The sequence below is a fragment of the Nocardia fusca NBRC 14340 genome (genome assembly GCF_001618425.1).
GTDB lineage: Bacteria > Actinomycetota > Actinomycetes > Mycobacteriales > Mycobacteriaceae > Nocardia > Nocardia fusca.
This window is the reverse complement of sequence record NZ_BDCU01000031.1, coordinates 1-56828: the sequence shown is the minus strand read 5'-3', so window position 1 is coordinate 56828 and position 56828 is coordinate 1. Positions and strand designations below refer to the sequence as shown.

Genomic DNA, 56828 nt, shown 5'->3' with positions numbered 1-56828 from the left:
CATGAGCGATCAGCCGCTGCGTGAGCCTGATCTTCTCCTCGCGCTCCATACGTCCGAGCGTGGCACGTGTTACAAATTTTGTCCAGCGTCTTATCTAATACTTTTCGATTTAGGGAGCGCTTGGTACGGTGCGTTCCGTGACAGCGAGCGGCACGAGGACAGCGACCGGAACCGACCCGCGGTCGGCCATCCTGGCCGCGGCGGAATCGTGCTTCGCCCGTTACGGCATCACCAAGACCACCATGGAGGATGTAGCCCGCGCGGCGTCGGTCTCCCGGGCCACGGTGTACCGCTACTTCACCGATCGCGACTCACTGGTCACCGAATCCGTGACCCGCCGGGCCCGGGCGAACATGGGCCCGGCCCGCGCCTACATCGCGCGCTGGCCGAGCATCGAGGAGAAGCTGGTCGAGGGAATCTGCGAGGACATCCGCAAGGGCATGCTCGACCCGATGATGCACCGCCTGGTCTCGCCGGAGGAAATGATCCTGTCCACCCAGTTGCTCACCGATTCCGGACGCGCGGTCGAACTCACCTACGAGCTGTGGGAGCCGGTACTCGCCGACGCGCAGCGGACCGGCGAGCTCCGCCCCGAGCTGGATCTGCGCCTGGTCTGCGAATGGATCTCCGAGATAGAGATCATGTACATCAGCCGCAGCGCCGAGGAAACGAGCTCCCTGGATCGGGTCCGCGAGAAGATCCGCACTTTCGTGATACCGGCCCTCGTCACGGGCGCCGGACAGCACGAGCGGGAGACGAGCCCCGGGCACTGACCCGACACCTTCGCGCGGGACGTACACAAGCGGCGTGGCGCTCCGCGCCACTTCCCGGCCGGCCCGCCGGCCCCCGGCGCGATGCGAGCCGGCATCCGTTCCGCGCCTCTCGATACACGTTTGTCGTGATCCACAGGACCGTTCTGCACCACGGCCATGACAGCAACCGGCACTTGACCTGCTCTCGCCGGGCAACCCACCACACCCGGTCTGCCGAACCAGAATCGCGTCCGATAGCACTGTGAGACAACGTTTTTCGACTATTGCAAGGCGATACGCCAGAGCTGCTGACAAATTACGATTGACGTCATACGTTCTATGAAGTATTTTTTTGTGATCTGCAGCACTCTTCCTGCCTCGTGTGCGCCTACGCGATCGACCGGTTCGAGCCGAGCCACCGGCCCTGCTCGGTCGACAGCACCCCGGGCACATCGCACTACTCGAGAGTGGAGACGCCATCCATGAAGTCCGCACACCCATTCGCCGGCATCACCGCGACCGGATCACCTCCGATGACCCCGACCCCTCACCGTCGACGTGACACCGGAGCAGAAGCCGAGCCGGCGGCATCCGGTATCAGCACCGCCTCGGTTCACCTCGTCGTCGACCGCCGCGCCTGCGCAGGCCACGGCATGTGTTATTCCACCGCGCCCGACCTGGTCGAACCCGACGAACAGGGCGATCCGGTGATCCTGCTCGACCCCGTACCCGGCACCTATCGCGGTGACGCCGAAACGGCCGCCGCCGCCTGTCCCGAACGTGCACTCACGCTGGCGCACGCCGCATCCCCCGCTTCCGAGGAATCACCACGATGACCACTGCCGCCGAAGTACCCGCCGACCTCGTTGTCGATTTCGATATCTACGATCAATCCCTCGCCGTCCCGGTCGATACCGTCCAGGAACGGGTAGCCGAACTCGCGGCCAAGGGAGCGGTCGTCTACTCCTCCGCGCACGGCGGCCACTGGATCGTGACCGGTTACAAAGAGATCCACGAAGTGCTGCGCGATCACGCGACCTTCTCGAGTCATCCGAACAATCTGGTCACCACCACCGCCGGTTTCGGCAAGTTCCTCCCGCTCGAACTCGATCCGCCCGAGCACACCGGCTACCGGCGCGCGCTGCAGCCACTGTTCGGCCCGACCCGCATGAAGGCGCTCGAGGACGATATCCGTTCGGTGATCAACGAACTCATCGACAGTTTCGCGCACCGCGGCCGAGCCGAGTTCATCTCCGAGTTCGCGCACGAACTGCCCACCCGGGTCTTCCTGGCCCTGATGGACTGGCCGATCGAGGATGCCCAGCTGTTCACCGATTCGACCGATATCCTGCTCACCGGCATCCCCGGGGCCAGTGAAGAGGAGTCGAACCAGGCCCGCGCCGAAGCCGCCTTCACCATGCTCGGCTACTTCCAGTCCATGATCGACGAGCGCCGCCGGCATCCCGGTGACGACATCACCTCGCAGATCATCGGCACCGAGTTCGAACTGCACGATGGCACCAGGCCGCTCACCGACGAAGAACTCAACCGGATGTTCTTCCTGCTACTGATCGCCGGACTGCACACCGTCCAGGGATCACTGGCCTGGAGCATCATCCACCTGGTCGGCAATCCCGATCAGCGCCGGGAGATCATCGAAGACCCGGCCGTCATCCCCACCGCCGTCGAGGAGATCCTGCGGTTCGAGGCCGCGGTCGTCCCAGGCCGGCGAGCGACCCGGGCAACGGAACTGGGCGGCGTCCGCATCGCAGAAGGCGATCAATTGATCTTGATGCTGTGTTCCGGCAACCGTGACGATGCGGAGTTCGACGAACCCACCGAACTCCGGATCGATCGGCTGCCGAACCGGCACCTCTCCTTCGGCGCGGGCGCGCATCGTTGCCTCGGATCCCATCTCGCCCGCCTCGAACTCCGGCTGGCACTGGAGGAGATCCATCGGCGGATCCCGGATTACGAGCTCGCCCCCCACGACCCCCCGGTCCTGCACGCCGGCCAGGTGCGCGGGTGCACGCGACTGCCGATCACATTCACCCCCTCCTGAGGTCGAGCGCGCCATCGGCCGCGAAGGGGATGCTTTTCACCGAACTCGGGCGGCTTTCCAGCGGCCAGGAGTGGTGCGGGCAACGACGCATCGAGCGGAAAGAGCATAATAGAAAACAGAAAGGTCGTCATGCGAGCGATACAGGGCCTGCTCAATCTGGTGTTGGGGATCGTAACGGCCGTGCTCGGCACGGTGGTGGGGTTGCTCGCGGCCGTGGTGTGGATTCTCGGTGCGGTGTTGTGCGCGACGATCCTCCTGATCCCGCTGGGGCTTCCCGTCATCAAGCTCGGCAGCCGTCTGTTCGGCCTTGCCCGACAACTGATGCATTACCCCTGACGCACCTCCCCGACGTCCACGCCGCAGGTAACGCTGCCCCCGGCGTCCATGACGCGCGCCGACCGGACTGGGGACGACTGCACCTCAGGACATGCCCACTGCCGGCGAGCGAACTCGAGTCGACCACCACATCCCCTGGGGATTTCTACCCACCGCATCGCGCGCCCCCACACCCGCCTCGACACATACATCTTGTAATGCCGCAGGTCGCGCATTCGGACTTATGACAGCTACGACCTGTATGTGACAACCAAAATCTGTAGTGACAAATGGGTCGATCTCCTCCGGGCGGCCCGCCACCCCACTGCTAGTGTGAACATATGTTCGAATACGGCCGGGGATCCCCCACGCCGGGGCCACCCGAGGACCCGGCGGAGACCGCGCCGCCCCCACGGCCCGCCCGGCGGCCGCGGATCGCCGCCCGGGATCACGCGTCGATCCTGCACGCGGACCTGGATTCCTTCTATGCCTCGGTGGAGCAGCGGGACCAGCCGCGGTTGCGCGGCAGACCGGTTCTGGTGGGCGGCGGAGTCGTACTGGCCGCCAGTTACGAGGCCAAGGCCGTGGGGGTCCGCACGCCGATGAACATCGGCAGGGCATTGAGCCTGTGCCCGGACGCGACGGTGGTCCCGCCGCGGATGTCGGCCTATGCCGAAGCCAGCCGGTCGGTGTTCGAGATCTTCGCCGATACCACCCCGATCGTGGAGGGAATATCGATCGACGAGGCATTTCTCGATGTCGCGGGACTGCGCCGGATCGCGGGTGAACCGGAGGCCATTGCCGCGGATCTGCGGGCGCGAGTGCGGCGGGAGGTCGGGCTGCCGATCTCGGTCGGCATCGCGGGGACCAAATTCCTGGCCAAGGTGGCCAGCGCGGTCGCGAAACCGGACGGGTTGCTGCGGGTGGAACCGGCCGAGGAACTCGGGTTCCTGCATCCGCTGCCGGTGCACCGGTTGTGGGGTGTGGGCCCGGTGACCGAACGCGCCCTGTCCGCGCACGGTATCGAGCGGATCGGGCAGTTGGCGGAACTGGGCGAGGCGGGGCTGCGGCCGATCGTCGGCGCGGCCGCGGCCCGGCATCTGCACGCACTGTCCTGGGCGCGCGATCCACGCCGGGTGGAGACGGGGCGGCGGCGGCGATCCCTCGGCGCGCAGCGCGCACTGGGCCACCGGCCGCACCCACCCGCGGAGATCGAGGCATATCTGCACGGCCTCACCGACCGGCTCGGCCGTCGGCTACGGGCCGCCCAGCGGTGCTGCCGCACGGTGGTGCTGCGGATGCGGTTCGACGATTTCACCCGCGCCACCCGGTCGTACACCCTGCCCGCGGCCACCGACCACACCGCGACGATCCTACGGGCCGCCCGGAACCTGCTGGCCGAGGCGATGCCGCTGGTCACCGCACGCGGCCTGACCCTGATCGGGCTGGCCTTGACGAATCTGGAGAACGCCGACCCCCGGCAGCTCACCCTGCCGTTCGGCCCGGGGCCCACCCCAGCGCTGGACACCACCTTGGACGCACTCCGCACCCGGTTCGGCTCCGGGGCGGTCACGCGCGCCGCGCTGCTGCGGCACGGTGAAGGTCTGTCGGTGCCGTTGCTCCCGGATTGATCCGAGCGCATCGTCGATCGTCCCGACACGGTGCCGATGCCGTTCGGGCCGGACGGGACCGCTACTCGCCGAGAGTATCGGGCGCGGTACGCATTCGAGGCCCCGATCGGACGCCACACCCGAGCCCGGGCCACATCTGGACGTTTGTTCAACAGTGTGGTTCGCTGCCATTCGAGCAGGAAGGACATCTCGATGGTGGCAACCTCCGAAACACGTGCCGCGGCACGATCCACGGATTCCGAGCAGGCGGCGCTCCCCCGCCGCAGGGTACTGGCGGGAGCGGCGGCCGCGACGTTCGCGCTGGGCGCACTCACCGCGACCGCGCCGGGTCTCGGCGAGCGGCTCGCCGCCACCGCACAGGCCGCACCCGGCGGCTATCTCGTAGGTCTGGGAATCTCCGATATCACCGGCCCCGCCGCGGAATGCGGCATGATGGGCTACTCCCAGCAGGATCAGACCACCGCGGGCATCCACCTGCGCCCCCGCGCCCGTGCGTTCGTCTTCGCCTCCGGGGCGGAGCGGGTCGTCTTCGCCGTCGCCGAGAACGCGATGATCTTCCAATCGGTGCACCGCGGCGTGCTCAGCGAATTGGGCCGCCGTTTCGGCGATCTGTACACCGAACGCAATGTCCTGCTCACGTCGACACATTCACACGCCGTCTGCGGCGGGGCCGCCCACGACTACGCCTACAACCTGTCGATCCTCGGGTTCAAGCAGCAGGTGTACGACGCCGAGGTGAACGGTCTCGTCGAAGCCATCGCGGCCGCGCACGCCGACCTCGCCCCCGGCACGCTCGCCCTCGGCCGCGCCGAATTGCACGACGCCAGCGTCAACCGGTCCCGGGTCGCCTTCGACCGCAACCCCGCCGCGGACCGAGCGCACTTTCCGGACGCCATCGATCCGGCGGTCACCACGGTATCGATCGGCAAGGGCGGCGAAGAAGTCGGCGCGATCACCTGGTTCGCCACCCACAACACCTCGATGACGAACAAGAACCGGCTGATCAGCTCGGACAACAAGGGATACGCGGCATTCGCCTGCGAGCACACCGACCACGGCGTGCGCTATCTCGACGGCGCACCGGGTTACGTCGCCGCCTTCGCCCAGACCAACGCCGGTGATATGTCGCCCAACCTGGATCTGCGGCCCGGTTCGGGCCCGACGGGCAACGAATTCGACAACACCCGCATCCTCGGTGAGCGCCAGCACGACGCCGCCCGCACGGCGGTCGCGGCCGCGAGCCCCATGAACGGGCCGGTGGGGTCGGTGTTCTGCTATATCGACCTGTCCGATATCGCGGTCGACGGACGGTTCACTCCCGATGGCGCCGCCCGCCGCACCGCCCCGCCCGCCGCGGGTGTGTCGTTACTCGCCGGCAGTGTCGAGGACGGCCCGGGTCTGCCGGGCGGCCCGATCCCGGAGGGCGTGCGCAATCCCTTCCTCGACTTCCTCGGCGACCCGCACCGGCCCGCGCCCGGATGGCTCGCCGATGCCCAGGCGCCCAAGGCGATCGCGGTGCCGTTCGATTTGCTCCCGCCGGCACCGTGGGTGCCCAGTGTGGTGCCGATCCAGATCGTTCGCCTCGGCGAGTTGTATCTGGCGGCGGCCGGTGGTGAATTCACCATCGTGGCCGGTCTGCGGGTACGCCGGGCGGTGGCGGCGGCGCTCGGGGTCGCACTGGATCAGGTGCTGCTCCAGGGGTACGCCAACGCCTACCACGAATACGTCACCACCCCGGAGGAATACGAGGCGCAGCAGTACGAGGGCGCGTCCACCCTGTTCGGCCGGTACACGCTGCCCGCTTACCAGCAGGAGTTCGCGCGGCTGGCCACCGCGCTCGCCACCGGCGCGGCCGTCGACCGGGGCCCGGCCCCGCGCGACCTCTCCCACCTGCAACCCGACTTCGTCCCCGCCCCCGGCCCCGATACCGCCCTCCCGGGACACGACTTCGGGGCGGCACTCACCCCGCCGGCCGCGCACTACACCCGCGGCGGCCGGGCGGAGGTGGAATTCGTCTCCGCCCACCCGAAACACAACCCCCGCCGCAACGGCACCTTCCTCGAGGTGCAACGGCTGGTGGACGGGACGTGGGTGCGGGTCGCGAACGAGGGTGAATGGGCCGTGCGCTTCCACTGGAGCACACGCGGCCCGGGTACCTCGGTGGCGTCCTTCACCTGGGACATTCCCGCCGATACCGCACCGGGACGTCATCGTTTCGTGCACTTCGCCGATCGGCTCACGCCCGACGGCCGCCTGGAACCGATCGTGGGGACCAGTACCGAATTCGACATCACCTGAGTCCGCTCGACCGCCGCGGCACGGCGATCGAGCGACCCGTTCAGGGCAGGATGGAATCGATGTAGCCGCCGTCCACGCGGACCGCGCCCCCGGTCGTGGCCGAGGCCTGATCCGAGGCGAGGTAGACCACCATATTGCCGATCTCGGCGGGTTCGATCAGTCGCTGGAGCAGCGAATGCGGGCGATGCTCCAGCATGAAACGGTGCTGGGCCTCCTCCCAGGACAGTTCGGAGCCGACCAGGTCGCGGACGAAATCCTCCACGCCGGGTGTATGGGTCGGACCCGCCATCACGGAATTGACGGTGACCCCGGTACCCGCCGCGGCTTTCGCGTATCCGCGGGTGACGGCGAGCAGCGCGGTTTTCGTCGTGCCGTAGTGCACCATTTCGAGCGGGGTCACCACCGCCGAATCGCTGGCGATGTTCATGACGCGACCAAAACCCTGCTGCATCATGCCGGGCAGATACATCCGGATGAGCCGGATGGCGGACAGCACATTCACCTCGAAGTAGCGCCGCCAGTCGTCGTCGTCGATCTCGAGTACCGGTTTCGCCTCGAAGATTCCGAGGTTGTTGACGAGGATATCCAGCTCGGGGACCTTCTCACGCAATATTCCGGCCCCCACCGCGGAGGACAGGTCGGCGGCGACGGCGCGCACCGAGGCCCCGGGGACCTCGTCCAGAATGCGGGTGCGGGCCGCTTCGGTCCGGTCCGGCCCGCGCCCGTTCACGATCACCGACGCACCGGCCCGCGCCAGCGCGGTGGCAATGGCGAGGCCGATGCCCTGGCTGGAACCCGTGACCAGTGCGTGCCGTCCGGAGAGGTCGATATTCATCCCTTCATCGTGCCGCACCACCACTGACCGGCCGGGGCTGCCACGCGGTTCCCCAGCGATGCGCGGTTTATCTGCCATTGACAAATGGCACATTGGTGAATGATTCTGAACGCATGACTAGGTCGACGAGGACCTCGCGCTCCGATGTGCCGCGGGCGCCCTCTCTGCGTTCGCGGCTGGCAGCCACCGCGGCGGAATACGGTCTGCGCCCGATCAACTGCGCGGTGCCGCTGAACCCACCGGGCGTACTGTTCGCCCGCACACTCATCGCGACGATCATGGAACTGGCCGGGCCACCCCTGCGCGGAACAGCCGTCCAGGAGGTCCGGACCGCCGGTGTCCGCGGCGAATGGGTGCGCGCCCCCGGCGTCCGGCCCGGTAGCCGGGCCGTCTACTACGTGCACGGCAGCGGATATGTGCTCTGCTCGGCCCGTACCCATCGCGGCCTGGCCTCCCGGTTGTCCCGCGACACCGGTCTGCCCGTATTCGTCGTGGACTACCGGCTCGCCCCCGAACACCGCTTCCCGGCCGCCGCCGACGATATCGCCGCCGGTTTCGAGTGGCTGCTCGGACAGGGCTTCGCCGCGCACGACCTGGTGATCGCCGCCGATTCCGCCGGCGGGCACCTCACCCTCGACCTGCTCTTGGAGAATGCCGCTCGGGGTGCGGCGCAGCCCGCCGCCGTCGCCCTGTTCTCCCCGCTGATCGATCTCACCTTCGCCCTGGCGACCGACCAGGAGCGGCGGCGGCGCGATCCGGTGATCTCGGCCCGGGCCGCCCGCCGGCTCCCCCGGGTCTACACCAGCGGGCACCCCGACGACGCCCCGCGGCTGCGGCTCACCGTCGCGGCCGGAACCGCGCTGCCGCCGATGCTGGTCCAGGCCGGCGGCGCCGAGATGCTCAGCGCCGACGCCCGGCACCTGCACACGATGGTCCGGGCCGCGGGCGGTGACTGCACCCTCGAGATCTGGCCGGGCCAGGTGCACGTGTTCCAGGCACTGCCGCGCCTGGCTCCCGAGGCCGACGCCGCCCTGGGCCGGGCCGCCGATTTCCTGTGCGCGGCACTCACGGTCGGCACCCCACGGAAAGTGAGCTGAGATGACAACCCTGCGCAACCTCCTGCCGTTCGGCAGCTCGGGCCGCACCCACGGCGCCCGCGCGGTGGTCACCGGCGCCGGGAGCGGAATCGGCCGCGCCCTGGCCCGCGAACTGGCCGCCCGGGGCGGACAGATCGTCTGCGCCGATATCGACGAGAGCCGCGCCGCGGAAACGGTGGCCCTCATCGAACGCGAACACCCAGGCGCCGCCCATGCTTTCCGCTGCGATGTCGCTCATCGTGCGGACGTGGAGATCCTCGCCCGGTTCGCCGACTCCGTATTCGACGGCGGGGTCTCGCTGATGGTCAACAACGCCGGCGTCGGAATCGGCGGGAAACCGGTCGGCGAAATCGGATTCGGCGACTGGGAGTGGGCGCTCGGTATCAACCTGTGGGGCGTGGTGCACGGATGCGAGATCTTCGCGCCCCGGCTGCGGGCCAGCGGCCGCGGCGGCATCATCAATGTGGCCTCGGCCGCCGCTTTCGCGGCCGCGCCCTCGATGGCGGTCTACAACACGTCCAAGGCCGGCGTGCTCGCCCTGTCGGAGACGATGGCCGCGGAGTTCAACGGCACCGATATCGCGGTCACCGTACTCTGCCCCACCTTCGTCCGGACCAATGTCGCCCGGGACGGGCGTATCACCACGGGTTCGCGCGATCTCGCCGACACCCTCATGCGCTGGACCGGCTTCTCCCCCGAGCGCGTCGCCCGCATCACCCTCGACGCGCACGACCGCGGCCGGCTGCATGTCCTCCCACAGCCCGACGCCCAGTTGATCTGGCTGCTCAAGCGCGCTTTTCCCGGACCGTACACCACCGTGGCGGGCCTGCTCGAGCGGCTGTTGCCGCAGGACGCAGCCGCCACGCCGACCACCACCCAGAGAACAGGAGTCTGATATGGCGACCATGGACTTCCAGGACATGCTCGACAAGATCAAGGACCGCCAGTGGGCACTGGCCGATATCGATTGGGACGCGCCGGGCGCGGAAACGATCACCCCGGAACAGCACGCGCGCCTGAAGCCGTTCATGTCGGACCTGATGTGGATCGAGAACGTGGGGGCGCGCGGATTCGCCGCCATGGCCAAGAAGGCCCCCGACGAGACCTTGCGCGAGATCTACCGTTATTTCCACGCCGAGGAGCAGAAGCACGCCAATGCCGAACTCGCGTTGATGCGGCGCTGGGGCATGCTCGAGGGTGACGAGATCCCGCAGCCGAATATCAACGTCAAACTGGTGATCGATTTCCTGGACAAATACGCCGACGAGATGTCGCTGTCGTTCCTGGGGACCGTGATCCCGATGCTCGAGGTCGCGCTGGACGGCGCACTCGTCAAATTCATCATGGACGAGATCGAGGATCCGGTGTGCCAGGAGGCGTTCCGGCGGATCAATGCCGACGAATCCCGCCATCTGGCAGTCGATTTCGCGGTGATGGATGTGCTGGGCCACGCCGAGATGCGCACACTGCTCATCGAACTGGTCGGCGGCTGGGTGAAACCGACCTTCCTGATCGGCGTACTGAGTTATATGCCGCTGCTGAACAAGATGCGCGACAACATCGTCGCGATGGGGGTGGACGAGAAGAAGCTGTACTCGGCGCTCGAGCGCTACCGGAAGGTGGGCGAGCGCAGCGAATTCGCGCGCCGGCTGCCGATGTACCAGATCGTGAAGAGGCACGGTGACTGGGTCGTCGACCGGGGTCACCCGTATCACCTGCTCGCGGACGCCCTGGTGAAGGTCACCGGACGTATTCCGCGGCGGCTGCTGCGCAAGGACCCGAGCTGGTCGAAGGAAATCACCTACACCCCCGCCGCGTGACGAGGACAGATATGACCACGACCAGCACAGCCCCGCTCGATGTCGCCGTGATCGGTGCGGGATTCGCCGGAATCGGCGCGGCCATCCGGCTCCGGGACCGCGGTATCACGAATTTCGCGGTGTTCGAACGCGGTGACGCGATCGGCGGAACCTGGCGCGACAACACCTATCCCGGCGCGGCCTGCGATATTCCCTCCCGCCTCTATTCCTACAGTTTCGCGCCCAATCCGGACTGGTCACACACCTATTCCGGGAGCGGTGAGATCCTGGGCTATATCGACTCGATGGTGGCGAAATCCGGTATCGGGCCGTATATCCGGCTGCGGCACAACGTCACCGGTATGGAATTCGACGAGTCCACCGGTACCTGGGAGATCGCGATCGAGGGGTCCGGAGAAGTCCGCGCCCGCGCGGTGGTGCTGGCATCCGGGCCGCTGACCGAACCCGGCTACCCCGATATCCCGGGTATCGACTCCTTCGCCGGCCATACGATCCACAGTGCCCGCTGGGACCACGACTACGATTTCGCCGGGAAACGGGTCGCGGTGATCGGCACCGGAGCCAGTGCGGTGCAGATCATTCCGGAACTGGTGGAACGGGCCGGTTCGGTGAAGGTTTTCCAGCGCACCCCCGGCTGGGTCCTGCCCCGGGTGAACCGGCGCACCGGCGCCCTCGCCAAGGAGCTCTACCGGCACGTTCCCGGCGCGCAGACCCTCGCGCGGCAGGCGTGGTTCTACGGGCACGAGTCGGTGGCGCTCGGCGTCGTCTGGAACACCCCGCTGACCCGGGTGGTCGAACTGGCCGGCCGGGCGCAATTGCGGCGGCAGGTCGCCGATCCGTGGCTGCGCCGCCAGCTCACCCCCGATTTCCGGGCGGGATGCAAACGACTGCTCATGACCGACGACTACTACCCGGCGCTGCAACGGGAGAACTGCAAGCTGATCACCTGGCCGATCGCCCGGATCGCCCCGGACGGTATCCGCACCGCCGAGGGGATCGAGCATCGCGCCGACTGCATCGTGTTCGCCACCGGGTTCGAGGTCTCCAAAACGGGGACACCGATTCCGATCACGGGTCGCGACGGCCGGGTGCTCGCCGACGAATGGCGGCGCGGCGCGTTCGCGTACCGCAGTGTCGCGGTCTCGGGGTATCCGAACCTGTTCCTCACGTTCGGACCGAATTCCGGCCCGGGGCACAACTCGGCCCTGGTGTACATGGAAGCGCAGATCGACTACCTGGTGCAGGCGATCGGCCTGATCCTCGACCGTGACCTGCGGATGCTCGAGGTGCGCCGCGACCGCCAGGAGCGCTACAACGCGGCGATCCAGCGCAAGCTCGGCGCGACCACCTGGAACTCGGGCTGCCGCAGCTGGTACCTGACCGAGGACGGGTTCAACGCGACCATGTACCCGGGGTTCGCCACCCAGTACCGCAACCAGTTGCGCGAGGTCGATCTCGACGACTACACGCTGGTGGCGGCCGAGCCGCGGATCGCGCCGAGGGTGGCATCGGTCTCCTAGGCGGCGGCTAGACTCGGATTCCCGGGCCGGAGTCACCGGCGCAGGCGGGCGAGGGAGGTGCGGATTCATGGCGCGATACCGGATCGACGATCTCGCCCGCGCCGCGGGCACCACCTCCCGCAATGTCCGTGCCTATCAGGAACGCGGACTGTTGCCGCCTCCGGCCGACCGCGACGGCCGGGCCAGTATCTACGACGATTCCCATCTCGAGCGGCTTCGCCTCATCGACGCGCTGCTGCAGCGCGGTTTCACCACCGCGCATATCGCCGATTTCATCACCAGCTGGGAAACCGGTAAGGACCTCACCGAAGTGCTGGGTCTCCAGCACGCCGTCACCGCGAACTGGTCGGAGGAGGAGACCTTCGAGGTTCCCCGGGAGCTGCTCGCCACCATTCTCGGTGAGCAGACCGAGGAGCTGGTGGCGCAGCTGGGCCGGATGGGTCTGGTCCGGGTGGACGGCGAGACGGTGGTGATCACCGATACCCAGCTGCTCACCTCGTTCACCGAACTCCACGAGTACGGGGTGGAGCTGGGCACGCTGATCTCGGTGTACGCCGAGGTCGCGACGCGAATCGACGATATCAGCGAGTTACTCATCAACGCGGCGAAGAAACATATCGTCGACGAGCACGGGCCCGGCTGGCTACCGGACTCCAACGACGAGATCGCCGCCACCACCCGCATGCTCAATACGATGCGCGAACTCGGCGTCGCCGCGGTGCACACCAGTCTGGCCCGGTCGCTCGACACCACCCTGCGCCGCGAACTCGGTGACTATCTCGCCACCGCGGCCGAACGGGAGCGGGAACGGAATATGGGCCGCGCCCAGCGCGACCGCTGAGCACCACGGCATTTCTCAGGCGAGACGGCACAGTGTCTTACCGGTTGTCGCGCCCGACAGCATCGCCACCAGGGCGGCCGCCGCCTGCTCGATCCCCTCGAACACCGATTCCCGGTGGACCAGTCGTCCGGCCGCGAGATGCGCACCGACCTCGGCGCGCATCGGCGCTTCGAGGTGGTTGAAGGATCCGGCCCGGAATCCCCGCATGCGCAGACCTTTCGCCACCATGGTGAACAGGTTCGGCGGTCCGGCCGGGGCGGCGCCGTCGTAACCGGACACCGCACCGCACAGCGCGATCCGTCCCTGCGGGCGCAGGGCGTCCAGCGCCGCGGTCAGATGGTCGCCACCGACATTGTCGAAATACGCGTCGATTCCCGTGGGCGCGAGCGCCGCCAGCGATTCGGTGAGGGCGGGTTCGTGGTAGTCGAAGGCCGCGATGCCGAGTTCGTCACGCAAGTAGGCGACCTTGTCCGGGCTGCCCGCCGAGCCGAGCACCGTGGCACCGCGCAATACCGCGAGTTGCGCGACGAGCGAGCCGACCGAACCGGCGGCCGACGACACCCACAGCGTGTCCGCCGCGGTCAGCTCGAGGATCTCGACCAGTCCCACATAGGCGGTGAGTCCGGCGCTGCCCAGCGGCCCGAGGAACCATTGCGGTGGCAGGTCCCCGGTCTCGATCCGGGTGGGCGCGCCGTAGCCGCCGATGGTCTGCGTCCCGGCACCCACCACCGCGTATTCGCGGTAGCCGAGGGTGTGGGAGACCAGCTCCCCGACGGTGTAGTCCGGATGGCGGGTCTCGGCGACCACGCCGAGCGCGAGACCGGTGAGCCCCTCGCCCGGCCGCAGCGGCGGCAGGTACCCGTCGGGTGTGGTCTCCGCCAGCCGGATGCGGAGGGACGGATCGATCGACAGCCAGGTGTTGCGCACCAGTATCCCGCCCGGGCCGGGTTCCGGAACGGGTTCCTCGATCAGCGCGAGATCGGTGACGCTCAGCTTTCCGGCCGGTCGGCGGGCCAGGCAGAGCCGGCGGTTCATCGGTGGTCCTCCTTGTCGGACGGGCCCGGGCCCGCGCCGCTCAGCGCGCGAAGGCGACCTCGGGTGTCCGGGCGATGAGCAGGCGGCGCACCGCGCCGGTGGCGTCGAGCTGGGCGGTGGCGTTGAACGACGCCTCGAACTCTCCGGCGCGGGTGGTACGGCCGAGCACGAGTTCGTATTCGCCGACCACCGCACCCACGTCGATGTGATGGACCAGGGTGCTCTTCTCGCGCTGCACGAGGTAGGCGATCAGACCCGCCCGGTCTCCGACGAATTCGGCACTCGCACCGGATCCTTTGGAGAACTGCACCGACATGGTGAAATCGTCGGAGATCATGCCGAGCACACGATCGGGATCGTCGGAATCCATATAGCCGAACCACCGGGCCAGCACCGGCACATCCGTCGTCATTTCTGTTCTCCTTCGGTCGAGGACCGGTCCACGAGCGCGAAGTCCGCGCTGAACGTGACCTGATACCGGTCGATGAGCCCCGCCGCGTCCAGATGCATCGCGGCCACGAAATACCCGGTGGTCACGGTGTCGTTCTCGGTGACGGCGCCGTGGGCGAACTGCACGTCACCGTCGGCGGCCACCCGCAGCAGCACGTGTTTGCGGTTCACCGGCGGCCGGCCGCTGAGGTAATCGAACATGGCCGAGCGGCCGCGGTCCCGTTTCACCCCGGTGGGCAGGACCATCGTGAAGTCCACGTCCTCGGCCAGCAACGCCACCGCGTCCCGCAAGCCGCCGCTGTCGACGGTCGCGTAGTACTCCTCGATCACGTAACTCATGAAATGAACTTAGTTCAGCAAACCACTTCTTGTCGAGACCGCGAACAGCTACGCTCGGTTTACCGAATTGAACTCAAGTCAACCGGAGAATCATGTCCCCGACCTCAGCAGCCACCGTCGAAGTTCCCTGGCCGCGGGCGGAACCGGCGGCTCTCACGCCCGGCCCCGAACAGGAACAACTGCGCGAAACACTGCGGGCACTACTCGCCAGGCACAGCGGTATCGAGCAGGTCCGCGCGGCGACGGAGTCCGCGAGCGGATACTCCGAACCGCTGTGGCGACGTCTCGTCGACGAGATGTCGGTGACCTCGCTCGCCGTTCCGGAGGAACAGGGCGGGCTGGGCTACGGCACCACCGAGCTGGCCGTCGTTCTCGAGGAATGCGGCCGGGCCCTGGTCTGCGAGCCCGTGATCAGCTCGGCGGTACTGGGCGTTCAGGCGCTGCTACCGGCCGCCGGGGAGACCGCCGAACTCTTCGCCGAGGTACTCGCCGGCCGGTCGCTCGCCTCCGTCGGCACCCTCGATCCGGCCACCGACGCACTGCGGGCCCGATCCGTTTCCGACGCCTGGCGCGTCGACGGCACGGTCACCCACCTACCGGGCGGCGAGACCGCCGATATAGTGGTGGCCTCGGCGGACACCCCCGAGGGCCGCCGCCTCTTCGCCCTACGGCCCGGACCGGAGGCCGTCCGCAGCCCACGCCGGGTCCTCGACCCCACCCGCAGGCAGGCGGATCTCACCGTCCACGACTGCCCGGCCGTCGCATTGACCACGCCGCAATCGACACCCGCCGCCGTCGCCCGGCTGCACGATCTGGCCACACTCGCCACAGCCTGCGAGAACACCGGCATCGTCGAGCACCTACTGGAGCTCACGGTCGACTACGTCCGCACACGCCGGCAGTTCGGTCGGCCGATCGGCTCGTTCCAGGCCGTCAAGCACCGGCTGGCCGATCTGCTGGTCGAGCTGGAACGCGCGAGATCGGCATCCCGGTATGCCGCCGCCCTGTACGCCGATAACCCCGACTCGGCACGGCTGGCCGTGGCGGTGGCGGGCGCCGTCTGCACCGACGCGGCCGTCCTCGCGGCCTCGGAAGCGGTGCAGTTGCACGGCGGTGTCGGCTTCACCTGGGAGCATCCCGTGCACTCCTATTTCCGGCGCGCGCTCGGAAACGAAGCAGCACAGGGTGATTCGCGATCCCATCGCGCGCGCATCGCCGATCTGGTCGGCGTCTGAACGACCCGGAACCGGCGCGGAATTCCGTATTGACGCCCACCGCGCCGTCGAGTACAACTGAAGTGAATCCAGTTCAATAACGGACAACGAAAGAGGCCCCGATGGTTGACACCGACCACATCGTCCTGGAGAAAGACGGCGAGATCGCGCGTGTCTGGCTCAACCGCCCGCACAAGAAGAACGCGGTCACCGTGGAGCTGCTGCACCGGCTCGACGAGATCATCGTCGAGGTCGACAACGACCCGGACCTGAAGGTCCTCGTGCTGCGCGGCCGGGCCAACACCTTCTGCTCGGGCTTCGACCTGGACGAACTGCGGGAGAACTACGTCGGCAAGACCAACGCGATGGATGTCGCGGTGCTCTCGGCGAAGGTCTGCGACCGGCTGTACTCGATGAACACTCCGTCGGTGGCGGTGCTGGAGGGCTACGTCACCGCGGGCGGATTCGAGCTGATGATCTCCTGTGATTTCGCGGTCGCCGCCGACGATGCCAAGATCGGCGACTTCCACATCCGCCGCGCACTCTTCGGTGGCGCGGGCCCGATCTACCGCCTGCCGCGCATGATCGGTATCCGCAAGACCAAGGAGCTGATGCTCACCGGCAAACTGCTCTCCGGTAAGGAGGCCGAGGCCTTCGATCTGATCAACGCCTCCGCCCCGGCGGCCGAACTGGATGCGCTGGTGGCCGATTTCATCGCGCCGATCATCGACAAGAGCCCGTTCGCCATGAAGCTCACCAAGATGACCATCGACCGCGGCCTGGACGCCGATATCCAGTCGCTGATGGTGATGGAACATCTGGCGGTCGGCAACGCCCTGCAGTCCGAGGACGCGCGCGAGGGTGTCAACGCCTTCCTGGAGAAGCGCGAACCCAAGTGGGTCGGTCGCTGAAGCAGCGATCGGCAGACCGACCATCGGAAGGAACGACATGGGTGAGCAGGTGAAACCCGTACTGGAGGGCAGTAGGTGCCGAGTATGCGGCACGGTCGGCTACCCGGCGAGCGCGATCTGCGCGCGCTGCGCCCGGCCGACCGCCGACCCGCTGTCCCTCAGCGACGAAGGGGTGGTCTGGGCCTACACCGTTCAGCGGTTCCCGCCGAAATCGCCACCGTATGTCGTTCCCGCCGAGGGGTTCACACCGTACGCGGTCGGCTATGTCGAACTCCCCGAGGGAATCAGGATCGAGGCGATTCTCGACTGCCACGACGATTTCGCCGCCCTGGACCAGGCGCCGGTGCGGCTGGTCGCGGTCACACCGGTCCCCCGGTTCGCCACCACTACCACCCAGCAGAGCGAGGACCGGTGACAGATCAGGTTTCGATCATCGGGAGCGGGCTGTCGCCCTTCGGCCGCCGGCCCGGGGTCAGCGGGCGGCAGATGGCGGTCGAGGCGATCACCGCCGCGGTGACCGACGCCGGACTGAGCTGGCCCGATATCCAGGTCGCGTTCGGCGGCAGCGACGGGTCGGGACTGGCCGACACCCTGGTCGCCGAGCTCGGTTTCACCGGTATCCCGTTCACCAATGTCAAGAACGGCTGCGCGACGGGCGGCAGCGCCCTGTTCTCCGCGGTCAACGCGGTGCGATCCGGCGCCGCCGAGATCGCGCTCGCGGTCGGCTTCGACAAACACCCGCGCGGGGCGTTCGACCCCGACCCCGCCGACTGGGGTCTGCCGGAGGGGTACGGCACGGCCGGACTCATGGTGACCACCCAGTTCTTCGGCGCCAAGATCGGCCGCTATATGCGTGAGCACGATATCTCCGCGGCGACCCTGGCGAAGGTCGCCGAGAAGGCCTATCGCAACGGCAGCCGCAATCCCAATGCCTGGCGGCGGGAGCCGATCTCGGCGGCGCAGATCGCCGCGGCGGATATGGTGAACGATCCGCTCACCAAGTTCATGTTCTGCTCCCCCGGTGAAGGGGGCGCGGCCGTGGTCGTCGCGAGCGAGGCCGCCGTGCGCCGGCTCGGCGGGCGCCCGGTGCGCTTGCGGGCGATCAGCCATCGCACTCGGCGCTTCGGATCCTTCGAGGTGTTCAGCCCCGCGGTCCAGGGCACCGGGGAACCGACCAGCGTCAGTACCGATGCCGCCATGGCGGCCTTCGAGCAGGCCGGAATCGGGCCCGGCGAAATCGATGTCGCCCAGCTCCAGGACACCGAGAGCGGCGCGGAGATCATGCATATGGCCGAATGCGGGTTCTGCGAGCACGGCGCGCAGGAAGAGCTGATCGCCGCGGGCGCCACCGAGATCGACGGCCGGCTGCCGATCAACACCGACGGCGGCTGTATCGCCAACGGCGAACCCATCGGTGCCTCGGGGCTGCGGCAGGTCCACGAGATCGTCACCCAACTGCGGGGCGAGGCGGGCGAACGTCAGGTGCCGGGCGGCCCGCGCCTCGGTTTCACACACGTCTACGGCGCTCCCGGAATCAGCGCCTGCACGGTCCTTTCGGTCTGAGGGCGAGGGAAACACAGTGAGTACACAGACACTTCCGGATCTCGCCGAGTTCACCGAGTCGGCCCGGGACTGGTTGCGCGGCGTCGCCGCGCCCCGCACCGAAGCCGCCTGGGGTCACGGTGACGATTCGGTCGCCGTATTCGAGAACTGGACCGCCGCGGAGGAGCGGCGGCACACCGACGCGATCCGCGAGTACGAGCGCACCAAATTCGATGCGGGCTGGGGTGCGCTGAACTGGGCCGCAGAATACGGTGGGCGCGGGCTGCCGATGTCCTATGTGCTCGCGTTCCGGCGTGCCGAAGCGGAGTTCGAGGTACCGCGACGGACCGAGATGTTCTCGGTCACCCAGCAATTGGTGGCACCGACCATCGAGCAGTGGGGTACGCCGGAACAGCGGGACCGCTATATCCGGGCCATGCTGCGCACCGATCTCATCGCCTGTCAGCTCTTTTCCGAAACCGAGGCCGGCTCCGATCTGGCCGCGGTACGGACCCGGGCAACCCGCAACGCCGACGGCACCTGGACCCTCGACGGCCACAAGGTCTGGACCTCGGGCGCCCGCGTCGCCGACCTGGGCGTCGCGGTGTGCCGGACCGATCCGGCGGCGGCAAAGCACGCGGGACTCACCGTATTCCTGGTCCCCATGGATGCCGCGGGTGTCACCGTCCGCCCGATCCGGCAGATGACCGGCGGCAGCTCGTTCAACGAGGTCTACCTCGACGGCGTGGTGCTCGACGACGGACTGCGGCTCGGACCGGTCGGCACGGGCTGGCCGGTCGCGCTGACCGTGCTCGCCGCCGAACGCCTCGACGGCGCGACCCTGGGCCTGGCCAATGCCGACCGGGCGGTGGCCCTGGCCCGCAACCTGGGACGTGAGCTGTCCGACCTGGAACGCGACCGGGTCGCCGACCTGGTGACCCGCAGCTATGTGCAGCGGGTGGCCGGTATGCGGGTCGCCGCGGCGGTCGTCGCGGGCCGGGACCCGGGACCGGAGGCCTCGGCGGGCAAACTACTGGCCACCGACACCATGGCACGCACGTCGGAGGTGGTGCGGCTGCTGCTCGGCCGCGACCTGGTCGCCGATTCGGGACGCTGGGGAACCTACGCCTGGACCGAGCACGTCCTCGGCGCGCCCGGCTACCGGATCGCCGGCGGCACCGACGAGATCCAGCACAACATCATCGCCGAGCGGGTACTCGGCCTGCCCAAGGAGCCACGCCCATGACGCTGGAACATCGGGTCCGCGACCGGCTGGCCGCCGAGCTCGGGGTCGAACTCACCGCCTTCGAACGCCTGCCGGGTGGCCATTCGGGACTCACCTACCGGGCGGTGACGACCGGCGGAGCCTATGTGGTGAAAGCCGTACCCGAGGGCCGCGAACCCCTCGGCCGCCACGATATGTTGCGCCAGGCCCGGATCATGCGCGCGTTGGCGCCGACCGAGGTCCCGGTGCCGCGCATCGTCGTCACCGACGAGAGTGAACCGGCCTGGTTCGCCATGGAATTCGTCGCCGGCGAATCGCTGGAACCGGTACTCGACGATCCGGCCGTGGCGCCTGATCTCGCCGCGGCCCGCATGCGCCGCGCGGCCGAGGTACTGCCCCGGCTGCACGCGGTCGCCCTCGACGCGGTGCCCGGCATCGAACCCGCGCTGACCCCCGCCGACGAACTGGCCCGCTGGGCCCGCACACTCGGTGCGGTACCCCCGGAACTGGTCACCGGCGGTGACCGTCTGCTCGAACTACTCGGCCGCCGCGTACCGGAACCGTTGGCACCCACCCTCGTACACGGCGACTACCGGCTCGGCAACATCATCGCCGCCGGCACCGAACCCGTCGCGCTGATCGACTGGGAGATCTGGAGCGCCGGCGATCCCCGGGTCGAGCTCGGTTGGTTCCTGGTCTTCGCCGACGGCACCAATTTTCCCGGCGTGGGCCGCACAGTGCCCGGGCTGCCGAGCGCTGCCGAACTGGTGGAGCTGTACCGCGCGGGCGGCACCGACCTACCGGAGCTGCCCTGGTTCGACGCGCTCGGCCGGCTCAAGATGGCCGCCATCATGGGCCACAACCTGCGGCGGCACCGTGAAGGCCGGCACCACGACCCGGACCAGGAAAAACTGCCCGCCACCATCGACCGCCTCATCGAGACCGGAACCGCGCTGCTCGCCGGTTGAGGTCTCCTCCCCCAGTTCAGGAGCCGCACTGTGGATTTCTCCTACTCCGCCCACACGGCGGACCTGCTCGACAAGCTCGGCCGATTCATGGACGAGCACGTCTATCCGGCCGAGCCGGTCTACGACGAGCAGATCGCCGCGGCGGACAATCCGCACGAACAACCGCAGATCATGCGGGAATTGCAGGCCCGGGCCCGGGAACTGGGTCTGTGGAACCTTTTCATGACCCACGATGGATTGGGCGCCGGACTCACCAATCTGGAATACGCCCCGCTCGCCGAAATGGTCGGCCGGTCCATCATCGGTAACGAGGCGATCAACTGTTCGGCGCCCGATACCGGGAATATGGAAATCCTGGCCATGTTCGGGACCGAGGAGCAGAAGGCGCAGTGGTTGCGGCCGCTGCTCGATTGTGAGATCCGGTCGGCGTTCGCGATGACCGAACCCGCTGTCGCCAGTTCCGACGCCACCAATATCACGTCGACCATCCGCCGGGACGGAAACGATTACGTCATCAACGGCCGCAAATGGTATACCTCCGGAATTCTCGATCCGGATTGCAAACTCATCATCTTCATGGGCAAATCCGATCCGGAGGCGCCGGCCTATCGCCGGCAGAGCATGATCCTGGTCCCCGCCGACGCGCCCGGCGTCGAAGTTCTGCGTGATCTGCCGATGTTCGGTTTCCACGACCGGCTCGGGCACGGCGAGGTCCAGTTCACCGATGTCCGGGTGCCCGCGGCGAATATGCTCGGCGCCGAAGGCGACGGGTTCGCCATCGCGCAGGGCCGGTTGGGCCCGGGCCGGATGCACTACGCCATGCGGGCCATCGGAATGGCCGAACGCGCCCTGGACCTGATGTGCCGCCGCGCGCTGGAGCGCACCGCGTTCGGGGGCCCGCTGGCCGACCGGGGTGTGGTGCGGGAGTGGATCGCGCGCAGCCGGATCGAGATCGACCAGATCCGGCTGCTGGTCCTGAAGTCGTCCTGGCTGATGGACACCGAGGGCAACGCGGCAGCGCGCTCGGAGGTCGCCGCGATCAAGGTGGCTGCCATGGAGGTGGCACACGCGGTGGTCGACCGGGCGGTCCAGACCTTCGGCGCGGCCGGGGTCAGCAATGACACCGTGCTGGCCCGGATGCACGCGATCACCCGGGCGCTGCAGATCGCCGACGGCCCCAACGAAGTACATCTGCGCACCATCGCGCGTCTGGAAGTGAACAAGCATCGATGAGCACAACGGATCTGACCGGAAAGGTCGCGCTGGTGACCGGCGCGAGCCGCGGACTCGGGCTGGCGATCGCCCGCGGACTACGCGATGCCGGCGCCACGGTGATCGTCTCCAGCCGTAAACTCGCGGCCTGCGAGGCGGCGGTCGCCGCGCTCGGCGCGGGTCCCGGCAGCGCGCACCCACTGGAACTGCATGTGGGCAGGTGGGACAGCATAGAGCCGACCGTCGACCGGATCGTCGCCGAATTCGGCAGTCTCGATATCGTGGTCAACAATGCCGGAATCGCTCCGTCGGGCGAGAATCTGGCGGCGGTGACCGAGGGCCTGTGGGACAAGACCCTCGAGGTGAACCTGAAGGGCCCGTTCCGGCTGATGGCTGTCGCGGGGGCCCGGATGGCCGCCGCCGGTGGCGGCTCGATCATCAACATCTCCAGTATCGGCGCGGTCCGGCCCAGCCCGCCCGAGGCGATGTACGCCGCGGCGAAGAACGGTCTCAATGCGCTCACCATGGCGTTCGCCCAGGAATACGCGCCGTCGGTGCGGGTGAACTGTGTGATGCCGGGCGGGTTCGCGACGGATATGGCCGAGCACTGGGACGACGAGTTCGTCGGCAAGATCGTCGACCGGCTCCCCGCGGGCCGGCTGGGGCGGCCGGAGGAGATCGCCGGACTGGTCGTTCATCTGGCGAGCGATGCCGCCGGGTATACGACCGGTGCCCTCATCCCGGTCGACGGCGGCCGGACGGCGGTGTATTGAGATGAGTACGCAGCCGGGCGATCCGGATATCGCCACACCGGCGAGCCTGTTCGATCTGAGCGGACGGGTCGCCGTGGTCACCGGCGCCTCGTCGGGCCTCGGGCTGGGCTTCGCCCGCGCACTGGCCGGCGCGGGCGCCACCGTCTACGCGGCCGCGCGCCGGGTGGACCGGCTGACCGAGCTGGCACGGACCGACTCCCGGATCGTGCCGGTGCCCTGTGACGTGACCCGGGACGCGGACCGTACCGCCCTGGTGGACCGCTGCTACGCGGAGTCCGGGCGCCTGGATGTCCTGGTCAACAATGCGGGCCGGCCGGGGCCCCCGCAGGCGGAGCAGGAGACCGACGCGGAGTTCCACGCGATCCTGGAGTTGAACCTGCTCGCCGGTTTCCACCTCGCCACCTACGCGGCGAGCCGGCTACCCGAGGGCGCACACGCGTCCTACATCAATATCTCCTCGGTGATCGGCCTGGTTTCCACCGCACCGATCGGCGGCGCCAGCTATGCCGCCTCCAAGGCCGGAACCCTGGGACTCACCCGGGAACTCGCCGGCCAGTGGGGCCGGCGCGGTATCCGGGTGAACGCCGTGGTGCCGGGATGGTTCGACACCGAGATGACCGACGGACTGTTCGGCAACGAGAAATCGGCGGGCTGGGTCCGGCGCAACACCATGCTCGGCCGGGGCGGCCGGACCGGAGAAGTGGACGGCGCGGTGCTGTTCCTCGCCTCGGACGCGTCGTCCTATATGACCGGACAGACCCTGGTGGTCGACGGCGGCTGGACGGCACGCTGATGCTGGCCGTGCAGCTCACCGCCTGGGGCGCCGAACCCGAACTCCGCGAGATCCCCATACCGCGGCCCAGCGGCGAGGAATTGCTGGTGCGGGTCGAGGCGGCCGGACTGTGCCGCTCGGATCTGCACATCATGGCTGCCGCCGCCGGTGCGTTCGGCTATCCGCTCCCGCTCACCCTCGGACACGAGGTCGCGGGCACCGTGCTCGAGGCGGGCCCCGCGGCCGACCGCCGCTGGATCGGGGAAAGCGTGGTGGTCCACGGGATCTGGAGTTGCGGCGAGTGCCGCAACTGCGCACGGGGGCGGGAGAACTACTGCCTGCGGCTGCGCCCGGGTCGGGACGGCCGGGGGCAACCCATCGGTAACGGGCTGGGCCACCCGGGCGGGCTGGCCGAGGCGATGATCGTGCCCTCGTCCCGATTCCTGGTTCCGGCGCGGGGTGTGGACCCGGTGGTCTGCGCGCCCCTGGCCGATGCGGGCCTGACCGCGTATCACGCGGTGCGGCAACATCGCGACCTGATCGATGCCGGCAGCGTATGTCTCGTGGTGGGAGTCGGTGGGCTGGGCCATCTCGCGGTCCAGATCCTGCGCGAATTCGGCGCCGGACGAATCGTCGCAATCGACAACCGGCCGGACGCACTCGGGGTGGCCCGTCGGCTGGGCGTGGACGCGGCCTTCCCCGATATCCCGTCCGCGGCCACCGGCCTGGGCGACGGCGCGGATCTGATCCTGGACTTCGCGGGCGCCCCGGACACCGTGGGCGCGGCCGGTACAGCGCTCGCGCCGGGCGGGCGCCTGGTGGTGGTGGGCAGCGCGGGCGGGCGGCTCGAGGTCGGCAAGGACGTCGGCCTGGCCGCGGGCTGGACTGTGACCGCGCCTTTCTGGGGGCCGCGATCCGACCTGGCGACAGTGGTCGATCTCGCACGCCGGGGTGCCCTGCACGTCACCGCGGAGACCTTCCCGCTCACCGAGGCGGTCGCGGTCTACCGCAGGCTGCGGTCGGGCGGGATCACCGGGCGCGCCGTCCTGGTCCCACCGCCGTGACGAGCGCATTCCGCCCCGCGCGAGCGCGGCGACGAGTAAACAGAGAGCACAGCGGCACGAGGAACGGGCGATGAGAGTACTGGCGAAGGAGATGCTCGAACGGGCACGGCGGACACCGGCGGATATCGCGGTGATCGACGAACTCGGACAGCACACTCTGGGTGAGATCATGACGACGGCGAAGGCCCTGGCCGAGCGGATAGCGGCCCTCGACGATCGCGCCCCCACGGCACTGATCCAGGCCGACAACACCTGGCGCACCCTGGCCGCGGCGCTCGCGGTCGGGTTGCGCGGCGGGGTGGTCGCCGTGTTCAGCCCGCACGCCACCGAATCGGAGTTCCGGCTCGCGATGGAGGACATCGGTCCCGATCTGGTGATCGGCGACCCCCAGACGCTGCGCCACTGGGACGTGCCCGAGGAGATCTACTCGCGCCGCGGTACCGCCTTCGACGAGCATCTGCTGCTGGCCCGCGCCACGCCGTTCGAATCCGTCCGGCGCTGGCACGGTGGCAGCGCGATCGCGATGACCTCCGGTTCCACCGGCCGGCCCAAATGCGTGGTCCAGTCCGAGGACGCCATCCGCTACGCCTGTCGCAGCACCATCGACGCGGTCGGACTGCGCCCCGGGGAGACCGTGGGCGCCTTCGTCCCCCTGTCGTCGGTGGCCGCGTTCTGCTTCGGGATGTATCTGCCGGTGTTCCTCCGCGCCACCATGGTCACCATCGGCCGCTGGTCGCCGGGCGCCGCGCTCGCGGCGATGGCCGGGCACCGGGTGGCCTGGACCATGCTGGTTCCGACCATGGCGCTGCAGCTCTCGGTGGTGGAGGGCAGTGCCGGGCAGCTGTCGGCCATGCGCGCGATGACGGTGGGCGGCGGGCCGATGAACCAGCGGGCGCTGGCCGAGGCGGAGCAGAAGCTCGGCACCACCTTCCTGCGGGTGTTCGGTATGTCGGAGTGTCTCGGCCACACCACACCGCGGCTCGACGACGCACCGGAGATCCGGCTCGGGCGCGACGGCCGCCCGTTTCCGGGCACCGTGGTCCGCGCGGTCGACGAGAACGGTGCGGCACTGCCCGCCGGGGAGATCGGCGACGCCCAGGTGAAGGGCCCTTCCCTGTTCGTCGGCTACGCCCGCGGGGGCACCCCGGTGGCACCGGCGCTCACCGACGACGGATTCCTGCCCACCGGTGATCTGGTGGAGGTGGCCGAGGACGGTTCCATCCGGGTGATGGGCCGGCAGAAGCAGATCATCATCCGCGGCGGGCGCAATATCGATATCAACGAGATGGAGGCGGCGATCGCCGCGTTGCCGGGCGTGGTGCAGGTCTGTGTCGTCCCGGTCCCCGACGATCTCCTCGGCGAGCGCGCGGCGGCCCTGGTGGTCACCGATACCGGCGAGCTGACCCTGCCGGCGGTGACCGCGCAGCTCGCCGCCGCGGATTTCCCCAAATTCAAATGGCCCGAATACCTGTTCACCGTCGCCGATCTCCCGCAGAATCGGGTCGGAAAATTATCCCGGCCGGACGCGGTCCGGCTCGCGGCGCAACTCGCCGCAGCCGACTCGAGTTCATATCGGGTGGGGTAGAGTTGAAGCATCCACACCATCGAATCCTGGGGGCACTTCACTCATGACCGTTGATACCGGAGCTCGGCGGGAGAGCCCGCGTTCCAAGCGCGGCAGCATCCTGACCGCGGCTATCGAGCAATTCGGACGAATCGGTTACGAGCATACGAAATGGGCCTCCATCGCCGACGAAGTCGGCATCGGCCAGACCGCGCTGTACCACTATTTCGAATCGAAAGCGCACTGCCTGCTGACCATCATGCGGCTGGAATTGGCCGATTCCGCGGATCGTTTCGTCGCGGCCATCGAGGGCGAGGAAAACCCGGAAAAGGCATTGCGCGCGGCCGTGGCCGCGGCATTGCGCGCCGAGCCCATCGACGCACTGCAGCGACGCATCCTGCAGAACCATATGGATCTACTCGCCACCCCCCGGCAGTCCGAGAAAGAGGAAGCCGAGCGGCTGCGCTCACGCGAACTGGTCCAGGAGATCGAACAGAACTGGACCGATCTCATCGCCCGCGGTGTCGAGACCGGCGCTTTCGCCGGTGACGATCCGCGAATACTGGGCCGGCTCGTACTCGCCGTGGTGATCAGCGTCTGGCGCTGGTATCGCCCGGACGGTGCGCTCACCCTCGCCGAGATCACCGAAACGGTCACCGAGACCGCGGTGCGGATGGTGCGCGCGTAAGCACCGTCGGCCAGGGGGTGCGCACTGTCGTGCGCCCTACGAAACCGAACAGAATTCAGTTAGGATATGCCGATGTACAACCTCATCGTTCTGGCGTCGCGCCCCAGCGAGTGGACCCACGACCAGTTCATCGAGTGGTGGCGCGGCGAACACGCCGAGGTCACCTACCCCCTGCCCGGCCTGCTGCGCTGGCAGCACACCGAACTGCTCGACAGCTTCGACGAGCGGTCGGCCGGATGGGACGGACTGTCCGTCCTGAGCTTCGAATCCCGGGATGCCCTCGACGCCGCGCTGGCCAGCCCGGAATGGAAGGCGGCCGTCCGAAATGTCGGCGCCATGCGCGGGCGGCGCATGATCTGGTACGGCGAGGAACAGACCATGGTGCCCTTGGCCGGCAGCGGCGAATGAGCGCCCACTGGGCCGAACCCGGCTGCTATCCGGTGGCCGAGGGGATTCACCGCATACCGCTGCAATTGCCCCAGGACGGATTGCGCGCGGTCAATGCCTACGCCGTCGAGACCGACGACGGACTCGTCCTGATCGACGGCGGCTGGCACCGCCCGCACACCTACGACGAACTGTCCGCCGGGCTCGCGCGGATCGGCCGCTCCCCCGGCGAAATCCACGATGTCCTGGTCACCCATATCCACCGCGACCACTACACCTTCGCGGTGGAACTGCGCCGCCGGCACGGCTGCCGGGTCCATCTGGGCGCCGGAGAGTCGGCGGGGCTCGACGCGGTGCGCGCGCTGGGCAGCAATGTTCCCGAGAGTTCCCTGCGGGAACTGCGCCGCGCGGGGGCGGCCGGTATCGCCGCGCGTGCATATCTCGGCAGCGCCGAGGAGCCCTTCGATCCAGCGGACTGGGAAACACCCGACCACTGGCTGCGGCCCGGCCCGATAACCCTCGGCGGTTACGAATTCGAGGTCCTCGAAACTCCCGGACACACCAAGGGCCACACCGTCTTCCACGATCGGCGGCGGCGGCTGGTCTTCACCGGCGACCATCTGCTCCCCACCATCACCCCGTCCATCGGATTCGAACTCGGCACCTGGGAACTACCCCTGGACAAGTTCCTGCACTCGCTGACCCTGCTACGCGACGACGACGACCGGACCATGCTCCCCGCACACGGGCCCGACGGCGGCAGCGCCGGCGCCCGGGCCCGTGATCTACTGGCCCACCATGATCTCCGCTTCCACCAGATACGCGCCGCGGTGACCGACCTCGCACCGTGCACCGGCTACGAAGTCGCCCAGGCCCTGACGTGGACCCGCCGGGAACGACCCTTCGCCGGCCTGGACACGTTCAACCAGATGGTCGCCACCTGCGAAACCATGGCCCATCTGGACGTCCTCGTGGCACGGGACATTCTCGCCGCCGACGATATCGACGGTGTGGACATCTTCCGACTCCCGCACTGAACGCCGGCGGCGACACTACGCGCTATGCGCCTTCGTCCCAGAGAGCGCGCAACGCCGAGTCGGCGACCTGCCGCAGCTCGTCGCGGCTGCGCCCGGCCGCGGCCTGGACGGCGATGCCGTCCGAGATCGTGTGGACGAGCGCGGCCAGACCGGCCGGCCCCTGGCGGGACGGCAGGTCGGTGGCCTGCTCGAGCCGCCGGCGCAGTGCCGCCTCGCCGGCTTTACGTACCGCGACGGCGTCCCGGCGTACCGCGTGCGCGTCGGGTCCGCAGGCTTGAACGGCCTTGACGCACAGGCAACCATGGGGCGTGCTGTCCCCTGCGGTCAGGTCGACGGCCCCGTGGATCAGCCGCTCGACGACCTCGCGGCCGGTGGGCGCGTCCAGCGCGTCGGCGGCGTAGGCACCGGGGCCGTCGAGGTAGCGGGCCAAAACCTTGCCGAACAGTTCCTCCTTGTTGCCGAAGGCGGCATAAAGGCTGGGCTTGTTGATGCCCATTGCGGCGGTCAGGTCGGCCAGCGAGGTGCCCTCATAGCCGTGCCGCCAGAACACATCCAGGGCGCGGTCGAGCGCGGTGTCTGCGTCGAACGAGCGTGGGCGTCCGCCGGGCATGCCATCCTCCGTGCCCCCTTCCCTGTTTTTTACCTACCGGTACATTACCTCTTGCGCACAAGGGCTCCGCGACCTAGTTTCTTACCGAAAGGTACAGAATCAAGGAGTGGCGCAAATGATCCGAGTCGGAGTTGTCGGGGCCAGCGGTTGGGCAGACAGCTCGCACCTACCCGCGCTCACCGCTCTCGAGATGTTCGACGTGACCGCGGTCGCGACCACCAACCAGGCCAGCGCGGACCGGGCGGCGGCCAACCACGGCGTACGGCATGCCTTCGCCGACGCGGGCGAACTCATCGCGCACCCCGAGGTCGACTTGGTCGTCGTGTCGGTGAAGGCTTCCGGGCATGCCGCCGTGATCAAAGCCGCGCTCGACGCCGGCAAGCACGTCGTGTCCGAGTGGCCGCTGGGCGTCGACGCCGCCGAAGCGGGTGAGCTGACCGAGGCCGCCACCGCCGCCGGCGTCGTGCACGCGGTCGTCCTCCAGGGCCACCACTCACCGAGCGCTCGCTTCGCCGCGGACCTGCTGGCCGACGGCCGGATCGGCAGGCTCGAATCGGTGGCACTGGTGGCGGAAGGCGCCCCTTGGGGCGGCAGTCGAATATGGCCGAACCTGGTGTTCGGCCTCGACCCCGCAGAGGGAACCAGCATCCTGACCATCATGGCCGGTCACTTCCTGGCCGCACTCGAACGGGTCGCGGGCCCACTGACCGAAGTCTCCGCACGGCTGCCCCGCACACACGACCGCGTGCTCGTCGCCGGGACACAGCGGACCGTGCCCAACGCCACGCCCAGCCACGTGCTGCTGCACGGACTGCTGGCCAGCGGCGCCACCGCCTCCGTCGCCGTGCACGGCGGCAACGGGCCCGCCCGTTACGGGTTCCGCCTCGAGCTCGTCGGCAGCGACGCAACATTGATCGCTACCCCGGCCCGGCCCGGGACATTCATCCACTGGGACGACTGGGACATCCGTATCGGCGACGAGGCCCTGGCCGTGCCCGATACCTATCGCACGGTCCCCGCCGGCATTCGGGTCGGCCCACCGGCCAACATCGCAGCTCTCTACCAGGAGGTCGCTCGAGCCATCACCGAAGCCCGGCAACCGCATCCCGGTTTCGAGGCCGCCCTGCGCCACCACCGGCTCCTCGCCACCATCGAACAGTCCGCGGCCGATGGAATCGTCCGGTACATCTCGTAGCCGACATGTAGGAACTGCCGTAGGCCGACAACGAAGATGCCGGCCTGTCCCACCGCTTGCGCATGGTGAAGTCCAAGAGCGCCAAGCCGCGCACCCGCCTGAACAACAACGACAGCGCGTATTCACTCCGCAGCACGCAGCGCCCGGTTGATCAACCGGAATTGGGCGGGGCCGCCGGGATTGACGAGAATGTCCACTTCAGGCGGAACGATGTCCGCGAGGGCACCCCCCCATACTTTCCGCCAGTGCACAGGGCCGACTCGCTGCTTGTGGACCTCGGCGGTGACGACCGGAGCACAGAGCACACTGTCCGGTGCGGGACCGACCAGCGGCTGCCCCGCTTCGTCGCAACCGAGATGGACCATCGAATCACGAATGGTCGGGACGATACGGTCGGTCACATCATCGCCGGCCACCGCGCGCCGGAGGACCGTGTCGATGGGATCCGTGGGTGAGGCCGCGTCGGACGGACGGTAATCGGGGTTGGGATCGAAGGGCGCCGCCACACCCGACTCGTCGAGTCCCCACCCACCCATGATCGCCGTGGCCGGCGGATGCACGTCCGGGGCGTCGGCCGTCCACCGCGGGTCGAGCAGGACCAGCCAGTCGCCACGCCTGATGGTTCGGAACTCAGGATCCACTGGAATCCACCCTTCGTGTCGGAGACAGCGATCCCGGATGGCGATGTCGGCGCTCGACGCCGGCCGGGACCGAACACTCGCCGGTCATCCTATGCTCACGCCCACTCCGTCTCCGGCGCTGAAAGATTTACCAGAACAGACGAAAAGCGTACTCTCAGATCACTTTCAAGGGTTCCGCCCAGCGAGGAGCTACCGTATGCGGACCGTTTCTCTCATGGACACGGTGGGGGACCGCCTGCTCACGATGGCGAACACCACCACAACCGGTATCCGCAAGCGCATAACCGTCGTTTCCGCTGGGGCCGACTCTGTGGCGCGTATTCATCCAGCGGTCGACGAGAGAGCCGTCCACGGTTTCGATCCGTGGCGCCGATCTGAGCACGCGGTCACGGCGGCGACCGGACCGCCACGCCCGATCACCGGAATCGAAAAGAGCACCGGTCAGGTCGTGGAGATCGATCCGGCGGATATCATCAGCGTTCCCCTGCACGATGCCGACGGGAAAACTATCGGCGTGTTGTTCCCTTCGAAACCGAAGGATGTTCAGAATTTCGTGCCTTGGGCAAGTATGCGGGATCGAACCAGCGACGAGTACATACGGCCTGCTTACGAACGGATTCCGGCGAGCCGGAGTGCCGCGGCAACCTACTACCTCGGCCCTTTCATAGATGCTCCCTGGGCCAGAGAGGTCCGGCGAACGGGCATCCCGCCGATCTACGTCATCGCTCATGCCAACTCGCGTTCCTACACTGTCCGGGTCCCGACGAAGAGTTCACTGGAAATCATGTACCTCGACGGCCCCTCGCACTCCGGAGCCATTGCGGTGAATCCGTATGTCCTCCGTGCCATGGAGGGCAACGAGTTCGGCACGCTCGTGCCGGTCTCGTGCAGTCCGGCGCGAGAGCACGGCAGCTCGACCGGGCAGTTCGCGGCGGAATATCTCATCAACGAAGCCGAAATGGACAGAAATATCCATCTGCCGACCGGCCTGATGTTCCCGGGTTGGGACGAGGCCTCGGGGCAATCCTGGCTGGGCGCCGAAACAGTGGTCACCGAAACCGGTCTGCACCTACCGCAGTTCGACTCCTACTGGGGTTCACCGTTCGCGAGTGAAGACAGACCCTAGGCGAAACCACTCGACGGCTCCACGGCGACGAATTACGACCCACGTCGTCGTACCGGCAGAATGCCGGATCCTGCCGGTCGGCACTGCCACGGCGCCCGACTCAGTTCGCGTCCAACGCCCTGTGGTGGGCGTACTCGATCCGCGAATCCCGCAGTGGGGAGGTCCCCTTCGCCGATACCGGGCTGCCCACCGTCGATCCCGCCGATATCGCCGCGGTAGCCCGGGTGGCGATGACCGAGCCCCCATTCCGACAGCCGTGCACTTCTCGGCCGACAAAGAGCCAGACGACCCGGGCCTCTTCACCCTCATCCGATGAAGAGGCCCGGGACGGGGTTCAGGCGCAGGTCCAGCCACCGTCCACATAGAGTTCGGTACCCGTCACGAAGGTGGAATCGTCGCCTGCCAGGAACGCGACGGCGGCGGCGACTTCCGTGGCGTGGCCGAGCCGGCCCATGGGCGTATGGGCCAGCATCGCCCGGTGGCGCTCGGTGCCCTCGTACCGCGCGCGCAACTGTTCGGTCTCGATGAAACCCGGGTGGATCGAATTCACCCGGACCCCTTTCGTGGCCCAGTGCAGCGCGGCGTTCTTGGTCATCGTGCGGACCGCGCCCTTGGCCGCGGCATAGGCGAGACTGTTCCCCAGACCGCCGACCGTGCCCAGGATGGAGCAGAGGTTGACGATCGACCCGCCCCCGCTGTCCTCGATCAGGGCACCCGCGTGTTTCATGCCCAGCCAGGTCCCGGTCTGGCTCACCTCGATCACCCGGTTGTAGCGCTCGAGGTCTTCGTCGACGACGGAGGCGAGGCTGCCGATGGCGCCATTGTTGACCAGCGCGTCCAGCCGTCCGTACCGCCGGCGGACGGCATCGACGCTCTCCCGCCATTCGTCCTCGCTGCTGATATCCAGCGGCCGGGTGAGGTGCCGGTCCGGCTCGTCCAGGCCGGCGACGAGTTCGGCGCGGGCGGCCTCGGCGAGATCGGTCACCACCAGCACGGCGCCTTCCGCGGCGAGACGGCGCACGATCTCCACGCCGATCCCGCCCGTCGATCCGGTCACCAGGACGACCTTGTCCCGAAGCCTCGCGGCTCCCGTTGTCATCGCGGCCCTTTCTGTTCCGGTGACGGCTGTTGCTCCCGCGTCACAGTTTGTTCAGCACGTTCCGGCCGCCCACCAGCATCGCGACCGCGACACCGGCGGTGGTGACCGCGGTCATCAGCAGCGCCATGGCGGCGACCAGCGGATAGGACCCGTTCTGCCACAGATCGAACAGCAGGGTGCCCATCACCTGGGTGGTCGAGGCCCGCACCAGCAGCGACGCCGCGAATTCGTGGGTCAGCAGGATGAACATCAGCGCGACGGCGCTGAGGATGGTGGGCCGCATCAGCGGCAGCATGACGCGCAGGTTGGTCACCAGCGGCGACGCGCCGCTGGTGGCCGACGCCTCACTGTAGGTATTGCCGAGCGAGAGCATCGCCGTCATCTGCATTCTGGTCGCGTACGGCAGCATCAGGACGATGTAGACCAGGATGATGACGGTTTTGGTGCCGTACAGGATCAGCGGCGGTTCGGTGTAGGTGAGCAGGAATCCGACACCGAAGATGACCGCCGGAATTCCCAGCGGCAGCGCGGTGACGAGATCGGCCAGCAGGGCGAGCACCTTGAACTGCCGGCCCCGCACCAGCAGGGTCGCCATCAGGTAGCCCAGCGGTACGCAGATGACCACGGCGGCCAGCGAGGTCGACACACTGGTGAGGACCGATTCCACGATGGTGTTGTCGGCCGCCAGCGTGCGGAAGTTGTCCAGTGTCAGCAGCTCCACCGACAGCGATCCCGACCAGTAGGGCGTCAACGAGACGATGACCAGACCGATCAGCGGGATGACCAGGGCGAACAGCGCGTAGACGACAATGGTGAGAGTGGCCCACAGCGACCGCCCACCGGCCGGCGCGAAGGACTTCCCGCCGTGGGTGACGAACCGGGACTGGTTGCCCAGCAGACCTTTCTGGATCAGCACCAGCACCAGCCCGAAGATCACCAGCGGGGAACCGGCCGCCGCGGCGGCGGCGAAATCCGAGGGCGATTCCGACACCCGCCGGTACATCTCGGTGGTCAGCACCTTCACGCCGTAGTTCTGGCCGAGCAGCAGGGGCCCGGTGAACTGCCCCAGCCCGAGCAGCAGGGCGATACCACCGCCGTAGATCAGCGAAGGGCGCAGCAACGGCAGCACCACCCGGAAGAACACACCCACGGTCGACGATCCGCTGATCTGCGCGGCTTCGAGATGTTCGGCGCTGATGTTCTGCATTCCGGCGCTGACGAACAGGTACACGAATGAGGTCAGGCCGAAACCGGTCAGGATGATGATCCACGGCACCGTGTAGACATCGATCGGCCCGGAATCCGAACCGCTCCACCACGGTAGCTTCCGCAGCAGCACATTGAGGTACCCCGGCCCCGGGGACAGCAGGAACGCCCAGCCGACGATATTGGCCACCGCCGGCATCACGATCGGCAGGATCGGAATGATCCGCAGGAAGCCGAGCCGGTCGGGCAGCCGGCTCGCGGCGAAGGCCAGCAGGGTGCCGAGCACCATCGCGATCACCAGCGACCCCAGCGCCAGCGCGATGGTGGTCTGGATGGTCTCCCCGATATCGAAGCGGGTGTACTGCGCGCGATAACCGCGGGCGCCGTCCTCGAAGGCCAGCGATTGCAGCCGGATCATCGGCAGCACCACCAGATACCCGAGGACGGCCAGCAGTGCCAGGTAGCCGAGGCGTGACCGCCACTGCGCCGGGACGGCGAACGAGCGGCCCGCGGCTGTCGACAGAGTGGCCATCAGGCGTTCCCTCCCGCCGTGGCGGCCACCGGCTCGGGGGTTGCGGCCGGGGTTTCGCCCGCGGCCGGGAAGACCCGCAGGCTCGCGGGCGAGAAGCTGATCACCAGCGGTGCTCCCGGCCGGCTCCCGCGCAGCGCCGAGCTGTGCTGGGCCGCGGGCGCCCGCAGAATGAGCTGTTCGCCGCCGGTTTCGACGGTGACATCGAAGTAGCGGCCGCCGTATTCGTAGGTCACGAGTTCGGCGTGTAGCGCCACATTGCCCAGCGGTACCTCGTCGGTCGTGACATGCAGCAGGACATCGTCGGGGCGCAACCGGGCCACCGCGGCACTGTTCTCGTCGGCACGCTCCCGGACCACCGCGTGGGTGAGGTCTATCGGATCTCCCGCCGCGGTGCTCCACCCGTCGTGGCCGCGTCGCAGCGACAACCGGTTGCTCATCCCGATGAACGCGGCGACATAGTCCGAAACCGGGTTCTCGAATACTCGCTCCGGCGTGTCGTACTGCTCGATCTTGCCCGATTTCATAATGGCCAGGCGATCTCCGAGAGCGAAGGCCTCGGACTGATCGTGGGTGACGAATACCGCGGTGAAACCGAGCTGCTGGTGTAGCCGGTGGATCTGGGTGCGCACCTGATCGCGTAGGCGGGCGTCCAGATTGCTCAGCGGTTCGTCGAAGAGCACCAGATCGGGCCGCGCCACCAGGCCGCGGGCCACCGCCACCCGCTGCTGCTGGCCGCCGCTGAGCTGCGAGGGGTAGCGGTCGAGCAGTTGCGCGCAGTCGACCATTTCGGCGGCGGCCTCTACCGCGCCTTCCGCGACGGCGTCCTTCATCTTGCGCACCTTCAGCGGATAGCCGATGTTCTTGCGCACCGTCATATGCGGCCACAGCGCATACGACTGGAAGACCATGCCGATATTGCGTTTGTGCGCGGGCACGTTCACCCGGGCCGCGGCATCGAACACCGTGTGGTCCTTGAACGCGATGGAACCGCCCTGCGGGTTCTCCAGACCTGCCAGGCACCGCAGGGTCGTGGTCTTCCCGCATCCGCTGGGCCCGAGTAGGACCAGGAATTCACCGTCTTCGATGGTGAGGTCCAACTGGTCGACGACGATATTCGCGCCGTAGGTCTTGGTGAGGCCGGAAACGGTGAATTGCGACGTCATCTCATGCCTTCTGAGTCGAGAGTTTGGGGGTGCGGACACCGGCGGCGGTCCCGCCGTCGACCAGGAGATCGACACCGGTGACATAGCTGCTGTCGGCGGTCGCCAGGAAGGCGATCACCGCCGCCACCTCCGCGGGGGAGCCGCGGCGCTGCATCGGAATACTGCGGACGTATGTCTCCATATCGTCGGCGGCGAAACCGGGCGCCGAGGTGATCTCGGTGGTGATACTGCCGGGACAGACCGAATTGACCCGGATACCCTGCTCGGCCAATTCCAGCGCCGCGACCTTGGTCAGTGCGCGGACCCCGGATTTCGCCGCCCCGTAGGCGCCGAGTTCGGCGGTTGCCAGGACACCACGCAACGACGAGATGGTCACGATGGCGCCCCCGCCGGTCATGGCCGCCGCGGCGGTCCGCAATCCGAGGAACGTACCGACCAGATGCTGGTCGACCATCCGGCGGAACTGCGCGAGCGTCGTCTGCGCCAAGGGCGCCTTCAGTGCGGTCCCGGCACTGTTCACCAGTACGTTCATCGGGTGCCCGGCCTGCTCCATCGCGGTCGCCACGGCGTGCCAGTCACCCTCGTCGGTGACGTCCAGATGGTGGTAGTGGGCCCGGGGGCCGAGCGCCAGCGCACGTTTCCGGCCCGCGATATCGTCCACGTCGGTGAGGTGGACGGTCGCGCCCCTGGCGGCGAACAGTTCGGCGGTCGCCCCGCCGATCCCACCGGAGGCCCCGGTCACCAGCACGTGGGTGCCCTGCAGGGGCTCGGCCCTGTTGTCCATAGCTGTCCTTCGTCGGTCGGTGTGAATCGGAGCCCGATCAGCTCTGGAAACGCCGCGCCCAGTCCTGCGAGTACTCGGTGACCTTGTCCGGGGTGAGGTCGGCGGTATCCGGGGCGGTGATCTCCTGCGCCTGCACGACCGCGCCCGGAATATCCGGCAGCGCCGCGGCGTATCCGTCGTTGAGGGCGGTCTGGCCCTCGCGGGTCGTCATGAAGTCGACCAGGACCTGCGCCGCGTTCGGATGCGGCGCGACACTCAGCGCGTGGGTGTACCACGGTGTACCCCAGGGCTGCGGCGGCAGTGCCCAGTCGACCGGAGCGCCGGCCGCCACCTCGGTGACCAGCGGCTGCACTGACGGGGTCGCCACGATCTCACCGGAGGTGAGCGCCTGGGCGATACCGAGCGCGCTCGGATAGATCCGCGGTTTCAACTCCGCGATCCGGTCCCAGTAGTCCTCGCCGTAGGTTCGCGCGTAGAAGCGGTAGAGATCGACGTAGGACGCGATACCGGTGGGGTTGACGATGCCGATCTTGCCCCGGTACTTCGGATCGAGCAGGTCCTGCGGGGATCGCAGACCGCCCGGTACCGCGGCGGTATTCCAGCCGAGCGCGAAGACGGCCGCGCTGCTCAGCGCGAACCGGTTCTCCAGCACACTGGTTTCCGGCCGGTACTCCGGCGCCTGCAGATGGGGACCGACCAGGTCGGCCGAATAGCTGCCCGATCGAGCCGCATTGGTGACCCACGTCGCATCGGTGAGCATATGGACGTCCGCCGTACCGCGCCCGGTGCGGTTCTCCGTTTCCACCCGCGGGTTGATATCGGCGTCGGTACCGCGCACGAACTCCATATCTATGCGCGGGTACTTCGTTTCGAACGCCTTCTCCAGCCGTTCCAGGTTGGCAGGTTTCTGGCTCGAGTAGAGCAGAACGCTGCCCTCTTTTTCGGCGGCCGCCTCGACGTCGGACCAGGCGCCCGATACGGGTCCGGTGGTGCCCGGGCTCGACCCGCACGCCGTGAGAACCGAAATGACAGCGAGGGCCGTCGCGGCCGCCGTGGCCTTGAACAACAACTTCATGGTGCGAATACCCACATCCCGCGAACTGAACTGATGTCAGTTTGAAACTATGCCATACCCATTGTGGTGTCAATCACTGTGTGGCAATAATATGAAGTGAATCCAGTTCAAGGAGGAATGGTGAGCTCCCCTCATATGTCGTCCCCGCTGCGGATCGGCTCCCTGACGCTGCGCAACCGTCTCGTGGCCACCGCGCACGGGTCCGGGGCGGTCAGCGCGGGTACGGCCCAGCCCGGCGACGAGGACTACTGGCGGCGCTGCGCGGCCGGCGGCGCGGCCATGGTGATCGCCGGCGGCACCGTGGTCGGCTCGGATTCGGGCAACCGCACCGGCAATATCACCGACGCCTCCGATCCCGCGGGGCTACCCGGACTGCGCCGGCGCGCCGCGGCCATCACCGAGGAAGGCGCGGTGGCGGTCTGCCAACTGGTCCACCTGGGGCGCGAAACGCTGGGCGCGGAGATCTGGGAGCACCCGGTGGCGCCCTCGCCCGTTCGCTCCCCCCGCGAACCGGTGCGGGCGCGCGTACTGTTCGACGACGATATCGACGCGCTCGTCGATGCCTTCGTGCTCAGTTCCCGGCACGCCGCGGAGGCGGGATTCGCCGCGGTGGAACTGCATGCCGCGCACGGATACCTGCTGGCCCAGTTCCTGTCCGCGGCCTCGAACACCCGACCGGACGCGGGCACCCTCACCGGACGGGCCGCGATACTGCACCGACTGCACACCGCGATCACCGCGGCGTGCCCGGAACTCGTACTCGGCGTGCGCGTCTCGATCGACGGCGCCGAAGAGGCCGGGATGGACACCGACGGCCTGTGCGAACTGCTACCGCTGCTGGGCATGTTCGACTACATCAATGTGACGGTGGGCGTCCGTACCACCTACGTCCGCGATATGGCGACCGCCGGACCTCCACTGCTCCCGGAACTGCACCGGTTACGCGCGGCCACCGACCGCCCGCTGCTGGTCTCCCAGGCGTTCCGGTCCCGGGCGGATATCGAGGCGGCGCTCGCCGCGGGCGCCGACCTGGTCGGCATGGCGCGGCCCTTCGTCGCCGACCCCGATATCGCGCGGAAGCTGTTGCGCGGCGAGGACAGCCGGATCCGGCCGTGTGTCTCCTGCAACGAGGACTGCCGATCGTTCACCCCGGTCCTGCTCTGCTCGGTGAACCCGGACCTCGCGCCGCCCGGCCGGTCGGCCCGCCCGGCCCGGCCGTTGCGGTTCGGTCCGGCACCGGACCGGGCGGCCCGGGTCGCGATCGTCGGCGCCGGGCCCGCAGGGCTGGAAGCCGCCTTCCGGCTGGCACCGGCCCACACCGTCACCGTCTTCGAAGCGAGCCGCTGGATCGGTGGGCAGCTGCGCACCGCGGCGCAGGCCCCGAACCGGACCGGCTGGTCGGCGCTGCTGCGCTACTACCAGGACAATCTCGGCGGTGCCGCGCTGGAACTGGGATACCGCGCGCGACCGGCGGATCTCACCGGATACGACGAGGTGATCGTGGCGACCGGCGCCACCGAAACCGCGACCCCCGGCACCGCGACGACCACCGCGACCCTGATCGACCCCTGGCAGATATGGCCGGGTGACCGGGTGGTCGTCGTCGACGACGGTTTCGGCTACTGGCCGGCCCTCGGCGTGGTGGAGGCCGCCCTCGCGGGCGGCGCGAGCCAGGTCACCGTACTCGTGCCCGGACCGGCCGTCGCCGCGAGCATCCCGGCGGAGAGCCGGGTCCAGCTGCGGCGCCGCCTGGCGGGCCGCCCGGTGGAGTTCGTCGTCGAGGCCGCGATGCCGGAGGTGACGCGCCAGGAGTCGCAGACCGTGGTGACCTACCGGAATCTCCTCTCCGGCCGCACGACCGAACTGACCTGCGACCGGGTGGTGGTCGCGGGCGAACGACAGGCCACCGACTGGCAGTCGTTCACGCAGGAGTCGGCGCACACCCGGGTCCAGATCATCGGCGACGCGGTGGTGCCCCGGCGGGTCTCCCATGCGATCGCCGAGGGCCGTGCCGCCGCGGCAGCCGTCCTCGGCAGCGGCAGCCACTCCCGCGTCCGGGCCGGGTGATCGGCGCCGGAGCCGAATCCGACCCACTTATTTCCGGAGAGCGGACGCCCGGACCACAGTCCCCCGATGTCGACACCCCTTGACATACGGATAGAAATGATGAGGTACCCATGCGGAAAACCCTGCGAACGCACGTGCTGAGAACGGCCGCGATAGTCGGCTCTCTCTCCTTGGCCCTGGCGGGCTGCGGCGGGACCGGCCAGGTCTCCCGGCCCGTCGCCGGCACCTGGGACGAGGTGGTCGCCGCGGCGAACGCCGAAGGCACGGTCACGATCTACTCCACCCAGGCCCAGCCGGTGCTCGCAGACCTGGAGAAGGCGTTCGAAACCGCTTATCCGCAGATCGATCTCACCGTGGTCCGGGGCGTCGATGCCGACCTGCTCTCCCGGATCGACGCGGAATCACGGACCGGAAAGGGCGCCGGCGATATCGCGGTCATCACCGATGTGTCCTGGATGCAGCAGGCCGAGGGCACCGATGCCGCTGTCGAGGTGGTCGGGCCCGCGTTCGACGCGCCCGAATACCGCCGGGCGGACAGCATCGTCGATGGGAAGTTCTTCCTCGAGGGCGCGGTGATCCTGGGTTTCGGCTGGAACACCGCCGCCTACCCCGAGGGCATCCGCACCGCGCGGGATCTGCTGGACCCCGCCCTGAAAGGCAAGGTCGGCATCGTCACCCCGGCCACCTCACCGACCTACATCGACTACTACGACCACATCGAGGAGAACTACGGCGGACGGGATTTCCTGCGGCAGCTCGCGCAGAACAGTCCGCGGATCTACCCGAGCAGCCAGCCGCTGGGACAGGCACTGGCCTCCGGGGAGATCGTGGCCGCGCTCATGTGCAATCCGATGCTGCCCGAACGGGCCGCGGGGGCGCCGGTCGCCTGGACCGAGGGCCCGCACGTGTGGGGCGCCCGGTGGTACGGGCTGGCGCTCGGCTCGGCGCCGCACCCCAACGCCGCCCAGGTGCTCGCCGATTTCATGGTGAGCCGGCCGGGCCAGCAGGCGACCTCACCCGGCTACGGCGCCGTACTGCCCGATATCGACGGGGCCCTGGCGGTCGCGCAGGACGTCCCCGACCAGAACCTCGAGGTCACCATCGGCGAAGGCGCCGAACGCTATCGCAACGAATGGGAGGGCATCTTCCAATGACCGAGGATGCGCACACGGCGGCGGACGAGGAGAAGAACATGACGGCACAGTTCGGCGACAAGGTGGCGCTGGTGACCGGAGCGGGTTCGGGCATCGGCGCCGCCACCGCCCGCCTGCTCGCCCGGCGCGGGGCGCGAGCGGTCTACCTGTGCGATATCGACCGGCAGGCGGCGGGCCGTATCGCGGCCGATATCCCCGGCGCGACCGCGATCGAACTGGACGTGGCCGACTCGGCCCAGGTGGACAGTGCCTTCGCCAGCGCGCTGGGCGACCACGGCCGCGTCGATGTGGTGGTCCACGCGGCGGGTGTCGACGATCCACACAGCAAACAGCGGATCCACGAGGCGGCCGAACAACACCGCCCCGCCGATGTCCTCACCCATCTCGGCGACGAGCAGTGGCGGCGGATCCTCTCGGTGAACCTGGACGGCACCTTCTATGTGCTGCGTGCGGCCGTCCGCGCGATGAAGGAGACCGGCGGCGGTGCGATCGTCACCGTGGGATCGTCCGCGGCCTTCGACACGCTCACCGGGTACCCGCACTACGCGGCCTCGAAGGCGGGCGTGCACGCACTGAGCCAGTCGGTGGCCAAGGAGGCCGCACATTTCGGGATCCGGGTGAACACCGTGGCACCGGGCCCGGTGGATACCGGAATGGCGGCCCGGACCCCGGCGCATCTGCGTGCGGCCATGGCCGACGGCACCCCACGCGGTTACGCGACCGCCGCGGAACTGGCCGACAACATCCTGTATCTCGCCTCCCCCGGCGCCGCCAATGTCATCGGCGCGGTGCTGCTCAGCAACGGCGGCAGGTTCACGATATGAGCCGGCCGGCCCCGGATCCACGGCGGGCGCCCACCCGCGAAACGAGCGACAAGGAAGCACGTATGCGGACAATCGACACGGATGTACTGGTGATCGGCGCGGGAATGGCCGGCCTCACCGCCGCCGCCCGCTCCCTCGACCGGGGACGCTCGGTCGTGGTGGTGGAGAAGGCCGATGCGGTCGGCGGGTCGGCACGGTACGCCGGCTACGCCTGGACCGCGCCCACCCGCGCGGTGATGGACGAGGTGAACCCGGACGGCGATCCGGCGCTGCGCCACGCGGTGGTCGACGGGTTCGCCGAGGCCCTCGCGTGGATCCGCGCGCTCGGGGTGCAGTGCGGAGAACCGGTCCCCGTGCTCCGGTACGGGATCGGGCATCAATTCGACACCAACCAGTACATCGACGAATGCCGGCGCCGGATCACCGCCGCCGCGCAATTGTTCACCGGCACCGAGACCGTCCGGCTGCTGACCGAACGTGATGCCGTGACCGGCGCACAGCTACGCCGGCCGGACGGCACCGAACTCGAGATCCGCTGCGCCGCGGTCGTACTCGCCACCGGCGGATTCCAGGCCGATGCCGAACTGGTCGCCGAGAACATCCATCCGCAGGCACCGGCCATGCAGTTGCGCTCCAATCCGGCGAGCACCGGAGACGGACTGCGGCTCGCCACCGGAGTCGGTGCCGCCACCGGTACCCCGAACTCCGGTTTCTACGGGCACCTGGTGCCGGCGCAGGTTCCGTTCCGCGAACCCGCCGATTTCGTGGCGCTGTCGCTGTACTACAGCGAACACGCCCTGTTGTTCAACCTGGACAACCGGCGTTTCACCGACGAAACCCGGGGCGACCACCTGACTGCCATGCGGCTGCTCGAACAGCCGGAGGCCCGGGGGCTGCTCGTCGCCGACAAACGGGTCTACCGCGACCGGGTGCTCGGCAGTTATGTCGAAGGCGCGGTGGCGGTCGACAAATTCGACCTCACCCGGCGCCGCGAGGGGCGTTGCGGAATCGCCGAGACACTCGACGATTTCGCCTATCTGCCGGAGGAATGGGGTTACGACGGGACCGCCATCGCCGAACAGATCCGTGCGGTGAACGCCGCCGGGGACGCGGTGGCCCCCACCCGCACCTATGACGCACAGCCGCTGGACCGGGGCCCCTACTACATCATCGAAACCTGTCCGGCGCTGACCTTCCCGTTCCACGGGATCCGCATCGACGCCACCGCCCGGGTGCTCTCCGCCGCGGGCGACCCGATCGACGGTCTGTACGCGGCGGGGTCCGATATCGGCGGTCTCTACGACAACGCGTACGCGGGCGGTATCGCGCCGGCACTCGTCTTCGGCCTGGCCGCGGCCGATACCGCGGCAGACCGGCCGGTCGCGGTCTGAGCCAGTCCCGCTCGCATTCGGGACGCAATCTTCGGAGTAGAGGGCGGAGGGCACCGGCCACTTGCGGCCGGGAGCTCGCCGCTCCGCGCCCGCGGCGCAGGACCGCGGGCTCACCACGGCAGCGGCCGGTCGGGTGCGCGGTGCGGCACCGAGGGCTCGGCCCGGGCCGGTGGCCCTACGCCCGTGGCGTAGGAGACCAGAGGCCTGCCGCGGTCCCTTCCGCCATATGTTCCCGATAGGTGCCGACCTTGTCGCGAATGATACGGAGGCTCGCGCCGAGCTCGGCTATCTTGGCCTCGACCGACTGCTGGTGCTCCTCCAACAGCGCCAACCGCTGCGCTTCGTTTCCCGGCCCGGACCGGACCAATCCGGCGAATTCCCGCACGGTCGCGATCGGCATGCCCGAGTCGCGCAGCCGCTTGCACAGCAGCAGCCATTCCACATCGGCGGTGTCGTAGATCCGACGCCCACCCGCGGTACGTGGAATCGGCCGCAGGAAAAGCTGCTCCCGTTCGAAGAAGCGCAATGCATGGATTCCCAGACCGGTCGCCTTCGCCACGTCTCCGATGGACAGTTCGCTCATACACCGACCCTCATGGCTTGACCTAGATCGCGCTCTAGATCCTAGCGTTCGTCGAATGACCACGACACAGCACAAGCTCAACTCCGGGTTCGGCCCCCACAGCACCGCAGACGACGTCCTGGCGGGCCTCGATCTCACCGGCCGCAACGCCTTGATCACCGGCGGATACTCGGGTCTCGGACTGGCAGCCACCGCCGCACTCGCCCGGGCGGGAGCACATGTCATCGTGCCCGCGCGCCGACCCGCGGTGGCCACCGCGGCTCTCCGGGACGTCCCGCGCACGCAGGTGCTGCCACTGGATCTGGCCGACCCGCACAGCATACGGAGTTTCGCCGAGCAGTTCCGGGAGAATGGTCCGGTACTCGATATCGTGATCGGTAACGCGGGCGTGATGGCCTATCCGGTCCGGCACATCGGGCCCGGGTGGGAGGCACATTTCGCCATCAACCATCTCGGCCACTTCGCGCTGATCACCGCGCTGCGGCCCGCGTTCGCCCGGACCGGCGCGCGGGTGGTCTCGGTATCGTCCTCCGGGCACTTCCTCTCCGGCATCCGCTGGGACGACCCGCATTTCCGGCACGACTACGATCACTGGGCCGCCTACGGTCAGTCCAAAACCGCCAACGCACTGTTCGCTGTACACCTCGACGAACTCGGCGCAAGCGATGGACTGCATGCCTTCGCGGTACACCCGGGCAGTATTCTCACGCCGCTGCAGCGGCGTATTCCCCGGTCCGAACAGCTCGCCCAGGGCTGGCTCACCGACGACGGCCGTATCGCCCCGGGTTTCAAGACCCCGGCGCAGGGAGCGGCCACCGCGGTGTGGGCCGCCACCTCACCGCTGTTACACGGCTACGGCGGCGCGTACTGCCAGGACTGCGATATCGCCGAAGCGGCCCTCGACGACGATATGCTCGTCGGCGGCGTCAAGCCGTGGGCCACCGACCGGGACGCCGCGGCCCGGCTGTGGACGCTGTCGGTCGAACTCACCGGGGTGGACGGGTTCGCCGACTCCCCGGCCCGGTACCGATGAGACCGGGCGCGCGTGCCGGGTCGAGTACGCCCCCGGCCGGTACTGTGCCGGTTATGACCGAAACGAGTGGGCTACCCGATACCGCCGAACCGTTGGATGCGCGGTCGGAGGTCGAACGGGTCCACTCCCTGCTGGCCACCTGGCTCGGCACCACCGCGTCTCCCCAGGTGCTGGACGGATTCGCCGCCGCTCAGCACGACGAATTCTCGATGGTGACGGTCGCGGGCGCGGTGGTGCGGAAAACCGAACTGCTCGCGGGCCTGCACCGGGCCCGCAACAGTCGCCCGGGTCTGGTCATCGAGGTGTCGGATGTCGAAATAGTTTGCGCCTCGGCCGATCTCACCGTGGTGCGCTTCGTGGAAGAGCATCGCGACGGCGACACCAGTGAGTATCGGCGGACGACGGCGGTACTGCGCGCCGACCCGGACGAGAACCGCTACCGCTGGCTGACCGTTCACGAAACCGCGCTCGGACCGGACGAGGTCCAGCGCTCCCGCACCTGACCGGGTGCCCTGCCCGGGTGTGCCCTGCTCCTCGGCCGGCAGCCGGAAGGCCGGGAACTCACACGGAGAAGTAGGCGTCGACCCCGGCAGCGGCGAGGGCGATCACCGTGGCGGCGGCCGCCGCCAGGTGGGTGCGGCGATAGTGGGTGGTCAGGACGGCCGCGAACTCGCGCAGGAACGCGGCGGGGATGAAGTACCGCGCGGTGCGGGCGCCGACGACCTGGGCCCGGATACCGAGCCGACGGGTCAGCGCCGCAGCGCGCAGCACATGGAAGTTACTGGTGACGACCGTGACCCGGGCTTCGGCGGTGTCGAGCCCGTAACGGTGGAGCAGGTCCACGGTGTTGCGCAGATTCTCCTCGGTATTGCGAGAGCGGCGTTCCCGGAGAATCGACGTCTCGGCGACACCGGCGGCGACGAGGTAGGCGGCCATCGCATCGGCCTCACTGAGGGCCTCGTCGCTGCCCTTTCCTCCGGAGGTGACGAGGACCGGCGTGCGCCCGGCCGCTGTTTCGGCGCGATAGACCTGGATCGCGCGGTTCAGGCGGGCCGCGAGCAGCGGGGTGACCCGGTTCCGGTTCAGGCCACAGCCCAGGACCACCACGGCGTCCGCGCCCGTCTCGTCCGGGAGTTTGCCGTAGAGCACGGCGTGCCCGGCGAAAGCGAGCAGATGCGCCAGCAGGTAGATGCCCACCAGGGTGGCCGTGGCGGCGATGAGCATCAGCCAGTGCGGTACAGCGGGTCCGCGCCGGAGGGCGAGCAACGCGGCGAGGGGCAGCACGAGGAGACCGAGACCCACTACCACCGGGGTCATGGTGATCGGCCGCACCCCTTCGCGCCGGGCGACGGCGATGCCGTTCGTGAGCAGCCCGAGGCCCACCACGATCACACCCAGCGAGGACAGTGCGCCCAGGAGCACCGAAACCGATTCCGGGCCGGACGGGTCGGCCAGCCGCGCGGCCGCGGCTCCCGCCCCGGCGAGGACCAGCGCGACCGCCGCGAGCAGGAAGAATCCCGTGGACAACCGGCGCGGCTCCCGGCCGAGCCGGGTGGCGCCGAACACCCCGGCCGCCCAACCCGCCACGAGCAATACCGCAGGATCCACTCTCTCCTCCTCCACCGGTACGGTCGAAACTGCCGCTACTCCGGCCGGATACCCGAAAAGTTGCCCCTCGTTCGCCCCCGCGCGGAGTAGGTGCGGACCGTGCGGGAGTGGGTCGTCCCGAGACGCTCGACCGTCCGCGCCTCCCCGTATGCTGCCCGCAGTGCGAAGCCCGCCGTCACGTTCCCGGATAACCGCTCGGCGGAACGGATCCGGGTGCGTGCGGCGAGACGGAGGGATGTGGTCGATGCGGTGCTACAGCGCAATCGTGCGCCCGGTGTTGCCGGTGGTGGTGTCCGTGCTGATGGTGGCCGGTAGCGCCGGAGCCGGGGCCGCGGACCCGGTGATTCCCGACCTCGGCCCGGCCGGAACCTCACTGATCCATGGCGATCTCGCGTCCACCGACAGCACCGGGCACCCCGGTCCCGGGCCGGACGGCCGGCTCGCCGCCTCCTCGGTGCCGGGTGGGGCGTGCAGCGCGACCTTCGTCGCGTCCGACGGTATGGCGGTGGCGCTGTGCACGGGCTACGCCGGACTCACCCCACCGGACGTCGCCGTGCCGACGGTGAAACTCTTCGACCCGGTCTCCGCGACCCCGGTCGCCTCACTGCAGCTGACAAAAGGCGGTCTGCTGGGCGGGGTGTACGGCTATCTCGACAGCCGCGACCGCGTGGTCGTCGCCGACGGGTCGGGCGCGATCGTCGAGGTCGGGCACCGGCGCGCTGCCGGTGGCCGCTGGGAGTTGTTCGTCGACGAGCGGATCGACATCGCGGGCAGCATTCCGGCCGGCGACGCGATCACCGGTGTGGCGCCCGACTACGCGGGCCGCGTCTGGTTCGCCACCACCGGCGGGGTGATCGGCACCGTCGACCGCACCGGCCGCGCGGCGGCGACCCGGCTGTGCCCGAGGGCGAGAAACTCACCAACGGGCTGAGCGTGCGCCGGGACGGTACCTCGGTCCTCACCACCCGCGCGCTCTACGAGATGCGGGCCGGGGCCTCCGGTGTGCCCGAGGTGGTCTGGCGACAGCCCTACGCGGCGGGCACGGTCCGCAAACCCGGCCAACTCGGGCCCGGATCCGGTACCACGCCGACCTATTTCGGCCCCGACGGTGACGAATGGGTGGCAATCGTCGATGATGCCGAACGCCCCGATCTGCTCGTCTACCGCGCCGACGACGGAACGCAGGTGTGCCGGACCCCGGCCTTCGGGACCTCCGGGCAGGGCACCGAGAATTCACCGATGGCCTGGGGAAATTCCCTGGTGATCCCCAGCACCTACGGGTTCGGCTATCCGCCGGCTGCGACATCGGGCCCCAGCCACCCACCACATGCGGTGTTCACCGGCGGTATGACCCGCATCGATGTCTCGGAGACCGGGTGCCGCCGCATCTGGGAGACCGGCGACCGGATGGCCTCGCTGCCCCGCCTCTCACGCGCGGACGGCCTGATCTACGGACTCTCCTACGGACCGCTCCCACCCGGCGGCGGGATCCAGCAGGTGGGTCCGGTGTACTACACGGCGGTGGATTTCGGCACGGGCGAGCTGCGTGCGCACCGGCCTGTGGGTATCGCGCCGCTGGACGAACCCCTGCAGCTCACCGGAACGATCGGCCCCGATCGGTCGTACTGGCAGGCCACAGTCGGACGGATGCTGCGGATCGCGCCCTGAGCGCGGCCGGGATCAGGAGCGGCGGGCGGCCCATACGGTCACGGTGAACAGGGCGACACCGAAGGCTGCCAGGCCCGCACCGACCAGGGCCGGCGCCGTATAGCCGTAACCGGCCGCGATCACCAGACCGCCCAGCCAGGCGCCGGCGGCGTTGGCGATGTTCAGGGCCGCGTGGTTGAGCGCTGCGGCCAGGGTCTGTGCGTCGGCGGCCACATCCATCAGCCGGGTCTGCAATCCGGGCGCCAGCGCGGCGCCCGTGGCGCCCACCAGCAGAGCACCGATTCCGGCGGTGATCGGGTTGTGGGCCGCGGCGACGAAGCCGAGCAGCACGACCATCATGGCGCCCATGGCCACGAAGATCGACCGGTCCACCCCACGATCGGCGAGCACACCGCCACCGATATTGCCCAGCACCATGCCGACGCCGAAGAGCGCGAGCACCAGCGGCACCAGGCCCGCTCCCATACCCGCGACATCGGTGAGGGTGGTGCTCACATAGGTGTAGACGGCGAACATGCCGCCGAAGCCGATGGCGCCCACCGCCAGGGTGAGCAGAACCTGTGGCCGCCGTAACGCGCCGAGTTCGGTGAGCGGATTGGTGATCACGATCGCCGTCAGGGGCGGGACGAAGCGCAGCAGCGCGACCACCGTGGCCACCCCGATCATCGCGACCACCACGAAGGCACTGCGCCACCCGAGATGCTGCCCCAGCCAGGTCGCCGCCGGGACCCCGACCACATTCGCGGTACTCAATCCGAGCATCACCGCCGCCACGGCCTTGGCGCGCTGCCCGGCCGGGGCGAGGGTCGCGGCCGCCAGCGAGGCGACACCGAAATAGGCGCCGTGCGGGAGCCCGGAGACGAACCGGGCGGCGACCATGGTGGTGAAGTTCGGCGCGAGCGCGGAGGCGAGATTGCCGATCGCGAAGGCCGCCATGAGGACCACCAGCAGTCGTTTACGTGCCACCTTCGCGCAGGCGGCCGCGATCACCGGCGCACCGACCACCACCCCGAGCGCATAGGCGGAGACCGCGTGCCCGGCGGTCGGCTCGGAAACCGAGAAAGCACCGGCGATATCGGGGAGCAGCCCCATCGTGACGAATTCGGTGGTGCCGATACCGAAGCCGCCGAGCGCGAGGGCCAGCATCGCCGGTACATGCCAGCCGGTGCGGGGAGGGGCAGCGGCAGCTGTGCTCGCCGTCGTGGTAGCGGTGGAAGTCACGCTCTCGTGCAACAGGCAACCGTCGGCGAGGTTTCCGCACCCGGCTGTGAGTTGGGGCACCCGAAACCAGCCACGCGTGACCGGTATGTCCGGTGTCTACGGCGTATTCCGAGGTGAGACGCCCGCGGCCGCCCGGCCCCGGTACCGAAAATCCGCGATACCCCGAGTTCGGCGCCGGATGACCGCGGCCACGACCGCCACCTCCGGGGAGTGCCGGACCTCGCCCGAGCGGCAGCGAGCGGACGGCGCCGACCAGTCGCGACGCGTCACGATACCGGGCCGGTGCCGGGCCGCGGGCGCCCGGCGATACCATCGCCGGGACCGTCCGGCGGCGAGCCGGCGGTGCACGCGATACGTGGACCCCCGCGGACGCCGTCCGGGCGGGGCAGGATTCCGGATCGAGGATTGTGGATGGGCGACACGCAGATCCGTGACAGGCACCTTTCCGGACTCCGGGGCCGGATACCGATCCGCGAGTATTTTCCCGCCGCCCCGGACCCGGCGGCCCCACCGCTGCTGTGGATCCACGGTGGGGCATTCGTCTCGGGCGGGCTCGATCAGCTGGAATCACATGCGGTGGCCCTGCGGGTCGCCGCGTCCGGGCGCCGGGTACGTACCGTCGATTACGCGCTGATCCCCCGGTTCCGGGTGTGGGGGCCACCGAAGTACCGGCCGTCGGGCAACCGGTATCCGGCGCCGCTCGACGATGTACTCACCGCGGTCGCGGACCTGATGACCGACGAACCCCGGACCGTGCTCGGGGGTGCCAGCGCGGGCGCCTGCCTCGCCGCATCCGCCGCGCTGCGGCTCCGCGATTCGAGTGGGCCGGGGCCGGCCGGGCTGATCCTGGCCTATGCCACCCTGCACGCCGAACTCCCCCGGCTCCCGGAACCGGTGCGCGCCCGGCTGCGCGGACGGCGCCGGATCGGCACGTTCACCCGGGAGGTCATCCGGCGGATGAATCTCAACTATGTGGGCTCGGAAGAACTGCTGCGCGATCCGGACGTCTTCCCGGGCGGGGGCAAATTGACGGGGCTGCCGCCGGTACTGCTGCTCGACGCCGCCTACGACTCGTTGAGCGCGTCGAGTACGACCTTCGCCGGGGAACTCACCGAGGCCGGGATCGAAAACGAGCACGTGATCGTGCCCGGCACCCGGCACGGTTTCCTCAACCGGCCCCGGTCCGCCGGATTCCGGGACGGCACCGAGACCCTGGTGCGCTGGCTCGATCAGCTGACCTAGCGTTCCGGGCCGTCCCTTCATCGAACCGGCCGGCACCCCGTGGTCAGCGGGCGGCCGCGGCCGTCTGCCCCTCGGCCGGATGGACACCGTACTGATCGGTTTCCATCAGATGCGCGATATCGCGGCCGGCCGGGGTCATGGTCAAGTCCGACCTGGTCTCGATGAGGAACGCGCGGTATCCCGGCTGCACATCCTCTTCGGGCCCCTGGTGCAGCAGACCCTTGGGCGTCCAGGTGACGGTCCCCGGCGTATCGACCGAACCCCACGGCGACGGCCCCATGGCGTAGCAGATGACCTCGTCGAAATCGGCGTTGTGATGGACGGGCGGGCGGGTACTGCGGCGGCTCCCGGTGCCGAAGACGAAATCGTTGCCCGAGGTGCTGCTCATGAGCCGGGCCGGGGCGAGACCACCCTCCGCGACGGCGAGGCCCTGCACATGTTCGAGGTTGAAACGAACGACGAGCGGGGCGCCGAGTACATCGAGACACGGAATGGGATCGACATCGTAGAAATACGAGGTGAAGGTAGCGCCGGTGCGGACGACCACCTCGTATTCGTCTTCCACCGGTAGCCCGGGGCGGCCGTGCGGGGTGGGCCGGTCCAGGTGCAGATCGGGATTGAAGGTGCCGGGCGCGCCTTCGGGGTCGAGGTGGAGTTCGGAGGCGGTGACCACGATGAACTCGTTGATCTCCTCGGCGATCTCACCCCACCGGTAGGTGACCGCGCGCGGAATCAGGACTATATCCCCGGCCCGTACGTCGAGCGTGCCCACCTCGGTGTCGAGTTCGCCGCGCCCGGATACGATGTAGTGCAGTTCGTCGGATCGGACATTGACATAGCCGAAGGACATCGCGGCCGAGCGCCGATTCAGCTCGAAGCCGATGCCCTCACCCTCGAGAATCGGGACCGGTAGGGCTTTCGGCTCGGCGAACACACCGGCGGGTAGGTCCCAGGTGTGGAAGCGTCGCGGCACGTATTCGCCACGGGCGTGCAGGAAACGTGGCCGGTACTGGGCGCGCACGATGGTCGTGTTCGGACCGGCGAAACCGTTGCGGGAGAACAGCTCGATGTTGGGCGCCAGGACTTCGTCCGGCATGCAGCACCTCCGAAACTCGTTGTGCCACAGATCCTAGACCCGCGCCGACCCCCGCGCGCACTTTTGCGAACTCACCTTTGCCCAGGTATCTGTCACCGAAAGTACGCTCCCAGCGGGCATTCCGGGTCAGCGGCGGAACGGAGGTACCGGCAGATCGTCGCCGAAGATGTCCGGTAGATCGCGCGCCACACTGTCGGGATACCGCGCGGGCCGCTTCTCCAGGAACGACGACACACCTTCCTTCGCATCGGCACTGGCACCCCGGCGGTGGATACCGCGCGACTCGACCCGGTGCGCGATCATCGGATGATCGGCGCCCAGCCCGCGCCACAGCATCTGCCGCGACAGCGCGACCGAGACCGGAGCGGAATGCTCGGTGATCCGGCGGGCCAGCTCATAGGCCTGTTCCAGCAGGCTCTCCGCCGGATACAGCCCGTAGAACAGTCCGGCCTGGTGCGCCTCGGCCGCATCGACGATCCGGCCCGAGTACACCCAGTCCAGCGCCTTCTGCATGGAGACCAGGCGTGGCAGGAACCAGCTGGAACAGGATTCCGGGACGATACCGCGCCGGTTGAACACGAAACCGATCCGGGCGTTGTCGGCCGCCAGCCGGAAATCGGCGGCCAGCGTCATGGTGATGCCCACCCCGACGGCGGGCCCGTTGATCGCGGCGATGACGGGTTTACGGGAATCGAACATCCGCAGCACCAGTTCCCCACCGCCGTCGCGGAAGTCCTCGGTCGCCGCGTCCGCGGGGGCGACGAAGGTCTCCGCGCCGGCGGACAGATCCGCGCCGGCGCAGAAGGCGCGTCCGGCGCCGGTGAGTACCACGGCACGCACCGCGTCGTCGCGGTCGCAGGTATCGAACGCCTCGATCAGCTCGTAACCCATCGCGGTGGTGAAGGCATTGAGTTTGTCCGGGCGGTCGAGGGTGATGGTGGCGACGGAGTCGGAGATATCGAGGCGAATAGCGGCCATACGGGACAGCATGCCATCCATGTCCCGGATCTGGATCGGTTCACCGTGCGGTCGCGCACCGCACAAGGATTTCCGCCGCATCCGCCGGCGGGTGGCCGCGCCGCCAGATGGCACGGAACTGCCTGGTCAACACTACCGAATCGGCCAGCGCGACCTGATGCAGCGCCCCGGCGGCCAGCTCCGGCGCGGCGACCAGAGTGCTGAGCACCGCCGGCGCCATCCCGCTCCGGGCGGCGGCGACGATGGCGACCGCCGAACCGAGTTCGGCAGCCGGTGGCGCCGGCGGACCGTACCCACCCAGGATCTCCTGGACCGTTTCCCGGGTCCCGGACCCGGATTCGCGCCACAGCAGCGGGGTCGCCGCCAGCTCGCGCAGGCTCACCGGATGGGTACGGGCGGCCCACGGATGCGTGGGTCCCACCACCACCAGTAGCTCGTCCGCGCCGAGCACCCGGCCGCCGAGACCGGGCGGCGGATGCGGACCCTCGACGAATCCGAGATCGGCCGCCCCCGCACGCACCATGGCCTCCACCTGCGCCGTGTTGTCGACCTCCAGCGACACCGCGATATCCGGGCGGACTCCGCGCAGCTCGGCGAGCCACTGCGGCATCCGATGGTCGGCAATGGTTTTGGAGGCCGCGATGCGCAGCCGGGGCGTATCGGCGGAATGCAGTGCGGCGACGGTCTCGTTGAACGTCCGGGCGGCGGCGAGCACCGCGCGCGCCTGATCGACCACGGCGCGACCGGGTTCGGTGAGCGTGGAACCGGTGGGTCCCCGGTCGAGCAACCGTAACCGCAACCGCCGCTCGAGGGCACTGATCCGCATACTCGCGGCGGGCTGGGTCATCCCGTGCCGCCGGGCCGCGGCGCCGAGGCTGCCGGTATCCGCCACGGAGACCAGCAGGTCGAGCACCGCGAGGTCGGGCGTGGTCGGCGGGAGGGTCACGTCATCGATTATGGAACGCCGGTCATCAGGTTTTCTTATGAGGTCCCCCGGAATCGGCGGCTACCGGCGCGCGCCGACGTTCAGCAAGGTCACAGGGGTGAACGAGATGTATCGCAGGTTTCCGGGCCTGGTCCTGGCGGCCGCGCTGGCGACCGTGGCCACCGCACTGGCCGTTGCCGTCCCGCTCGCGGGAGCTCCGGTACTGGCACTGGCCTGCGGGGCGGCCCTGGGTGGTCGAGTCGCACGGTCGGACCGGTTCGGCCCCGGGCTGGACTGGGCACGACAGCATCTGCTGAGCGTCGCGATCGTCCTGATGGGCCTCGGGCTGCCCCTGGACGCGGTGCTCACCGTCGGCCGGGAAACCGCCGTGGTGTTACTGGGCACGCTGGGCGTGGCGGCCGTGACCGCGGTCGTGGTGGGCCGGCTGCTGGCACTGCACCGTGAATCGGCGGTACTGATCGCGGCGGGGTCCGCGATCTGCGGCGCGTCGGCTATCGCGGCCGCCACCGCGGTCCTGAAACCGGACCGCGAACGGGTGGCCTACGCACTCGGCACCATTTTCGTCTTCAATATCGCCGCGGTGCTGGTCTATCCGCCGCTCGGCCGGTTGCTGGGTATGTCGGAGCGGGCGTTCGGACTCTGGGCGGGTACCGCGGTCAACGACACCTCCTCGGTACTGGCCGCGGGTATCGCCTTCGGCCCGGCGGCGGCGAGTTTCGCGGTGATCGTGAAACTGGTGCGCAGCCTGATGATCGTCCCGCTGTGTCTCGGGCTGCACCTGTCCGCCCGCCGCACCGCGCCGGCGGCACCGCGCGCTCCCCTGTGGCGCAGCGTTCCGCTGTTCGTCGTGCTGTTCGTCGCGGCATCGATCGTCGCCGGGCTCGGCGTGCTGCCGGCCGATTGGACCGACCGGTTCACCGGCCTCAGTTCCTGGCTCGTCGCCGCGGTCCTCGCCGCGATCGGCACCTCGCTCACCTGGCGGCGGCTGCGCGCGGCCGGACCGCGCCCGCTGCTGTTCGGCGCCGTCCTCGCGGTGACGCTCGCGGTGTCCGCGCTGGTCTTGCAGTACGCGACGGGATGGCGATGAGATACGCCGCGACGGCCGGCCCGCTCCGTCTTCCGGAACGGGCCGGCCGGGTGTTCCGGCTGCGGCCGGCCTACGGCGTACTGGGCCGGCAGGCCGGATGCTCCGGCGGGCACGGCGACAGAATGGTCGAGAAGTACTGGAAGGCAGCGAATACGGCGACCGGGCCGCCGATGAGGAAGGCGCCGATGATGCCGCCCGCGGCGCCGAGTGTCGCCGCGCCCGCCACACAGCCGCCGATGGTGGCCCCGACGAACGGCACCAGCAGCAGGGCGATCGGGCTGGACACCAGCGCGCCGGTCGCGGCGCCCAGGACACAGCCGAGACTACCGCCGAGCACCGCGCCGATCGCTCCGGCGATGGCGGCGCTCATGGTCGCGCGCTGGGTGAACACACCCAGCGCCTGCAGATCCCGCGGGGTGAACTGCTCGGCGATCTCCTTGCCCGCCTGCTCGGGAGTGACCACCGGCGCGTGCACCGGCGCCACCGGGACGCCGCCGTCGCGTTGCGGAGTGAGAACGACTGTGCCGCCGTCGATCCGGGCCGCGATCGGATAGGCGAGATCGTCCTTGCGGTAGGTCAGCGGGACCGTGGTCAGCGGTGTGTCGTCGACGGCCTTCAGGATCAGCTGGTCACCCGCCGGCTGCCACTTTCCGTTCGTGTCCACCACCGCGGAGGCGCCCTCCTGGGTGATCTCGTAGGTGAGTTCCCGCGGTACGGGCGCGGGCTGGGCGTAGGCCGGGGCGGCCGCCGCGCCGAGGGAGGCCACCGCTATCGCGGCCGTCGCTACGCTGGTTCGGAATTTCATGGTGTGTGTCCTCATCACTTGATCGAGGCGGGCCGCCGGCGCCGGATCGCGCCGCGGACGTATCGGTGGGCGGGGTTCACCGGCCCGCGGTGTCGACGAGCTCGCCGGCGAGCACCCAGCGGTCCCCTTCGAACCGCTGGATCCGCATGGCCTCCATAGGGAATCCGTCGCCCTCGCCGGTGCGCAGGGTGATCCCCGGCAGCAGCAGATCGATCGCGACATCGTCGAGCGAGCGCATGGCGTCGCGCAGGCCCTCGCGGGTCTTGCAGGAGGCGGCGTCGAATGTCTTGTGGAAGCTCTGGGCCATGGCCCAGCCCACGAGGGTGTAACCGTCGGCGGGGTCGGCGCCGGGCTGGTACCGGGCCACCTTGTCCCGGTACAGCTTCATCCCGGGATCGTCGGCCCACTGCGGATCGGCCGGGTCCTTCACGAACACCGAGGTGACGACGTTCTGCACCTGAGGGAAACCGACCGGGGCGAGCACGCTCATGGTGCTGGAGACCTGGGTGAGGATGTGCAGCGGATTCCACTCGGGATTGCGCGCGTCGGCCGCCAGGGTCTGGGCAGCGAACTTCGGGGTCGCGAAATTCAGCAGCACATCGGCTTTCGAACCGGCGAGATTGCGCAGCTGCGGATCGACCGTGGGGTCGGTGACCTCGTAGCTCTGTTCAGCGATCACCCGGACCCCACTGCCCGCGGTGGCCTCGGTGAAGCTGGCCAGCAGGTCCTTGCCGAAATCGTCGTTCTGGTAGAGCACGGCGACGGTCGCGCCCGGTTTCTGCTCCCGCACATACCGGGCGAACACCTGCCCTTCCGCGCGGTAGCTGGGCTGCCAGCCGATGGTCCACGGATGCGCGTCGCCCACACCCCATTGCGTGGCGCCGCCCGCCACGAAGATCTGCGGGACCTCGCGCTGGTTCAGGTAGTCCCAGACGGCCGCCGAGGTGGGCGTGCCGAGGGTGGACAGAACCGCGAACACCTGGTCCTGCTCGACCAGGCGGCGGGTCTCCTCCACGGTCTTGGGCGGCTGGTAGCCGTCGTCGCGCAGCAGGTACTCGACCCGGCGGCCGTCGATCCCACCCTGTTCGGCGTTGACATAGTCGAAGTAGGCCCGCATCCCCTTGGGGAGTTCGGCATAGGCGGACGCCGGACCGGACAGCGGGAACACACCGCCCAGCTTCATACCGGTATCGGTGAGCCCCGTGGTCTGCTGCCCGCGGCAGTCGCCGGAGGCCACGGGGCCGCCGGTCTCCTCGCGGTCACCGCAGCCGGCGACCGCGAACAGTACCGCGGCCGCGACGGCCGCCGCCTGTATCGCTCTAGTGCGCATGGGTTCTTCCCT

At 68.9% G+C, this 56828-nt stretch carries 55 protein-coding genes and 1 pseudogene (1 of these 56 running past the window's edge); 36 read left to right on the top strand and 20 right to left on the bottom strand.

What is annotated here, in order from left to right:
- Positions 1-49: the start of an aromatic ring-hydroxylating oxygenase subunit alpha gene (locus tag NF4_RS20715; RefSeq protein ID WP_063129018.1), read on the bottom strand. Its footprint begins 1136 nt before the window's first position; 49 of the gene's 1185 nt are visible here — the first part of the coding sequence; it begins with the start codon at positions 47-49; its stop codon lies off the left edge, out of view.
- 88 nt (positions 50-137) lie between these two features.
- On the opposite strand from NF4_RS20715, the gene NF4_RS20710 reads away from it, so the two are divergent.
- From NF4_RS20710 to NF4_RS20685, 6 genes are all read left to right on the top strand, one after another.
- Complete coding sequence (locus tag NF4_RS20710; RefSeq protein WP_063129017.1) at positions 138-773, top strand: TetR/AcrR family transcriptional regulator; 636 nt, start codon at positions 138-140, stop codon at positions 771-773.
- A 512-nt stretch (positions 774-1285) separates the two neighbouring features.
- A complete protein-coding gene (locus NF4_RS39360) occupies positions 1286-1588 on the top strand; it encodes a ferredoxin (RefSeq protein WP_084533312.1) in 303 nt (100 codons plus the stop codon).
- Positions 1585-2814 carry a cytochrome P450 gene (locus NF4_RS20700; RefSeq protein ID WP_063129016.1) on the top strand — a complete coding sequence of 410 codons (1230 nt, stop codon included), beginning with the start codon at positions 1585-1587 and terminating at the stop codon, positions 2812-2814. Before NF4_RS39360 ends, NF4_RS20700 begins: the two co-directional genes overlap by 4 nt.
- A gap of 129 nt (positions 2815-2943) precedes the next feature.
- Positions 2944-3150 (top strand): hypothetical protein, encoded by a 207-nt coding sequence (locus NF4_RS20695; RefSeq protein WP_063129015.1) that lies wholly within the window; start codon positions 2944-2946, stop codon positions 3148-3150.
- A 320-nt stretch (positions 3151-3470) separates the two neighbouring features.
- Positions 3471-4760: a DNA polymerase IV gene (gene dinB, locus NF4_RS20690; protein WP_084533291.1), complete on the top strand. Its 1290-nt coding sequence runs from the start codon at positions 3471-3473 to the stop codon at positions 4758-4760.
- A 192-nt stretch (positions 4761-4952) separates the two neighbouring features.
- The gene (locus tag NF4_RS20685; protein WP_063129014.1) at positions 4953-7058 is read left to right on the top strand and encodes a neutral/alkaline non-lysosomal ceramidase N-terminal domain-containing protein; all 2106 of its coding nucleotides are present in this window, start codon (positions 4953-4955) and stop codon (positions 7056-7058) included.
- 40 nt (positions 7059-7098) lie between these two features.
- On the opposite strand, the gene NF4_RS20680 is transcribed toward NF4_RS20685, so the two are convergent.
- Positions 7099-7893, bottom strand: a complete 795-nt coding sequence (locus NF4_RS20680; protein WP_063129013.1) for an SDR family NAD(P)-dependent oxidoreductase — start codon at positions 7891-7893, stop codon at positions 7099-7101.
- 113 nt (positions 7894-8006) lie between these two features.
- Here NF4_RS20680 and NF4_RS20675 point away from each other — a divergent pair, with 113 nt between their 5' ends.
- From NF4_RS20675 to NF4_RS20655, 5 genes are all read left to right on the top strand, one after another.
- Positions 8007-8990, top strand: a complete 984-nt coding sequence (locus tag NF4_RS20675) for an alpha/beta hydrolase (RefSeq protein WP_063129012.1) — start codon at positions 8007-8009, stop codon at positions 8988-8990.
- Between the two features lies 1 nt (position 8991).
- Positions 8992-9885 (top strand): SDR family NAD(P)-dependent oxidoreductase, encoded by an 894-nt coding sequence (locus NF4_RS20670; protein ID WP_063129011.1) that lies wholly within the window; start codon positions 8992-8994, stop codon positions 9883-9885.
- A 1-nt stretch (position 9886) separates the two neighbouring features.
- Positions 9887-10810: a ferritin family protein gene (locus NF4_RS20665; protein ID WP_063129010.1), complete on the top strand. Its 924-nt coding sequence runs from the start codon at positions 9887-9889 to the stop codon at positions 10808-10810.
- Positions 10811-10821: 11 nt separating this feature from the next.
- Positions 10822-12330, top strand: coding sequence for a flavin-containing monooxygenase (locus tag NF4_RS20660; RefSeq protein ID WP_063129009.1), 1509 nt, complete (start codon positions 10822-10824; stop codon positions 12328-12330).
- Between the two features lie 67 nt (positions 12331-12397).
- Positions 12398-13171, top strand: a complete 774-nt coding sequence (locus NF4_RS20655; RefSeq protein WP_063129008.1) for a MerR family transcriptional regulator — start codon at positions 12398-12400, stop codon at positions 13169-13171.
- A gap of 15 nt (positions 13172-13186) precedes the next feature.
- On the opposite strand, the gene NF4_RS20650 is transcribed toward NF4_RS20655, so the two are convergent.
- From NF4_RS20650 to NF4_RS20640, 3 genes are read right to left on the bottom strand one after another with little or no spacing between them, the layout of a single operon-like run.
- Positions 13187-14206, bottom strand: a complete 1020-nt coding sequence (locus NF4_RS20650; protein ID WP_063129007.1) for an NADP-dependent oxidoreductase — start codon at positions 14204-14206, stop codon at positions 13187-13189.
- 40 nt (positions 14207-14246) lie between these two features.
- The gene (locus NF4_RS20645; RefSeq protein ID WP_063129006.1) at positions 14247-14618 is read right to left on the bottom strand and encodes a hypothetical protein; all 372 of its coding nucleotides are present in this window, start codon (positions 14616-14618) and stop codon (positions 14247-14249) included.
- Positions 14615-14995, bottom strand: coding sequence for a nuclear transport factor 2 family protein (locus NF4_RS20640; protein ID WP_063129005.1), 381 nt, complete (start codon positions 14993-14995; stop codon positions 14615-14617). The genes NF4_RS20645 and NF4_RS20640 overlap by 4 nt, the downstream gene beginning before the upstream one ends.
- A 92-nt stretch (positions 14996-15087) precedes the next feature.
- Between NF4_RS20640 and NF4_RS20635 the strand changes: the two genes are divergently transcribed.
- The 14 genes from NF4_RS20635 to NF4_RS20570 all read left to right on the top strand — a co-directional run bounded on the left by NF4_RS20635 (position 15088) and on the right by NF4_RS20570 (position 28352).
- Positions 15088-16230 (top strand): acyl-CoA dehydrogenase family protein, encoded by a 1143-nt coding sequence (locus NF4_RS20635; RefSeq protein WP_063129004.1) that lies wholly within the window; start codon positions 15088-15090, stop codon positions 16228-16230.
- A 101-nt stretch (positions 16231-16331) separates the two neighbouring features.
- A complete protein-coding gene (locus NF4_RS20630) occupies positions 16332-17120 on the top strand; it encodes an enoyl-CoA hydratase/isomerase family protein (RefSeq protein ID WP_063129003.1) in 789 nt (262 codons plus the stop codon).
- Between the two features lie 37 nt (positions 17121-17157).
- Positions 17158-17535, top strand: a complete 378-nt coding sequence (locus tag NF4_RS20625) for a Zn-ribbon domain-containing OB-fold protein (protein ID WP_063129002.1) — start codon at positions 17158-17160, stop codon at positions 17533-17535.
- Positions 17532-18683, top strand: coding sequence for a thiolase family protein (locus tag NF4_RS20620; protein WP_063129001.1), 1152 nt, complete (start codon positions 17532-17534; stop codon positions 18681-18683). Before NF4_RS20625 ends, NF4_RS20620 begins: the two co-directional genes overlap by 4 nt.
- 16 nt (positions 18684-18699) lie before the next feature.
- Positions 18700-19908 carry an acyl-CoA dehydrogenase family protein gene (locus NF4_RS20615; RefSeq protein ID WP_063129000.1) on the top strand — a complete coding sequence of 403 codons (1209 nt, stop codon included), beginning with the start codon at positions 18700-18702 and terminating at the stop codon, positions 19906-19908.
- Positions 19905-20855 carry a phosphotransferase family protein gene (locus NF4_RS20610; protein WP_063128999.1) on the top strand — a complete coding sequence of 317 codons (951 nt, stop codon included), beginning with the start codon at positions 19905-19907 and terminating at the stop codon, positions 20853-20855. Before NF4_RS20615 ends, NF4_RS20610 begins: the two co-directional genes overlap by 4 nt.
- A 30-nt stretch (positions 20856-20885) precedes the next feature.
- Positions 20886-22088, top strand: coding sequence for an acyl-CoA dehydrogenase family protein (locus tag NF4_RS20605; protein WP_063128998.1), 1203 nt, complete (start codon positions 20886-20888; stop codon positions 22086-22088).
- A complete protein-coding gene (locus NF4_RS20600) occupies positions 22085-22840 on the top strand; it encodes an SDR family NAD(P)-dependent oxidoreductase (protein WP_063128997.1) in 756 nt (251 codons plus the stop codon). The genes NF4_RS20605 and NF4_RS20600 overlap by 4 nt, the downstream gene beginning before the upstream one ends.
- A 1-nt stretch (position 22841) precedes the next feature.
- The gene (locus NF4_RS20595; RefSeq protein ID WP_063128996.1) at positions 22842-23633 is read left to right on the top strand and encodes an SDR family NAD(P)-dependent oxidoreductase; all 792 of its coding nucleotides are present in this window, start codon (positions 22842-22844) and stop codon (positions 23631-23633) included.
- On the top strand, positions 23633-24676 hold the full coding sequence (locus NF4_RS20590) for an NAD(P)-dependent alcohol dehydrogenase (protein ID WP_063128995.1): 1044 nt from the start codon (positions 23633-23635) through the stop codon (positions 24674-24676). Before NF4_RS20595 ends, NF4_RS20590 begins: the two co-directional genes overlap by 1 nt.
- Positions 24677-24746: 70 nt before the next feature.
- Positions 24747-26261, top strand: a complete 1515-nt coding sequence (locus NF4_RS20585; protein ID WP_063128994.1) for a class I adenylate-forming enzyme family protein — start codon at positions 24747-24749, stop codon at positions 26259-26261.
- A gap of 43 nt (positions 26262-26304) precedes the next feature.
- Positions 26305-26928, top strand: a complete 624-nt coding sequence (locus tag NF4_RS20580) for a TetR/AcrR family transcriptional regulator (RefSeq protein WP_063128993.1) — start codon at positions 26305-26307, stop codon at positions 26926-26928.
- A 72-nt stretch (positions 26929-27000) separates the two neighbouring features.
- Positions 27001-27336, top strand: coding sequence for an EthD domain-containing protein (locus NF4_RS20575; protein ID WP_063129195.1), 336 nt, complete (start codon positions 27001-27003; stop codon positions 27334-27336).
- Entirely contained in the window at positions 27333-28352 is a 1020-nt protein-coding gene (locus NF4_RS20570; protein ID WP_063128992.1) for an MBL fold metallo-hydrolase, read from the top strand. The genes NF4_RS20575 and NF4_RS20570 overlap by 4 nt, the downstream gene beginning before the upstream one ends.
- A gap of 22 nt (positions 28353-28374) precedes the next feature.
- Here NF4_RS20570 and NF4_RS20565 read toward each other — a convergent pair whose 3' ends face one another.
- Positions 28375-28962 (bottom strand): TetR/AcrR family transcriptional regulator, encoded by a 588-nt coding sequence (locus NF4_RS20565; protein WP_063128991.1) that lies wholly within the window; start codon positions 28960-28962, stop codon positions 28375-28377.
- A 115-nt stretch (positions 28963-29077) separates the two neighbouring features.
- On the opposite strand from NF4_RS20565, the gene NF4_RS20560 reads away from it, so the two are divergent.
- Positions 29078-30157, top strand: coding sequence for a Gfo/Idh/MocA family protein (locus NF4_RS20560; protein ID WP_063128990.1), 1080 nt, complete (start codon positions 29078-29080; stop codon positions 30155-30157).
- A gap of 122 nt (positions 30158-30279) precedes the next feature.
- Here NF4_RS20560 and NF4_RS20555 read toward each other — a convergent pair whose 3' ends face one another.
- On the bottom strand, positions 30280-30798 hold the full coding sequence (locus NF4_RS20555) for a type VII secretion system-associated protein (protein WP_063128989.1): 519 nt from the start codon (positions 30796-30798) through the stop codon (positions 30280-30282).
- Between the two features lie 244 nt (positions 30799-31042).
- On the opposite strand from NF4_RS20555, the gene NF4_RS20550 reads away from it, so the two are divergent.
- Complete coding sequence (locus NF4_RS20550; protein ID WP_157120473.1) at positions 31043-31924, top strand: hypothetical protein; 882 nt, start codon at positions 31043-31045, stop codon at positions 31922-31924.
- Positions 31925-32258: 334 nt separating this feature from the next.
- On the opposite strand, the gene NF4_RS20545 is transcribed toward NF4_RS20550, so the two are convergent.
- From NF4_RS20545 to NF4_RS20525, 5 genes are read right to left on the bottom strand one after another with little or no spacing between them, the layout of a single operon-like run.
- Positions 32259-33023 carry an SDR family NAD(P)-dependent oxidoreductase gene (locus tag NF4_RS20545; protein WP_063128987.1) on the bottom strand — a complete coding sequence of 255 codons (765 nt, stop codon included), beginning with the start codon at positions 33021-33023 and terminating at the stop codon, positions 32259-32261.
- A gap of 40 nt (positions 33024-33063) precedes the next feature.
- Positions 33064-34761: an ABC transporter permease gene (locus NF4_RS20540; RefSeq protein ID WP_063128986.1), complete on the bottom strand. Its 1698-nt coding sequence runs from the start codon at positions 34759-34761 to the stop codon at positions 33064-33066.
- On the bottom strand, positions 34761-35924 hold the full coding sequence (locus tag NF4_RS20535) for an ABC transporter ATP-binding protein (protein ID WP_063128985.1): 1164 nt from the start codon (positions 35922-35924) through the stop codon (positions 34761-34763). Before NF4_RS20535 ends, NF4_RS20540 begins: the two co-directional genes overlap by 1 nt.
- Position 35925: 1 nt before the next feature.
- A complete protein-coding gene (locus NF4_RS20530) occupies positions 35926-36708 on the bottom strand; it encodes an SDR family NAD(P)-dependent oxidoreductase (RefSeq protein WP_063128984.1) in 783 nt (260 codons plus the stop codon).
- Between the two features lie 37 nt (positions 36709-36745).
- Positions 36746-37783 (bottom strand): ABC transporter substrate-binding protein, encoded by a 1038-nt coding sequence (locus tag NF4_RS20525; RefSeq protein ID WP_063129194.1) that lies wholly within the window; start codon positions 37781-37783, stop codon positions 36746-36748.
- A 120-nt stretch (positions 37784-37903) separates the two neighbouring features.
- Here NF4_RS20525 and NF4_RS20520 point away from each other — a divergent pair, with 120 nt between their 5' ends.
- From NF4_RS20520 to NF4_RS20505, 4 genes are all read left to right on the top strand, one after another.
- Entirely contained in the window at positions 37904-39850 is a 1947-nt protein-coding gene (locus NF4_RS20520; protein ID WP_063129193.1) for an oxidoreductase, read from the top strand.
- Positions 39851-39960: 110 nt separating this feature from the next.
- Positions 39961-41004 carry an extracellular solute-binding protein gene (locus NF4_RS20515; protein ID WP_063128983.1) on the top strand — a complete coding sequence of 348 codons (1044 nt, stop codon included), beginning with the start codon at positions 39961-39963 and terminating at the stop codon, positions 41002-41004.
- On the top strand, positions 41001-41828 hold the full coding sequence (locus NF4_RS20510) for an SDR family NAD(P)-dependent oxidoreductase (RefSeq protein ID WP_232330578.1): 828 nt from the start codon (positions 41001-41003) through the stop codon (positions 41826-41828). The genes NF4_RS20515 and NF4_RS20510 overlap by 4 nt, the downstream gene beginning before the upstream one ends.
- Before the next feature lie 62 nt (positions 41829-41890).
- Positions 41891-43219 carry an FAD-dependent oxidoreductase gene (locus NF4_RS20505; RefSeq protein WP_063129191.1) on the top strand — a complete coding sequence of 443 codons (1329 nt, stop codon included), beginning with the start codon at positions 41891-41893 and terminating at the stop codon, positions 43217-43219.
- Positions 43220-43394: 175 nt separating this feature from the next.
- Here NF4_RS20505 and NF4_RS20500 read toward each other — a convergent pair whose 3' ends face one another.
- A complete protein-coding gene (locus NF4_RS20500; RefSeq protein WP_063128982.1) occupies positions 43395-43802 on the bottom strand; it encodes a MerR family transcriptional regulator in 408 nt (135 codons plus the stop codon).
- 55 nt (positions 43803-43857) lie between these two features.
- Here NF4_RS20500 and NF4_RS20495 point away from each other — a divergent pair, with 55 nt between their 5' ends.
- Both NF4_RS20495 and NF4_RS20490 read left to right on the top strand, forming a co-directional pair.
- Positions 43858-44835: an oxidoreductase gene (locus NF4_RS20495; RefSeq protein ID WP_063128981.1), complete on the top strand. Its 978-nt coding sequence runs from the start codon at positions 43858-43860 to the stop codon at positions 44833-44835.
- Between the two features lie 53 nt (positions 44836-44888).
- Entirely contained in the window at positions 44889-45338 is a 450-nt protein-coding gene (locus tag NF4_RS20490) for a hypothetical protein (RefSeq protein ID WP_063128980.1), read from the top strand.
- Between the two features lie 58 nt (positions 45339-45396).
- Here the strand turns inward: NF4_RS20490 and NF4_RS20485 are convergent, their stop codons facing one another.
- Complete coding sequence (locus NF4_RS20485; RefSeq protein ID WP_063128979.1) at positions 45397-46443, bottom strand: YdcF family protein; 1047 nt, start codon at positions 46441-46443, stop codon at positions 45397-45399.
- Between the two features lie 301 nt (positions 46444-46744).
- On the opposite strand from NF4_RS20485, the pseudogene NF4_RS20480 reads away from it, so the two are divergent.
- Positions 46745-48111: pseudogene (locus tag NF4_RS20480) on the top strand (hypothetical protein).
- 12 nt (positions 48112-48123) lie between these two features.
- Here NF4_RS20480 and NF4_RS20475 read toward each other — a convergent pair.
- Positions 48124-49332 (bottom strand): MFS transporter, encoded by a 1209-nt coding sequence (locus NF4_RS20475; protein WP_439956764.1) that lies wholly within the window; start codon positions 49330-49332, stop codon positions 48124-48126.
- Positions 49333-49743: 411 nt separating this feature from the next.
- Between NF4_RS20475 and NF4_RS20470 the strand changes: the two genes are divergently transcribed.
- Positions 49744-50574, top strand: a complete 831-nt coding sequence (locus NF4_RS20470) for an alpha/beta hydrolase (RefSeq protein WP_063128977.1) — start codon at positions 49744-49746, stop codon at positions 50572-50574.
- A 43-nt stretch (positions 50575-50617) separates the two neighbouring features.
- Here NF4_RS20470 and NF4_RS20465 read toward each other — a convergent pair whose 3' ends face one another.
- The 3 genes from NF4_RS20465 to NF4_RS20455 all read right to left on the bottom strand — a co-directional run bounded on the left by NF4_RS20465 (position 50618) and on the right by NF4_RS20455 (position 53594).
- Positions 50618-51670 carry a hypothetical protein gene (locus tag NF4_RS20465; protein ID WP_063128976.1) on the bottom strand — a complete coding sequence of 351 codons (1053 nt, stop codon included), beginning with the start codon at positions 51668-51670 and terminating at the stop codon, positions 50618-50620.
- 126 nt (positions 51671-51796) lie between these two features.
- Complete coding sequence (locus tag NF4_RS20460; RefSeq protein WP_063129190.1) at positions 51797-52648, bottom strand: crotonase/enoyl-CoA hydratase family protein; 852 nt, start codon at positions 52646-52648, stop codon at positions 51797-51799.
- Between the two features lie 40 nt (positions 52649-52688).
- Positions 52689-53594: a LysR family transcriptional regulator gene (locus tag NF4_RS20455; protein ID WP_063128975.1), complete on the bottom strand. Its 906-nt coding sequence runs from the start codon at positions 53592-53594 to the stop codon at positions 52689-52691.
- Between the two features lie 37 nt (positions 53595-53631).
- Between NF4_RS20455 and NF4_RS20450 the strand changes: the two genes are divergently transcribed.
- Positions 53632-54681, top strand: coding sequence for a YeiH family protein (locus NF4_RS20450; protein WP_084533290.1), 1050 nt, complete (start codon positions 53632-53634; stop codon positions 54679-54681).
- A gap of 70 nt (positions 54682-54751) precedes the next feature.
- On the opposite strand, the gene NF4_RS20445 is transcribed toward NF4_RS20450, so the two are convergent.
- Both NF4_RS20445 and NF4_RS20440 read right to left on the bottom strand, forming a co-directional pair.
- Positions 54752-55486: a DUF8020 domain-containing protein gene (locus NF4_RS20445; protein ID WP_063128974.1), complete on the bottom strand. Its 735-nt coding sequence runs from the start codon at positions 55484-55486 to the stop codon at positions 54752-54754.
- A gap of 76 nt (positions 55487-55562) precedes the next feature.
- Positions 55563-56816 carry an ABC transporter substrate-binding protein gene (locus NF4_RS20440; RefSeq protein WP_063128973.1) on the bottom strand — a complete coding sequence of 418 codons (1254 nt, stop codon included), beginning with the start codon at positions 56814-56816 and terminating at the stop codon, positions 55563-55565.
- Between the last annotated feature and the right edge of the window lie 12 nt (positions 56817-56828).

Excerpts from the sequence above, each read along its gene's own strand:
- NF4_RS20510 (WP_232330578.1), top strand. The coding sequence starts at position 41,001 with ATGACCGAGGATGCGCACACGGCGGCGGACGAGGAGAAGAACATGACG.
- NF4_RS20535 (WP_063128985.1), bottom strand. The coding sequence starts at position 35,924 with ATGACGTCGCAATTCACCGTTTCCGGCCTCACCAAGACCTACGGCGCG.
- NF4_RS20545 (WP_063128987.1), bottom strand. The coding sequence starts at position 33,023 with ATGACAACGGGAGCCGCGAGGCTTCGGGACAAGGTCGTCCTGGTGACC.
- NF4_RS20650 (WP_063129007.1), bottom strand. The coding sequence starts at position 14,206 with ATGAACCGCCGGCTCTGCCTGGCCCGCCGACCGGCCGGAAAGCTGAGC.
- NF4_RS20530 (WP_063128984.1), bottom strand. The coding sequence starts at position 36,708 with ATGGACAACAGGGCCGAGCCCCTGCAGGGCACCCACGTGCTGGTGACC.
- NF4_RS20575 (WP_063129195.1), top strand. The coding sequence starts at position 27,001 with ATGTACAACCTCATCGTTCTGGCGTCGCGCCCCAGCGAGTGGACCCAC.
- NF4_RS20645 (WP_063129006.1), bottom strand. The coding sequence starts at position 14,618 with ATGACGACGGATGTGCCGGTGCTGGCCCGGTGGTTCGGCTATATGGAT.
- NF4_RS20465 (WP_063128976.1), bottom strand. The coding sequence starts at position 51,670 with ATGCCGGACGAAGTCCTGGCGCCCAACATCGAGCTGTTCTCCCGCAAC.
- NF4_RS20685 (WP_063129014.1), top strand. The coding sequence starts at position 4,953 with ATGGTGGCAACCTCCGAAACACGTGCCGCGGCACGATCCACGGATTCC.
- NF4_RS20490 (WP_063128980.1), top strand. The coding sequence starts at position 44,889 with ATGACCGAAACGAGTGGGCTACCCGATACCGCCGAACCGTTGGATGCG.
- NF4_RS20695 (WP_063129015.1), top strand. The coding sequence starts at position 2,944 with ATGCGAGCGATACAGGGCCTGCTCAATCTGGTGTTGGGGATCGTAACG.
- NF4_RS20550 (WP_157120473.1), top strand. The coding sequence starts at position 31,043 with ATGGCGAACACCACCACAACCGGTATCCGCAAGCGCATAACCGTCGTT.
- NF4_RS20470 (WP_063128977.1), top strand. The coding sequence starts at position 49,744 with ATGGGCGACACGCAGATCCGTGACAGGCACCTTTCCGGACTCCGGGGC.
- NF4_RS20450 (WP_084533290.1), top strand. The coding sequence starts at position 53,632 with ATGAGGTCCCCCGGAATCGGCGGCTACCGGCGCGCGCCGACGTTCAGC.
- NF4_RS20595 (WP_063128996.1), top strand. The coding sequence starts at position 22,842 with ATGAGTACGCAGCCGGGCGATCCGGATATCGCCACACCGGCGAGCCTG.
- NF4_RS20600 (WP_063128997.1), top strand. The coding sequence starts at position 22,085 with ATGAGCACAACGGATCTGACCGGAAAGGTCGCGCTGGTGACCGGCGCG.
- NF4_RS20495 (WP_063128981.1), top strand. The coding sequence starts at position 43,858 with ATGACCACGACACAGCACAAGCTCAACTCCGGGTTCGGCCCCCACAGC.
- NF4_RS20585 (WP_063128994.1), top strand. The coding sequence starts at position 24,747 with ATGAGAGTACTGGCGAAGGAGATGCTCGAACGGGCACGGCGGACACCG.
- dinB (WP_084533291.1), top strand. The coding sequence starts at position 3,471 with ATGTTCGAATACGGCCGGGGATCCCCCACGCCGGGGCCACCCGAGGAC.
- NF4_RS20460 (WP_063129190.1), bottom strand. The coding sequence starts at position 52,648 with ATGGCCGCTATTCGCCTCGATATCTCCGACTCCGTCGCCACCATCACC.
- NF4_RS39360 (WP_084533312.1), top strand. The coding sequence starts at position 1,286 with ATGACCCCGACCCCTCACCGTCGACGTGACACCGGAGCAGAAGCCGAG.
- NF4_RS20635 (WP_063129004.1), top strand. The coding sequence starts at position 15,088 with ATGTCCCCGACCTCAGCAGCCACCGTCGAAGTTCCCTGGCCGCGGGCG.
- NF4_RS20500 (WP_063128982.1), bottom strand. The coding sequence starts at position 43,802 with ATGAGCGAACTGTCCATCGGAGACGTGGCGAAGGCGACCGGTCTGGGA.
- NF4_RS20680 (WP_063129013.1), bottom strand. The coding sequence starts at position 7,893 with ATGAATATCGACCTCTCCGGACGGCACGCACTGGTCACGGGTTCCAGC.
- NF4_RS20565 (WP_063128991.1), bottom strand. The coding sequence starts at position 28,962 with ATGCCCGGCGGACGCCCACGCTCGTTCGACGCAGACACCGCGCTCGAC.
- NF4_RS20525 (WP_063129194.1), bottom strand. The coding sequence starts at position 37,783 with ATGAAGTTGTTGTTCAAGGCCACGGCGGCCGCGACGGCCCTCGCTGTC.
- NF4_RS20590 (WP_063128995.1), top strand. The coding sequence starts at position 23,633 with ATGCTGGCCGTGCAGCTCACCGCCTGGGGCGCCGAACCCGAACTCCGC.
- NF4_RS20580 (WP_063128993.1), top strand. The coding sequence starts at position 26,305 with ATGACCGTTGATACCGGAGCTCGGCGGGAGAGCCCGCGTTCCAAGCGC.
- NF4_RS20670 (WP_063129011.1), top strand. The coding sequence starts at position 8,992 with ATGACAACCCTGCGCAACCTCCTGCCGTTCGGCAGCTCGGGCCGCACC.
- NF4_RS20625 (WP_063129002.1), top strand. The coding sequence starts at position 17,158 with ATGGGTGAGCAGGTGAAACCCGTACTGGAGGGCAGTAGGTGCCGAGTA.
- NF4_RS20515 (WP_063128983.1), top strand. The coding sequence starts at position 39,961 with ATGCGGAAAACCCTGCGAACGCACGTGCTGAGAACGGCCGCGATAGTC.
- NF4_RS20700 (WP_063129016.1), top strand. The coding sequence starts at position 1,585 with ATGACCACTGCCGCCGAAGTACCCGCCGACCTCGTTGTCGATTTCGAT.
- NF4_RS20655 (WP_063129008.1), top strand. The coding sequence starts at position 12,398 with ATGGCGCGATACCGGATCGACGATCTCGCCCGCGCCGCGGGCACCACC.
- NF4_RS20440 (WP_063128973.1), bottom strand. The coding sequence starts at position 56,816 with ATGCGCACTAGAGCGATACAGGCGGCGGCCGTCGCGGCCGCGGTACTG.
- NF4_RS20640 (WP_063129005.1), bottom strand. The coding sequence starts at position 14,995 with ATGAGTTACGTGATCGAGGAGTACTACGCGACCGTCGACAGCGGCGGC.
- NF4_RS20675 (WP_063129012.1), top strand. The coding sequence starts at position 8,007 with ATGACTAGGTCGACGAGGACCTCGCGCTCCGATGTGCCGCGGGCGCCC.
- NF4_RS20445 (WP_063128974.1), bottom strand. The coding sequence starts at position 55,486 with ATGAAATTCCGAACCAGCGTAGCGACGGCCGCGATAGCGGTGGCCTCC.
- NF4_RS20560 (WP_063128990.1), top strand. The coding sequence starts at position 29,078 with ATGATCCGAGTCGGAGTTGTCGGGGCCAGCGGTTGGGCAGACAGCTCG.
- NF4_RS20665 (WP_063129010.1), top strand. The coding sequence starts at position 9,887 with ATGGCGACCATGGACTTCCAGGACATGCTCGACAAGATCAAGGACCGC.
- NF4_RS20660 (WP_063129009.1), top strand. The coding sequence starts at position 10,822 with ATGACCACGACCAGCACAGCCCCGCTCGATGTCGCCGTGATCGGTGCG.
- NF4_RS20505 (WP_063129191.1), top strand. The coding sequence starts at position 41,891 with ATGCGGACAATCGACACGGATGTACTGGTGATCGGCGCGGGAATGGCC.
- NF4_RS20540 (WP_063128986.1), bottom strand. The coding sequence starts at position 34,761 with ATGGCCACTCTGTCGACAGCCGCGGGCCGCTCGTTCGCCGTCCCGGCG.
- NF4_RS20610 (WP_063128999.1), top strand. The coding sequence starts at position 19,905 with ATGACGCTGGAACATCGGGTCCGCGACCGGCTGGCCGCCGAGCTCGGG.
- NF4_RS20570 (WP_063128992.1), top strand. The coding sequence starts at position 27,333 with ATGAGCGCCCACTGGGCCGAACCCGGCTGCTATCCGGTGGCCGAGGGG.
- NF4_RS20630 (WP_063129003.1), top strand. The coding sequence starts at position 16,332 with ATGGTTGACACCGACCACATCGTCCTGGAGAAAGACGGCGAGATCGCG.